Source organism: uncultured Bradyrhizobium sp., assembly GCF_936943645.1.
In the GTDB taxonomy this organism is placed as follows: Bacteria; Pseudomonadota; Alphaproteobacteria; order Rhizobiales; family Xanthobacteraceae; genus Bradyrhizobium.
Map to the genome: position 1 here is coordinate 56,746 of NZ_CAKZJO010000087.1, position 57,671 is coordinate 114,416.

The window sequence follows — 57,671 nt, forward strand, 5'->3', positions numbered from 1 at the left end:
GCGGGCGCTGATCGGCAATCCCCGCATCCTGATCCTCGACGAGGCGACCAGCGCGCTCGACGCCGAGAGCGAGGAGATCATCCAGCACAATCTCGCCGGCATCGCCCGCGGCCGCACCGTCATCATCATCGCGCATCGTCTCTCCGCCGTGCGCCAGTGCGACCGCATCGTCACGGTCGAGGCCGGCGAGATCACCGAGACCGGGGATCACCAGACGCTGCTGCGCTCGGGCGGCCGCTATGCCCAGCTCTACACCAAGCAGATGGGGCGCTCGACGTGACGGCCTGGGTCGCCGAGCGCTTCCCGACCCTCGCCAGGCACTGGGCCGTGCTGCGGGCGAGCTGGGGCATGCAGAACGAGGCCGACCGCAACCGGCGGCCGCGCTCCGATCACGAGTTCCTGCCGGCCGCGCTCGAGATCATGGAGAAGCCGCCGAGCCCTGGCCTGCGCATGCTGCTGCTGATGACCTGCGGATTCTTCACCGCCGCGCTGGTCTGGTCCGTCATCGGCACGGTCGACGTCGTCGCGGTGGCGAGCGGCAAGATCATTCCGTCGAGCAAGGTCAAGACCATCCAGCCGATGGAGATCGGCTCGGTGCGCGCCATTCATGTCGCCAACGGCCAGCATGTCGAGGAGGGGCAGCTTCTGGTCGAGCTCGACCCGACGCTGGCGACCGCCGACGAGGCGCAGGCGCGCCAGAACCTGCAGGCCTCGCGGCTGATCCAGGCCCGCAATGCGGCGCTGCTCGCCTATCTCGACGGCCGTCCGACCGGCTTCGTCGCGCCGGACGACACGCCGGCAGCGATGGTCGTGGTGGAGGAGCAATATGTCCGCGCCAGCATCGCCGAATACGAGGCGCAGGTGGCAAGCCTGCAGCAGCAGATCGCGCAACGCGCGGCCGAGCTGACCTCCGCCGAGGTCGAGATCAACAAGCTGCGTCTGACGCTCCCGCTCGTCGATCAGTCGCTCGAGGCGCGCCGGCAACTCACCGAGCAGGGCAATTTTGCGCGGCTGCGGCTGCTCGAATACGAGCAGCAGCGCATCGAGCACGTCCAGAACGTCGATGTGCAGCTCGCCAACGCGGCGCGGGCGCGCGCCGCGATGACCGCGCTGGAAGCCGAGATCCGCAAGCTGCGCGAGACCTTCGGCAAGACCGCCGTGACCGAGATGGTCCAGGCCCGCGACAAGGCGCAGCTCGCCGCCGAAGATCTGCGCAAGACCACGCGGCGGCGCGAGTTTCTGCAGTTGCGCGCGCCGGTGGCCGGAACGGTGCAGCAGCTCGTGGTCGCGACGATCGGCGGCGTGGTGCAGCCGGCCCAGCCGCTGATGACCGTGGTCCCTGATGGCGCCGAGATCGAGGTCGAAGCCCAGGTCCTCAACAAGGACATCGGCTTCGTGCGCGAGGGCCAGCCGGTCCGCGTCAAGCTGGAGGCATTTCCCTTCACCGACTACGGGCTGGTGCCGGGCATCGTCGAGAGCATCAGCCGCGATGCGATCGACATGTCGCAATCGAACGGCCAGCCGCAGCGCGACGACAAGGGACGGCCGGTCCAGCCCGGCCTCGTCTACGCCGCGCGCATCCGCCTGCTGCAGACCAGCATCCGAATCCGCGACCGCCAGCAGGCGCTCGGCCCCGGCCTCTCCGTGCAGGCCGAGATCAAGACCGGGGAACGGCGGATCATTCAATATCTGCTGTCGCCGATCACGCAGTCGCTCGATGAGGCGGGGCGGGAGCGGTGACCAGGCACGAAGCCTGCTCGGTGGTTGACATCATAGGCTCGTAGCCGACGCGCCCGGTGTGCGCTGAGCATGGCAGCCAAGTCTCCGCCGCCGAATACAACTGGGCGAACGGCTCGACCGGCTCGTCAGGCGCGCTGTCGAGCCTTCCTGTATGACGACATGGTGACGTCGTGGCTTGCTTTGCGGACCATTGCTCGCTTGCTACGCGCCTTGCGCAAATTTGCGCAGAACGGCTTGTGCGGATCTCCTGAACTTTGCCGAGTTCCATTTTCGGAAGCCGAGCGATCGTTGCCGATCGCAACGGATAGACACATCGCGAAACATTTTTTGGGGCGTATTGCGATTTCGTCTTGAAGTTGTATGCGGGTTAACGTTCTATGAATGCCGAAGGAGGGCAGTGGGGCTGCTTCCGATTATCTGCAACAGAACTATACATCCGCTTTCTCGTGTCGGCCGTCGATACAACCGCAGCGGGTAACACGCAGATGACCGGTCTTTTCGCGTCGGCAGACAGGCGGCCCTGACCGGGCTGCAGGCTGCCACGGCAGGCTCATTCCCTCATGATCGCAATACGCCCATTGGGCGGATCGAAACTAGGGAGCGAGAGCCATGGCAAAGAGCGCGAACGAGACGGCGGCCGCCGGCAAGCCGGCATTGAACGGGATCAAGGGCGGGGCCGCGGCCGGGCCGACGGAAGCGAAAGAGCGCGCGCTCGATCCGCAAGTGCTGGCGCAAATTGCCGCGTTCAAGATGCGGATCCAGGCCGGCGTCGGCGAGGTCGTCCTCGCCATGCTCAACCTGCCGCGCTACCGCAACCAGACCCTGGCCGACGTCATGCACCTCGTCGTCGAGCCGATGACGCGCGACCGCATCGCCATCGCCAAGGCCGGCGGCGAGGGCAAGGTCGAGGAGACCGCCGGCATCGCGATCTGGGCCAGCGTTTCCGACGAGGTCGACGCCAAGATCCGCGAGCAGATTCAGGCCCGCGTATTCCCGGTTCGGCTGAAGGCCGAAGACTGGGCCAGCGGCGAGACCACTTGGCTGCTCGACGTCATCGCCCCCTCGCAGAAGGTCGCCACCGCCGTGCTCGCGAATTTCAAGCAGGTGGTGAAGGACAAGCCCATCCGCATCCATCCGATCGTGAGTCAGCTGGTCGATCCGGAGGTGCTGGAGAAGATGAAGGTCAAGCCGGTCAGCGAAGCGCAGCCAAAGGAAGAGCGCAACTGAATCCCGAGGATTGGGCGAGGTTGCAGCGACGTCTGCGAACCAACGCACATCGAAGCGATCGGCAATCCGGACGGGAATCGCAGAGTGATGGGACGACGAGGAGTTTTGGGGCTTCTTGCCAGCGTCGCGGCGGCGCCGCTCTCGGGCTGCCTGAAGCCCCATGAGACGCTGCGCTATCGGTTGACGCTCGAGGTCAGGACACCCCAAGGCATGAAGACGGGCTCGTCGGTGCTCCAGAACGACGCTTGGGGGCCGTCAGTCATTCCGCTTCCAGGGGACATTGGCGGGTCCGGATATATCGGTGAGGCGCCTATGGTCGATCTGGGCGATGGCCGATTACTTTTTGCCTTGCTCTGCGGTCCGGATTGGCAGCGGGACATTTTCGGAATTGTTTCGGCAGTCCTTTCTTACCCCGAGCTGAAGCTGGGCGGCCCTGACGACGGCCTCATGCAACGGATGAAGAGGGCTAACGAGACCAAACCGTCCGCCAAGCTGGGACGTGGGCAGTATCCGATACTGGTCACCTTCACGGATATAAACGAGCCGAAGTCAGTCATCGAGGTCGCTTCCAACGATCTCGCAGCAAGTTTCGGCGCAGGTTACGAGCTCGCAGAAATAACGTTTCAAGTCGTCGATCAGCAAACGCCGCTGACAACGGGGATCAGGCAGCGCCTGAAGTGGCTTGGACCACATCCGGAGACGCGACTCGATCAGCAAGTCAAGACCCTTAACGACCGGTCGCTGGCCCGGACGTTGTTCAACGGCTGCTTTGTTTCAGGAAGCGCAAAATGACCCTTCCGATAACCAAACAGGATCTGTTCCTCGCAATCCTGGCGATGGATAGTTATCACCGCGGGTACGGCGAACAAGTCATTGCCGTCGGTCGCTCGGCAACCGAACTCGGCAACGCGACGATTAACACGATCGCTATTCCGGACGGGTCGATCGCCGCGGGATTCTATGCGAGTTCGTACGACGTTTCGCGAGTTTCGGCGATAACGGATCCGAACAAGACGGTCATTGCCTATCGCGGGACCGACTATGATGGGACGCAGGGCTACAACATCTTTCGTGACGTCTGGAATGGCTGGGCGGTCGGTGCCGGCCTGACAGGCGGGTTTGGCCTCGGCAGCCAGGCCGGCATGACAATTGCGTACTACGAGTCTGTCGTTCGCGCACTCGATGACAATCCCAACCGCACCATCTTCGACGTCGATGGAGCGAAGCCGATCGTCACTGGTCACTCCCTGGGAGGCGGGTTGGCGGGCTTTGCGGCCTATCTGTCAGGCTCGACTGGGGTCGGATTTGACCACATGCCGTTTGGCGTTGCCGCAATCGCAACGCTCGCCTACCAGGTTCTCAACGCCGTCCAGATATGGAACAACGATCCTGCGCACGCCGATGACCAGATATTGGCGACCGATGTCTTTACCTTAGACCTTCTCGACAAGCTCAAGATTCACCAACCGAGTTTCGACGTCTTCAAAGGCATTTCCACCGCGTACGAAATCAACGCGGGATTGCGCAACGGCATCATTGCCGGCGCCGTCGGCATCGGGCTTGGTGTTCTGGCCAACTTTCTGCTGGGAGGCCTACTTGGTCCATTGCCGGGCGCATTGCTGGCGGCACTCGGCGGCGTGATTGCCGGCGGGCAAGTGGCTGCCGAGGCGAACATCGATCAAACGGTGATGGACACCTACGGATGGACCAACCCCTTTCCGGACCAGCGGCATAGCCAGGCGCTCCTGACGATCCTGACATTTGCCGACTTGTCGAAGCAGACCAACTCATTCTACGCGAATTGGCAGAACGACCGGATCGCGAACACCGGCTTGTGGGCGCTATTTGATGGTGATCTTGCCAAGGCTGCGGGCGCCGACACCTCGGCCATCTCCGGACTGGCGCACGATCAGCAAAAATGGACGACGATTCTCCAGACGGCGATCGCCTATTCCGCTCTGGATGAAGGCACGGATGCCTCCAAGCCGTTTGGCGATACCGGCGTCAGCGCCTTGATCGATGACTGGTCGCAACTCGGATATGTGACGGTCAACCTAACCAACCACAATGCATTCTTTGACACGCCGATTCTGTTCACCAGCCTCTTAGAGGCGGTCTTCCCCAAGGACGTCACCTCGTTGATGACGCGAATGGTGGCGCAATATGCCGGTGCGCTTGCCATCAATGACGTCGAGGATTCCGAGGCCAAGCAAGTTCTCGGAAGCGACGGAGCGAAGGGCGGCATTATCGCCCTGTCCGACGACAACACGGCCCTGGCACTTGACCTTTCGAGCATCCTTTGGGGCAATGTCCTCAAGGCGGGTCGCGACACCGAGGGGCCCGATAGACTGGCCCCCGTCGACGAGGACAAGTTCCGCGCGGCATTCTTCGGGCAGTCCGCCGAGACGAACCCGTCGGTGATATCCCGGCTTATCACCGGGATTACCGGGTTTGCGGCCTCCAAGGTCGACGAGGAGGCGCTCAAGAAGCTTGCCGCCTTCTGGGAAGCATCGTCCGGATCGATCTTCGATCGTTATCACCTTGTCACGTCTGCAGCCGACGACGAAATCACGCTCAGCGAACGTACGTACAAGGACAAGATCCCCGAGACCAAGGGCGATCAGGTTCATGTCGATGTCTACATCGGCACGCAGGGCGATGACGAGGTGCACGGCACCTCCGGCAACGACCTGCTGATCCTCGGTGCCGGCAACGACGTGGTCTATTCCCGCGGCGGTCGGGACATGGTGCTTGGCGGCACTGGCAACGACGAATTCGTCGACGAGATCGGCGAGCAGCACAGCCCGCAGGACGATGGTAGCGACATCTATGTCGGCGATACCCTCGAGAAATCGATGGTGCAGGGCTTCCTGGACTATCTGCGCGGCCTCGTCGGAGCCGGTGACGTCGACAAGGTTCGCTACAGCGTCCAGGATCCCGTCACACATCAGCTCGCCGCTAAGGGCCTCCAGATCGTCTCCGGCGAGCTGGTCACCTACGGAACGAGCAAAGGCATCAAGCTGACTGTGCGCGACCTCAATACCGGTCGGGTCAGCAGCGATATCATGATCGATATCGACATCGTGGAATTGAGCGAGCGAGCCGACTTCGTCTCAATCAGCGATGACCTCAGCAAGCTGCCGGTGATTGTCGACCTCAGCGCTCCCAAGAGCGGGGTCCTGGGCGAGCAGGATTTCGACACCGTCTCGTTCGAGGCGCGGGCCAACGGCGTCATCACGATCAACGGTTCCGTCGCGGACAATTCCGGCGGCGCCGGCGGCATCGTCGATCTGACGAATTCGGTCGCCCTGAAGCTTCTGCGAGCGTTCTTCAAGCCGGAGGCCGAGCTGCATTTCCGCGGCGCGGAGAACGTCATCCTCACCAGCAAGGACGACGTCTATTTCGGCGGCAATCTGTCCAATCTCCTCGGCGTGCAGCAGGGCTTCTTCGGCACCGCCAATCACGACGGATTCGGCAAGATTTCCGGCGGCGACGGCAAGGACCTCATGGTCTACTACGGCGCCGGACACAAGGATGCCGGCGAGCTCATCGATCCCTCCAAGCCCGACGGACCGAGAGCGGCCGAGGAGCTGTCGCTCACGGTCGATGGCGGAGCAGGCAACGACGACATCCTGCTCGTCGGCGGCGACCGCGGCATCGCCGCCGGTGGCCTCGGCAAGGACTGGATCTACAACACCTCGAACGGCGGCATCATCTGGGGCGACGCTGTCGGCGGCTATTATGAAAAGCCGGTTTTCGACGAGGATGGCAATCCGGTGCTCAATCCGGACGGCAGCCAGAAGACCACGCCGACCCAGGTCGAAGACACGGCGGAGAATGCGGATAATTTCTGGTATTCAGCCAATACCGTCATCAAGGATGCGCAACACCACGACGTCCTCAAATTCTATGGGTTGACGCTCACGGGCGGCGACGCCGAAGGCGGCATCGCGGGTCTTGCCGCGTTCGGCGGACTTCTCGGCGCCACCATCGGCATGGCCAATTTCTACAATTCCCTGGACGAGAACGGCAAATACGATCCGGCGCGCTCGGTCTATTTCGACGATCTGTTCCCCTGGATGACCTACGTGTTCCGGCCCAACGCCAATGGCGGGCTGGATATGTATGTGACCAACCAGTTCGACCAGCTGTTCACGGCGGTGTTCGGCGGCACCTCGAGCGATGCCTACAAGGCGCAGCAGGCGCTGGACGCGCAGGGCATCCTGAAGGGCTGGATGAAGGTCGAGAATTTCGACCTGGTCGGCAGCTTCATCGGGCAGCACCAGGCCGAACTTGCCGGCGAAGGCGACCTCGGCATGGTGTTCAAGGCGGTCAATCCGCTGGCCGACCTCATGGAGCAGGTTCAGCCGCTGGTCGGCGTGATCGGCATGGCGCTGGCCGCGCAGTATGGCGGCATGGCGCTGGTCGACCAGGCCTTGACGCTGTCCGCGGCTGCGGCGCGGTTCGCGGAAGGCATGCGATGGTCCAACGACGCCGATCCGCTGGTGATCGACCTGGACGGCGATGGCATCGAGACGACCGAGCTTGCCACCGGGCAAGTCTATTTCGACATCGACAACGACCTGTTCGCCGAGCGCACCGGCTGGCTGAAGGGCGACGACGGCTTCCTGGTTCGCGACGTCAACGGCAATGGCGGGATCGACGACATCTCGGAGATGTTCGGAGGCGTCGGGCGGTCCGGCTTCGCCCAGCTTTCGCAGCTCGACTCCAATGGCGATGGCAAGATCACGGCCGCGGACGTGCTGTGGTCCGAGCTGAAGGTCTGGCAGGATTATGACCGCGACGGCATCACCGATACGGGCGAGCTGAAGACGCTCGATCAGCTCGGCATCATCAGCATCGATCTCGGCGCCACCGCGATCGATATCACCACGCCCAACGGCGCGCGGCTCACCGGCGTCGGCGACGTCACCTTCCAGACCGGCCCCGTCAGGCACATGTTCGACGCCATTCTGGCTTCGAACGACACCGACACCAGATATGCCGGCGAGGCCGGCCGGGCGGCCTGGCAGTCGAGCTCGACGCTCGACGTCAAGGGCTTTGGTCGGGTGACCAACCTCGCGGTGGCCGCCGCCAACGACATCGCGTTCGGCGAGCTCGTGACCTCCACGGCCGCGGCAATGGCGACGCCGAAGCTGCGTACGCTGGTGGCGCAGGTGGGCGAGGTGCTCGGCGCCTGGGGCGAGGCGCTCGAGCAGACGCGCGAGCTGACGCCCGTGCTGATCGGCACGGATGCCGCCGGCAAGACCGTGCTGCTCGACCGCGGCGTTTATGTCGAGGACGCCCAGGGCGGCTACTGGACGCTCGCCTCCGGCGCGCTGGTGCTCGACGCGCAGGGCCAGCCGATCGCGCGCGCCACCATGCAGGACGTGCTGGCGCAGGCGGCTGCCTCCGGCGCGAGCTGGCGCCTGGAGCAGACCTGGTCGCCGTCGGAACGCGACGCCGCGCTGACGGATCGCGACGCCGCGCCCTACCTGATGAGCGTCGTCAACGGGCGCGCCGTCATCTTGGATTACGGCATCAAGCAGGCCGACGGCAGCTGGAAGCTCGCCTCCGATGCCGCCACCAGCTACGCCAGCAAGGACGCCATCCTCGCGCTCGCCCATCCCACCGGCACGGAGTGGCGGACCGAGCAGCTTGGCTTCAACCCCTATGCCAATCTTCCCGTCGACAAGATCGGCGTGCGCTTCACCGACGGCATCGCCGTCGACTACACCGTTGAGGTCACCGACCAGGACGGCACCTTCTACGTCTGGGCGCGCAATCTCGACCGGGCGCTGCAGCTGGAATGGAAAACCGGCGATTCCCGCGAATTCAACCTGCGCAACTACGCGATCGACTTCGCGACGCTCGACGAGGTGAACTCGACCGACAATTCCACCTACCGCGTCGAGATGCTGACGCCGGCGCAGTTCCACTTCGCGACCTCGCTCGGCGGCATCGATTTCCACCCCGAAATGCTGACGGCGCAGCTCGACAACGCGACCGGGCACATCGCCTATGCGGTCGGCCCCGGCGGCAGCGCCAATTTGTCGACCGATCCGGCGCATTACGTCTCCGGCATCGCGACCATGATCGACATGCTGCAGCCGGTCATGACCGAGTACATCGCGACCTCGCGCCGCTATGCGGTGCGCATTGCGATGCAGGGCGGCCTGAAGGATTTCTTCCAGGGGGTCGCGTACGACGCCGCCTCCGACGGCTACAAGCCGACAACCAACCGCGAGCTCGCCCCGATGTTCGAGGCGATCTTCGCCGGCGCGCCGGCGAGCAACACGGACGATGCCGTGTTCGACTATCTCGCGCAGTGGAACGGCATCCTGGCGCAGGTCTATCCGGATTATCACCCCTCCGGCGAAGGCAATCTCGGCGGCTCCACGCTCGCGGTCAATCAGGCCTTCATCATGCAGATGATGCTGCCGGCCTTCGAGACCGTCGGCGTCGATCTCGATATCCGCGGCGTCGCGCATGCGCTCGGGATCAGCGACGAGCGCATCATCACCCACACGGCCGGCGACGTCATCGTCAACGGCACCGATGCGACCGACTATTTCTACATGACCGCGGGCAACCAGACCCTGCGCGGCGGCAAAGGCGCCGACTACTATTTCGTCGGACGCAACTCCGGCGACGACGTCATCGACGACAAGGATTTTGGCGACAGCGACGAGCTGCGTCTCACCGACGTGCTGTCGACCGACGTCAAGGCGATCCGCGACGGCGAAGATCTGATTCTCGAGATCCGCGGCCGCACCAACACCATCCGCCTGACCGACCAGTTCCTCGGCGAGAACAACGAGCTTTTGAGCAACGGCAAGCGGGCCGATTCCGGCGTCAGCGCCATCGTGTTCGCCGACGGCGTCGCCTGGGACCGCTTCCGCATGTCGATGGAGGTGCTCGACCGGGAGCGCGCCGCGGGCCAGTTCAACGATAGCCTGATGGGCTCGGGCTCGGCCGACATCCTCTGGGGCGGCAAGGGCAACGACTATATGAGCGGCGGCGCCGGCGGAGACATCTACGTCTTCCAGGCCGGCGACGGGCAGGACGTCATCGACGACCTCGGCAATTTCTCGTTCGGGCCGGTGAAGGCGGGCATCGACGTGCTCAGCCTCAAGGGCGGCATCAAGCTCGAGAATCTGAAGCTGATCCGCGACGGCGAAAGCCCCGATCTGCAGATCGTCTTCCTCGACGACAACGGCAATCCGACCGGTGACACGCTCGTCATCAAGGGCCAATTCGCCGGTATCAAGACCGGCCTCGGGCTGTTCTCCGACGTGCTCGGCTCAAGCGACGGGCTCGACTATGTCGCGCCGAACCTGATCGAGCGCTTCGTGTTCGACGACGGCTCCAGCCTCGACTTCACTGCGATCGTGCAGATGGTGCTGGAGAACGCCAAGACCGCGAACGACGACGCGATCTACGGCATGATCAATGCCAACACGCTCGACGGCGGCGCCGGCAACGACTTCCTGTCCGGCAAGGAGGGCGACGACACCTACATCTTCGGCCGCGGCTACGGCCGCGATGTCGTGCTCGACAACTCCATTCCCGGCCTGTTCGATCCGCCGCAGCACGACAAGCTGCAGTTCATCGACGAGATCCGCTGGACCGACCTCGACTTCCTGCGCGACGGCGCAACCGATACGCTGCGCATGCGCATCAAGGGCACCACCGACGAAATCGTGCTGCAGGATTTCCTCGCCACCGTTCCGATCCTCGGCTTCATCAACGTCATCGAGGACATCCAATTCGGCGACGGCACGGTCTGGACCGGATTCAAGCTGGCCCAGCACTATATCGACATCGCCAAGACCGCCGGCAACGACACGATCTACGGCTATGACGAGCTGTCCGATTCGATCGACGGCGGCGCCGGCGACGACCGGTTGGTCGGCTTCGGCGGCAACGACGTCTATTACGTCGCGGCCGGGGAGGGTAACGACACCATCCTCGACAGCTCGGGCAACGATCAGCTCGTGCTCTCCGGCATCGCCTCGACCGACGTCGATTTCTCCCGCACCGCGCTCGACCTCATCATCACCGTCCGCGCCACCGGCCAGCGCTTCGTGCTAGAGAACCAGTATGTGCGCGACGACGGCCAGACCAATGCGGTCGAGAGCCTGGTCTTCACCGACCGCACGGTGTCGTTCCTCGACGTCAATCCCGAGGATATCGATCTCGTCGGCACCAACGGCGACGAGACCATCACCGGCTCGAATTTCGCCGAAACGCTCGACGGCCGCGGCGGCAACGACACGCTGGTCGGCGGCGACGGCGGCGACACCTACAAGTTCGACGCCGGCTACGGTCAGGACGTCATCATCGATCGCCGCGTGCGCGCGAGCTGGTCGGACCGGCGCGGCGTGCACGTGCCGGTGGACGACGTCGTCGAGTTCGGCGGCGGCATCACCCGCGACAACGTCGTCTTCACCAAGGACGGCAACGACCTCCTGATCTCGATCACCGGCCGAACCGACACGCTGCGCATCCGCAACCAGTTCCGCGACGCCGAGGACGGCGTCGAGCTGTTCCGCTTCTTCGACGGTTCGACCATCAAGATCTCGGACGTCGAGCAGTTGCTCCAGATCGCCGGAGGCAACCGCGGCGACAACATCATCACGGGCCTGCTCGAACAGGAGAACGTGCTCGACGGGCGGCAGGGCGACGACACGCTCTACGGCGGCAACCGTGCCGACACCTATGCGTTCTCGGCCGGTTACGGCTTCGACCGCATCATCGAGCGGCCTGATACGGCGGGCATCGTCGATCGCGTGGTGTTCGGCGCCTCGGTGCGATCCGAGGACATCGTCGTCAGCCGCAACGGCAACGATCTCGTCATCGACCTGGGCAGCGGCCTCGACGTGCTGACCATCGTCGACGGCCTCTCTACCAGCCGTGTCGAGCAGTTCGAGTTCGCCGACGGGCGGATTCTGTCCATTGAAGCCATCATCGACCGCATGCTGACCGGCACCGCCGGCGACGACCATCTGATCGGCTTCGACAACCGCAACGACGTGCTGTCGGGCGCGGCGGGCCAGGACGCGCTCGAAGGCGGCTTCGGAAACGACACCTACAAGTTCGGCATCGGCGACGGCAGTGACAGCGTCTACGACGCCGGCGGTATCGACAAGGTCGTGTTCGGGGAAGGCATTACCTCCGACCTCGTCCATTTCAGCAACATCGACGGCGATCTGTTGATCTCGATCGGCAACGGCACCGACCGGCTCGCCATTTTGTCCGGCTATAACGCAAGGCCGGTCGAGAGCTTCGTCTTTGCCGACGGCACGACGCTGTCGATCGAGGACGTGCGCGGCCTCATCCGCGACGGGTTGTCGAACGCCAGCCAGGACCTCGTCGATCTCCGCGAGCTGCCGGCTGCCAGCACACTGCATCCCGGCGCCGGCCACGACCGCCTCATCCTTGCCCAGGATTCCCGCGTCATCATCGGCGCCTCGGAAGGCATCGACAGCGTCGAGATGCCATCAGGCGTGACCAGCGCGACCGTCGTGCTCGAGGCCTACGCCTCAACCGATGCCATGGTCAGGCTCGTCGCGACCGATTCGACCGACCTCATCGTGTCCTTCTCGTCGGGAAGCCAGCTGATCGTCCGGGGCGCGCTCGGTAATGGCAGCCTGCCGAACATCGAATTCGCCAACGGCGTGACCTGGAGCGGGGCTGCGCTGGTGCAAGCGGCGATCGCCGGGCAGTCGAGCGCGGGGAACGACATCATCGTCGGCAGCGGCCGCGCGGACGTCATCGCCGGCGGCGCGGGCGACGACCTGCTGAGCGGCGGGGCCGGCGACGACACCTACAATTTCACGCGCGGCGACGGCCGCGACGTCATCGACGACGCCTCCGGCAACGACACGCTCGCCATCACCGGCTATCGGCCCGACGAGCTGCGCGTCTCGCAGATCGACCCGGCGCGTAACGAGCTCGTGCTGTCCTTTGCCGATTCGACCGACCAGATCGTGCTGCGCTACGTCTGGGGCTGGAACGGCGTCGACGCGGTCCGCTTCAGCGACGGCACATCGTTCACGCTCGACCAGCTCCGCGACATGGCGGCCGATGTCGGCACCTGGCAGGACGACCGCATCGTCGGCTCCGCGCGCGGTGAGACGTTCAGCGGTGGCGCGGGCGATGACGTCATCATCGGCGGCGGCGGTGACGACGTCTACCGGTTCGGACGGGGCGACGGGCAGGATCGCATCGAGAGCAACGGTTCGGCCGACGGCAAGGGAACGCTCGTCTTCGGCGCCGGCATTGCCTTGGAGGATATCGTCGCGACGCGGGATGCCGACGGCAACATCGTGCTGTCGATCAACGGGACCGACGACCGCGTCACGCTGGTCGATCCCGCCAGCGACGTCGATCCCGTCATCGCGAAGGTGCTCTTCGCCGATGGCCGCAGCCTCAGCTACCGAACCCTTGCCGCCGCGATCGCATCGACCGACGGCGACGACCATATCATCGTTCCCTCCGATCTCGCCAATCCCGACATCGGCACGGCGATCTCCGGCGGTCTCGGCAACGACCATATCGAAGGCGGACGAGGTGCCGACGTCGTCACCGGCGGCAAGGGCGACGATCTGCTGGAAGGCGGCAGCGGCGCCGACCTCTATTATTTCGGGCGCGGCGACGGGCAGGACACGATTGCCGATGTCGAGATCACCGATGCGTCCAAGGTCGACAAGGTCCATTTCGCGGCCGGCATCCTGCCGAGCGATATCCGCTTCCTCTCGGTCGGGCCGAACGACCTCGTGATCGGCCTCGTCGGCAGCGACGACCGGTTGACGCTCAAGGACATGTTCCGCGCCGGCAACAGCGCGACCGATTACGGGATCGAGCAGTTCGAGTTTGCCGACGGCACGGTGTGGCAGCTCGCCGACATCATCTCGCACGCGGCGGCGTCGACCGGCGCGGGCGCCGATTCCATCGATTTCGGTCCGCAGCTCGACGTCGCGGTCACCCTCGACGGCGGCGCGGGCGACGACGTGCTCGCCGGCGGCGTCGGCGACACCACTTATGTCTTCGGCCGCGGCTATGGCCGCGACACCATCCGCGAGGCCGCCAACGCAGCAACCTCCAGCGACACGCTGCGCCTGAACAGCGGGATCGTGCCGAGCGATGTCGTCGTCGTCAGGGACGGCAACGATATCGTGCTGCGCTTTGTCGGCAGTGACGACCGGTTGACGATCGTCGGCCAGGCCAATGCGACCTCGCCGCCCATCGATGTCGTGCGGTTCAACGACGGCACGCAATGGAGCGCGGCGACGCTGCTGTCGCGCGCGCTCACGCCCGATGCGGCCGAGCACGTGCTGCATCCCAGCAATTCGTCGTCCGATCCGTTCGCCGACGCGGTCTTCGCAGGCGCAGGGTCGGGCCCCGGCGGCGGAGGATCGCAGGGATCCTCGACCATCGGCCTTGCCCGTTACGACGCCGTCTCGCGGCCGGTCACCGGCCTTGCCGTAGTCGGTTCGGCGACGGACCTCGGCAGCGGCACTTATCAATTGACGCCGGAGGCCGGCAGCAGGGTCGGCGCCGTCTGGGGCAGCATCGACCTCGCGCAGAACGTGGTCTGGACCACGAAGATGTTCTTCGGCGCCAACGAGGGCGGTGCCGACGGCCTCTCCTTCGCCGTTCAGAACAAGAGCGCAGCCGAACTGACAGGGTCGGGCGGCGGCGGAATGGGCACGCTGGTTTCCGGCTCGTTCGGCATCATCTTCGACACCTGGGGGCAGGCGACCGATTTCAGCCAGTTCGTGGTCAACGGCCAGGCCGGCGACGACAATTTCGATCCCCGGCACGACTTCAGCCAGCTCGAGGATGCGGCCTGGCACGATGTCGTCATCAGCTGGGATGCGGCGAGCAAGACCTTCAGCTACAGCGTCGATGGCACGCTGATCGGACGCAAGACGTATGATGTCGTCGGCAGCCTGTTCGGGGGCGATTCCGACGTCTGGTACGGCTTCGGTGCGGCGACAGGCGGTGCCACCAACGATCAGCGGGTCCAGATCCTCTCGGTCACCACGCTGCAAGGGGCCGGCGTCGACCCGTCGACGGTCGGGACCATCGAGCAGATCGGCTCGGGCCTGTTCGCGCGCGAACTCGCCGGTGCAGCCGCGCAGAACAGATACGATGTGTTCGTGCCGCTGTCGCGTTGGGGCGATCGTGTCGACGTCGTCACCAACTTTAGGAGCGGTGATGCCGGCGACAGTCTCAATATCGCCATTGCGGAGGGATTGTCCGGAACGCTGCTGGCGCGCGCCGCCGGCTCCGACACGCTGATTTATTTCGCGGAGCAGGGCACGCAGAGCTTTGCTGACGCGAGGCTGCTGTTGCAACTGGACAATGTCTCGCCGACGAGCCTCACCAGCGTCAACTTCGCCGGTGCCGCGTTCACCGTGGTTGCCAACCAGACGTTGACCGCCACCGGTGCGCCCCCCGTTCAAGGCGGTTGGGGCGACGACACGATCAACGGCGACAATTCGGCCAACACGCTGTCCGGCGGGGCCGGCAACGACACGATCGCGGATGCCCGTGACGGCAACGACACCCTGACCGGCGGGACCGGCAACGACTGGCTGCGCGGCGGCGGCGGCAATGACACCTATGTGTTCAACCGCGGGGATGGCCAGGACACCATCAGCGATTGGAATTACGGGACCGACACCATCCAGTTCGGCGCCGGCATCACGGCCGCGGACGTCGTTGTCACGCAAGGCAACAGCGGACAGGATCTCATCGTCACCATCGTGGGGACGGACGACAGGATCACGATCGAGCGCGGGCTCAGCGCCGACTACAATCGAATCGAACAACTGCGGTTCAGTGACGGCAGCACGCTCAGCTACACGCAGATGGTCGATCGGTCGCTGACGCCGACGACCGGCAACGACACGTTTGCCGGAGACCAGTTCGCCAACACGATCTCGGGCGGGGTCGGCAACGACACGATCTCGGATGCCCGTGAAGGCGACGACACCCTGATCGGCGGTACCGGCAACGATTGGCTGCGCGGCGGCAGCGGCAACGACACCTACGTCTTCAACCGGGGCGACGGTCAGGACACCATCAGCGACTGGAATTACGGCAATGACACCATTCAGCTCGGCGCCGGCATCACGGCTGCCGATCTGGTTGTAACGCAAGGCAATAGCGGCCAGGACCTCGTCATCGCCATCGCGGGAACCGAAGACAAGATCACGATCCAGCGCGGTATCGACACCGATTGGAGCCGGATCGAGCTGCTGCGCTTCAGCGACGGCGCCACGCTCAGCTATGCGCAGCTGCTCGACCGCTCGCTGACACCGACCAGCGGCGACGACATTTTTGCCGGGGACCAGTTCGCCAATACGATCTCGGGGGGTGCCGGCAACGACACGATCCTCGACGGCCGCGACGGCGACGACATCCTGATCGGCGGCACCGGTAACGACTGGATGCGGGGCGGCAACGGCAACGACACCTATGTGTTCAACCGCGGCGACGGCCAGGACGTCATCAGCGACTGGAGCTACGGCAACGACACGATTCTGTTCGGGGCAGGGATCTCCGCAGCTGACCTCTCGTTGACGCGCGCCAGCAATGGTCAGGATCTGATCATCGCCATCGTGGGTACCGAGGACAGGATCACCGTCCAGCGAGATATCGATACCGACTGGAGCCGGATCGAACTCTTGCGCTTCGCCGACGGCAGCACGCTCAACTACACCGACATGCTCGCTCTGGCTGATGCCAACGATCGCAGCGGATTGACCCAGATCGGGGCGGTGCTCGGCAACGGCATCGTCGGGACCGACGCCGCCGAATTCCTCAATGCGTCAGCCTATGCGACCGGCGCCATATTGGATGGTCGTGGCGGCTATGATCAGCTGACGGGCAGCGCCTATAGCGACGTGCTGACCGGCGGCGCCGGCAACGACGTGCTGACGGGTGGTGCTGGCGCGGACACCTACCGGTTCTCGGCGGGCTTCGGCCAGGACACGATCGACGAATCGACCTCGAACGGCAGCAACAACGTCATCGTGTTCGATTCCTCGCTCTCGATCGATGATTTCGTGCTGGAAGCCTATGTCTCGACCGACGGCAACGGCAACTCCGATTTCGGTCAGGCCCGGCTGCGCTTCAACGGCAGCGACGACCGGATCACGATCGCCGATCTCGATACGATCCAGCAGATCCGTTTCGCCGACGGCACCGTGCTCGACAGGCAGCAGATGCTGGCCCGCGCGGTCAGCCTCTCCAGCAACGACCGCTCCTTCTCCCCGTCGGACATGCCGATTCCGAATCCCCTGATCGGATCGGCAAAGGACGACTTGATCGAAGGCCGTGGCACCGACGACAACCTGCTCGGCGGCGACGGCAACGATCGCATCTACGGTGGCGACGGCGCCGACATCCTGACCGGCGGCGTCGGCAACGACCTCCTGTCCGGTGACGCGGGTGCCGACGTCTATCGGTTCTCGGCCGGCTTCGGCCACGACAGGATCTCCACGGGCGACATCGGGCTCGACTGGATCGAATTCGATTCCAGTCTTACACCAGCCGACATCGAGGTGCTGCGCCCCTATGATGTGTACGAGGGCGGTGGCCTTACCGACGACCTGCTCGTGCACGTCAAAGGTACCGGAGACATCATCGAAGTTCGCTACACGCTGGCGCCGGATCCTTACCAGAGCATTGCCGGCATCCGCTTCGCAGACGGAACGACGTGGACGCTGGACGACATCGTCAACGCCGCGGTGGGGACGCCGGGCATCAACGTACAGGGCGCGATCTCGGACGACACGCTGGTCGGCACGACTTACACCGATTCCCTCAATGGAGGCGGCGGCAACGATACGCTGATCGGGGGGGCGGGCGACGACGATCTTTGGGCCGCGGAAGGCGACGACATCCTCGATGGCGGCGCAGGCCGAGATTCCCTGATCGGTGATGCCGGCTCGGACACTTACCGCTTCTCCAGCGGTTTCGGCAACGATTACGTCAGTGATTTCCGCGAGGCAGGCTCGACCAACGCGATCGTTTTCGATCAGACCATCTCGGTCTCCGACATTGCGGTCTATTTCTCGCAGACCGGCGACCTGATCCTGAGATCGGTCAATTCGGACGATTCCATTACGATCGGCAGCGCCTATGCCGATGAAACCACCGGTGTCGATGAAGTCCGTTTCGACGACGGGACGATCTGGAACCGCGATCAACTCGTTGCCGCCGCCGTGGCGCTGCCGGGCAGCGTGGTCCTGGGCGACGCGACCGATCAGACGCTGAACGGTACCGCTTTCGACGACGGCATCTTTGGCGATGCTGGGAACGAAACCATCATCGGCGGCGCCGGCAACGATATTCTCCAGGGTGGTGACGGCAACGACATCCTGATCGGCGGAGCGGGCCACGACGAGCTGGACGGCGGCTACGGCAACGACATCTATCGCTTCTCGGCCGGATTCGGCTCGGACACGGTTTACGTCACGCCGTACTATGCAGACGACACCGACGTCATCGAGTTCGACGCGACGATTGCCGCGGCGAATGTCCATCTCACTTTCGAAGGAGACGGTTACCCGCCGAGCATGTTGCTGACGATCGACGGCAGCACCGACCGGATCATGCTGAACGGTCTCCATGCGACCTCCGAGATCCATTTCGCGGACGGCACGATCTGGGCATATGACGACATGGCCGCGCTCGCCGCGCCGTGGCTGGGCGTCAATCTGCAGGGCGACCAGGGCACCGACGTTCTCGGAACCAGCGGCTGGGACAAGCTCGAGGCCAATTACGGCGTTGCGTCCACGCTCAAGGGCTTTGCCGGCGACGACGTCCTCAACGGATCCACCGGCGACGACATCCTCGAAGGCGGTGCCGGCGATGACGAGATGCAGGGCAACCAGGGATCCGACACCTACCGCTTCGCGGCGGGCTTCGGCCAGGATCAGATCTACGAATGGGGATCCGACGTCAACCACATCGTCTTCGATTCCTCGATCTCCTCCAGCAATATCATCATCGAGCACGAGGCCGGCTATAACGGCGACATCACCTATGCCGACGTGATCCTGCGCGTTGCGGGGACCGAAAACCGTATCATTTGGGGCGGCGGCTTCGGCTCCGCCGACTTCGACATCGCGTTCGCCGACGGCACGGTCTGGAATGCCAACGACATCAGGGCGCGCTGGAACCTGATTGAGCATCCCTATCAAGGCGGCATTCCGATGGTCGGAGGCGCCACCAACGACACCATGTACGGCTCGGTCGACGCCGACGTCATGGAAGGCGGCGGCGGCAACGACAGCCTCAACAGCTACGGCGGTAGCGATATCCTGGTCGGAGGGACCGGGTCCGATCAGCTGTTTGGCGGTATCGGCAGCGATACCTACCGCTTCTCTGCCGGTTTCGGCGAGGACTGGATCTACGATTCCGTCAACGGCGCGGACGTCAACGTCATCGAGTTCGACGCGACGATCGACCCGGCGCAGATCAACGTCCTCACGGACGCCTCCAATCTCTCGGGCAATTACTATCTGTCGATTGCCGGCAGCGAGGATCGCGTCTGGGTCTCGCGTAACGCCCACGATGCCGTGATCTCTCAGGTCCGTTTTGCCAACGGCACGGTGTGGACCGCCGCCGACATCGAGGCGCGCCTGACCTATTCGAACCGGTCCACGATCACGAGCTCGGCCTCCGGCGCACAGATGGTCGGTACCGCCGGCAGCGACAACCTGACCGGCACGGCCGGCGCGGACGACATCAACGGCGGCGGATCGGTCCAATGGCACCCGGTCGGCGCCAATCTGCTCGTCAACGGCAGCTTCGAGCAACTCGCCGCGGATGCCAGCCCGCAAAGCTGGGGTTATTCGGCAACGACGTTGCCAGGCTGGACCCGGATCAACAGCACGCAGCCGGGGACGACGCTGGGCATCGAGCAGATGACGTCCGGCTTCAACGGCGTCGCCGCAACCAACGGCACTTACTGGCTTGATCTCGACGGGACGGGCTCCGGCGGCACCAACGTTCAGATCGCGCAGGACGTCACCGGTCTCACCGAGGGCGAGACGCTCCTGGTGCAGTTCGACCACGCCAACCGCACCTGGGACTGGAACGGCTCGTTCGACGTGCTGTGGAACGGCACGGTGGTCGCGAGCTTCAACAATACCGGCACGGCGATGGTGCGCTCGAGCGTGCTGGTCACGGCAGCCGCAGGCACCAACCAGCTCAGCTTCCGCGGCACCGGCAACCAGGACGGCGTCGGCGCCTCCCTCGACAATGTGAGCCTCACGCGGACGCAGGCGGTCGCGAGCTCTGCGATCGGCAACGACGTGCTGTCCGGCCTCGACGGCGACGATCTCATCCGCGGCGGTGCCGGCGACGATGTGATCTCCGGAGGCAACGGCAACGACACGCTCAACGGCAATGGCGGCAACGACACCATCAACGGCGATGCCGGCAACGACATCCTGATCGGCGGCAAGGGTAACGACAATCTGGTCGACGGCCAGGGCAACGACGTCTACCGCTTCGCGGCCGGCGATGGTCAGGACACCATCACCGACGCGAACGGAACCGACCGGATCGAGTTCGGCGCGGGCATCAGCCCGGCCGACGTCAATGTCGCGCTGGTCGGCAACTCCTCGACGCTCGTCGTCACGTTCCGCAACAGCGACGACCGCATCACTATCAACAACGGCTCGGCCAACGACGGCAGGGCCATCGAGACATTCACCTTTGCCGACGGCACCGTGTGGACCTTCACCGACATCGTCGCGCGCTGGAAGACGCCGACTGCGGGTGCCGACATCATTCTCGGCACCACGAACGGCGAGATCCTTGCGGGCGGGGCGGGCAACGACAGCCTGATCGCCTTCGGCGCGGCCACGCTGCTCGGCGAAGGCGGCGATGACACCCTGACCGGCGCGAATGGGGCCGATATCCTGGTCGGCGGCACCGGCAACGACACGCTGAACGGTGGACAAGGCGACGACGTCTACCGCTGGGGCCGCGGCGACGGCAGCGACACGCTCACCGACACCGGCGGCACCGACCGCGTCGAGATCGGCGCCGGCGTCGCGCCCGGCGACATCAAGGTCACCTCGCCGGACGGGCGCAGCTTCGTCCTGCGAATTCGCGACACCGGCGAAGAGCTCAAGCTCACCGATGTGATCGCGAATACGAGCAACGTGATCGAGAGCATTGCCTTTGCGGACGGCACCGTCTGGACGATGAACGATCTGAGGGATCAGTCGTATATCGGAGAGGACGCCGCCGACGCCATGACCGGCACCAGCGACGCGAACCGCCTCGACGGGCGCGGCGGCAACGACAATCTCTCCGGCCTCGGCGGCAACGATTTGCTGCTCGGGGGCGCCGGCGACGACACGCTCAATGGCGGGACGGGAGACGATCATCTGGTCGGCGGCCTCGGCAACGATGCGCTGTCGGGCGGCGCCGGTGCCGATACCTATGTGTTCGCGGCCGGTGACGGCAACGACACGATCACCGACGGCGGCGACGCCACGAACGACACGTTGCGGATCGAAGGCTATGGCCTGTCGCAGATCCGCTTCGGCGCGGTCGGCCAGGACCTGGTCATCCGCTTCGCCGGAAGCGCCGATCGCATCATCGTCCGCAACGGCCTCGGCAGCGGTGTCAGCGATCTCGTCGATGCCTTCGAGATTGCGGCCGACGGCGTCACGCTATCGTTGGCTGACGTGCGTGCCCGTCTGGTCGAGGATGTCTCTGTCACCGGTGAGTTCCTGGCCGGGAGTGCCGCCGATGACGTGCTCACCGGCGGAACCGGTGACGACTATCTGAACGGCGGCGAGGGGGCCGACATCCTGTCGGGCGGTGCCGGCAACGATCAGTTCGGCGATATCTCAGCCGATGGTTCCGTCGACACGCTGACCGGTGGCGCCGGTCGCGACACCTATTACTACCTGCCGGTCCGGCAGGGCGCGGCGCCCATCGTCGCCGACGTCATCACCGACTTCCAGGCGGGCGCCGGCGGCGACGTCATTCGTCTGATGACCAGCAATCCCAACCCGTTCGAAGGCGGCAGCATATTCCTGGCGCAATCGGGCAGCGATGCGGTCGTCATGATGCGGGCCAATTCGGGACCCGACCAGGAACTGGTGCGCCTGCTCGGCGTCGACGCCACGACGCTGACCTCAGCCAATTTCGACGGCGTTCCGATCGCGATCGACAATTCGATCAGCATCAATGACGACGATACCGGCCATGCCCTCAACGGCAGCGCGCTCGACGACCGCATTTTCGGCAATGGCGGCAACGACGTCATCAGCGGCTTCGGCGGCAATGACCGGCTGGCCGGCGGTGGCGACAATGATGTGATCGACGGCGGCCTCGGCAACGACCTGATTGCGGGCCAGGAAGGCAACGACCAGATCATCGGCGGTGGCGGCAGCGACATCATGTCCGGCGGCTCCGGCGATGACGTCATCACCGGCTATGGCGACGGCAGCTTTGCGACCGACACCGACGTGTTCGAGGGCGGCCAGGGCGACGATCAGTTGTTCGGCGGCACCGGCACGGACGTCTACCGCTTCGCGCGCGGCGACGGCCGCGACACCATCTCCGATCTCGGCGGTAGCGATCGCCTGGAATTCGCCGCGGGAATCGCGGCCGCGGACGTCAGCGTCGTGCAGATCGGCCGCGACGTCGAGCTGCACGTCAACAACGAGGGTGGCCGGATTCGCGTGACCGGCGCGCTCGACGGCGCCAGCGCCATCGAGACGATCGCCTTTGCCGACGGCACCAATTGGACCTGGAACGACGTGCTGACGCGATCCCTGCAGGGGTCGAGCGCCGACGACGTGCTCGCGGTTCCCGCGAGCTTCCAGGGCAACTCCGTCACGCTCGACGGCAAGGCGGGGAATGACACCCTGCAAGGCAGCGCGGGCGCCGATACGCTGATCGGCGGCACCGGCAACGACGTGCTGCAGGGAGCGGGCGGCGACGACACCTATGTGTTCGCCCGCGGCGACGGTCAGGACGTCATTCTCGATAGCTCGGGCACCAACACGCTGAGCTTCGCGGCCGGGATCCTGGCAAGCGATATCCGCGTCGTACGAGGGCCTATCAATCTGGTGCTCGAAATCATCGGCACCGGCGACCGCGTCGATCTCGGCTCTGCGGCGACGCCGGACATGGGCGTCTCGCGCGTCACCTTCGCCGACGGCACGGTTTGGACCGCATCGACCCTGATCGCACTCGCCCGCGCTGCGACCGATGGCGACGATGTCATTCGCGGCGACGATCTCGACAACACGCTGGCCGGCGGCGCCGGCGACGACCTGCTGATCGGCAATGGCGGGGCTGATGATCTCGACGGCGGCACCGGGAACGATCGCCTCGAAGGCGGCGCCGGTGACGACACCTATCGTTTCGCGGCCCATGGCGGCCACGACCGCATAGCCGACACGGCCGGCAACGACACATTGCTGCTGGCGGCGGATATCGTCCCCGACGACGTCACGGTGTCGCAGAGCGAGGACGGGGCTGATTTCACGCTGATCGTCAAGTCGACCGGCGCACGCATCACCATCGAAGGCGCGCTCGGCGCAGGCGGCATCGAAACGATCCGCTTTGCCGACGGCACGGTGTGGGGCACCTCCGATCTGATCGTGCGTGCGCCGAGCTTTGCCGACGACGTCTTGACCGGCGATGCCGGCAACAACGTCATGGTCGGCGGTCTCGGTAACGACCATCTGTCCGGCGGTGCCGGCAACGACACCTACCGCTTCGCCCGCGGCGATGGGAGCGACGTCATCAACGACAAGGCCTCGTCCGCGGCCGATCGCCTCGAGATCAGCGGCTACACCGCAGCGGAGGTCAGCTTCCACCGCATCGCCGCCGACAGCGACGATGTCGCGATCCGCTTTGCCGGGACGACCGACCAGATCGTCATCGTCGATGCGCTCGCCGCCAATTCCGCCGGGGTCGAGACCATCGCGCTCGCGGACGGCACGCAGTACACCGTCGCCGACATGAAGCTCGCGATCCTCGCCAGCCTCACCACCGACGGCAACGACATCATCATCGGCACCGACGGCGCCGATACGCTGATGGGCGGCAAGGGCAACGACCTCGTCGACGGCGGCTATGGCAACGACACCTATCTCTATCGCCGCGGCGACGGCGACGACCGCATCAACGCGGTCGGCAAGGGCACCGACGTCCTGAGCCTCGCCGACTACAACGTCGCCGACGTCGTCTCCGCCGTGCGCGCCGGTCCCGATAGCAACGATCTCGTGCTCTCCTTCGCAGGAGCGGGCGATCGCGTGGTGCTGACCGACGCCCTCAGTCCGTCCAACAATCCGTCGTTCGGCCTGTCGGTGCGGTTCGCCGACGGCACGGTCTGGAATCGCGACGCGATGCGCGCCCGCGCGCTGTCGGATATCGACGGCAGCGGCAATGACAACGTCTACGGCTTCGACGGCAACGACACCTTCGCCGCGCGGGCCGGCAACGATTTGCTCTCGGGCGCTGCCGGCGACGATCTCTATCTGTTCGGGCGTGGGGCCGGCAACGACACGGTCGTCGATTCCGGAACGAACGGCACCGACCGGATCGAGATTGCGGATTTCACCTCGTCCGAAGCCCATGTCGAGCAGCTCTATCGCGGCTCGGACGCCGTCGTCATCCGCTTCACCGGCAACAGCGCCGACAGCCTGACCGTGTTCGATGCGCTCTCGACCGATGCCAAGGGCATCGAGAGCTACGTCTTCGCCGACGGCGTGGTCTGGACCAAGGAGACCTTGCGCGAGCTGCTGGGCAACCGTGCCCCGACCGCTCTGGGCGACGGCTTCTTCTCGGTCACGACAGGCGTCGAGCTCGTCATCAAGGCGACCGACCTGCTCCGCAACGATTTCGACGCGGACGGCGATGCACTGACGATCATCGGCGTCGACGCTGGCACCTCCGGCGTTGCCACGATTGATGCCCAGGGCAACATCCACTACACCGCGACCAACGGCTATTACGGCTCCGCCTCGATCAGCTACACGATTTCCGACGGCCACAACGGCTTTGCCACGGCTTCGGTCGATCTCAAGGTACGCCCGGTCGCAACCGCCTATCCGGATACGGGCTTCACCGTCGCCGAGGATGGCTCGCTGGTGATCCGCGTCGAGCGGCTCCTGGCCAACGACCTCGACGGCGACCGCATGATCGTCGGCCAGGTCTATCAGGCCGTCAACGGGACGGTCGCGCTGGCGAGCGATGGCAACATCACCTTCACGCCCAACGCCGATTTCAACGGCACCGCCGAGTTCAGCTATGTCGCGAACACGCCCGAAGGCGGCCGGGCCGAGGCCAGGGTGACGATCCAGGTCACCGCGGTGAACGATGCGCCGGTGGCGCATGACGAAACGGTCAATGCGACGCCCGAAAGCACTGCCTTCACGCTCGATCCGAGCGCGCTGACCGCCAACGACAGCGACATCGATCACGACGGGCTCTCGGTGCAGTCGGTGATCTCCAACGCTGATGTCACTGTGACGATCGGCGACGATGGTCTGATCCACGTGACCCCGCGCGCCTATTTCTGGGGCAACGCCCACTTCGACTATGTCGTCGCGGATCCCAGCGGTGCGACCTCGACGGGCCGGGTCAACTTCACCGTCACCCCCGTCAACGATCCGCCGGAGCTGCACGACGACCGGTTCGAGACCACCGACAACGGGGATCCGATCCGGGAGGACAACCCGATCGTGATCGGCGCCGACCGGCTGCTTGCCAACGACATCGAGCACGACGGCGAGACCATGACGCTCACCGCCGTCCGCAACAGCCATGGCGGCAACGCCGTGCTGCTCGAGAACAACACCGTCCTGTTCACGCCGACGCCCAATTTCAACGGCGATGCCTGGTTCGAATACCAGGTCGACGACGGTCACGGCGGGATCGCCTGGGCTCGCGCGACGCTGGCCTATCAGCCGGTCAACGACCTGCCCGACGCCGGTAACGACAGCTATACCGACCAGAGCCTGCCGATCCTGCGCGGCACGGAAGACCATTCGATCGAGATCCCGATCATCGAGTTGCTCAAGAACGACAGCGATATCGAAGGTTTCGCGGTGCAGTTCGAGAGCGCCGGCAACGCGGTGCATGGCGACATCGAGGTCACCGACCACGGCACGATTATCTTCACGCCGGATGCGGATTTCTGGGGCGAGGCATCGTTCAGCTATCTCGTCCGCGACAACGAAGGCGCGGTCGACGGCGCTACCGTCACGATGTGGTTCGAGAATGTCGGTGACGCGCCGCCGGTCGCGCAGCGCGACGTCATTTATGTCAACGAGGATATCCCGACCGTCATTCCGATTTCGGCACTGCTCGCCAACGACACGGACGTGGACCGCGATCCGCTCCGCTTCCTGGGCTGGCGGCTGTCGACGACGCTGGATGCGCTGGTGTTCGGTGGCGATGCCGGCCAGAAGCTGAACGGCACCATCGAGTTCGACGCCGACGGCAATCTGGTGTTCACGCCGAACCGGGACGCGAGCCAGAGCTCCGGCTTCGTCTACGGGGTAACCGACGACGCCGACGGCTCGGCGGAAGGCTATGTCGACATCATCATCGTCCCGACCAATGACGATCCGACCGTCGGCCAGGACGAGGGCTTCGTCACGCCGCTCGACGCACCGCTGGTGCTGCGCGTCACCGATCTCCTGAAGAACGACTACGACATCGAGCAGGCCGATCACGACGGCGACGGTGTGATCGACGACGATCTCGACAACCCGAACCGCGCCCGCCCGACCTTCGTCGGTGTCGACGGCGTCTACGACGCGGATGCGCTCGCGCTCGGCCAGCGCGTGCCGCGCGGCACCGCGGAGGTGGTCGACTGGAATGGCGAGAAGTTCATCGTCGTGCACTTCGCGGCCGGCTTCACCGGCCAGGTCGCGGTCGAGTACCGCATCGCCGACACCGATGGCGCGACCGATACCGGCTTTGCGATGGCGTCGGTGGCCGACAGCTATAACGGCCTGCTGCGCGGGACGGCGAAGGCCGACTACCTCGTCGGCACCGAGGGCGCGGACCTGATCCAGGCGCTCGGCGGCAACGACTTCGTGTTGGGCGGCGGCGGCAACGACCGGATCGAGGCCGGCAGCGGCGACGATCAGATCGATGCAGGGGCCGGCGACGACTGGATCGACGCCGGCGACGGCGCCGACCGCATCACGGGCGGCGACGGCTACGACACCGTCAGCTTCGAGAACTCCGACTTCCTGGTGCGCGCCGACCTCGAGTCGCGCGTCGGCCAGGGCGGCTATGCCCAAGGCGACGTCTATATCGGCGTCGAGGCGCTGATCGGCTCGCAATATGCCGATCAGCTCGGCGGCGATGCCGGCGACAACCGCCTCGAAGGCCGCGATGGCAACGATATCCTGGAGGGACGCGGCGGCAACGACACGCTGCTCGGCGGTGCGGGCGACGACATCCTGACCGGTGGGGCAGGGGCCGATATGCTCGACGGTGGCCTCGGCAACAACACGGCCGACTACAGTTTCGGCGCGACCGGCGTGTCGATCTCGCTGGCGTCAGGCACTGCCCATGGCGGCGATGCCGAGGGCGACGTCCTCACCAACATCCAGAACCTCACCGGCACCGATGCCGACGATACGCTGGAAGGCGATTTGCTCGCCAACATCCTGTCGGGCGGTCGCGGCGACGACATTCTGATCGGCAATGCCGGCGACGACACTCTGATCGGCGGCCGCGGTGCGGACCAGCTGATCGGCGGCGACGGTATCGACACGGCCGACTACACGCTGTCGACGGAAGGGGTCATCGTCGACATGGCCAACGGCGCGGCCGGCGGCGGCGATGCGCTCGGCGATACTTTCTCCGGGATCGAGATCGTCCAGGGCTCGTATCAGGACGACACCATCCGTGGTGACGGCGGCGACAACCGCATCCGCGGCGGCCGCGGTGCCGACATCATCGACGGACGCGGCGGCTTCGATATCGCCGATTACAGCCGCGCCGACGAAGGGGTCACCGTCAATCTGGCGACCGGACTCGGTACTGCAGGCGAAGCGGCCGGCGACCAGCTCACCTCGATCGAGATGCTGGTCGGCTCGCTCTGGAACGACCAGTTCACCGGCAGCGCAGGCGACGACTGGTTCCAGGGGCTGCGCGGCGACGATGCCATCGCCGGCGGGGCCGGCTCGGATACCTATGTGTTCGGCTTCGACGACGGCCAGGACGTCATCACCGAGCAGGGTACCGAGACCGACACCGACCGCCTGGTGCTGTCGTCTGCGATCGCGCCGAAGGACGTCTCCGTCATCCGCGAGGGCAACGACCTCCTGCTCGAATTCGAGCGGCAGGACGGCTTCCTGATCGACACCGTGCGCGTGACCGACCACTTCCTCGGCGCCCAGAGCGGCATCGAGGAGATCGTGTTCTCCAACGGCACGGTCTGGGATCGCGACCGCATCGATCAGCTGCAGCAGCTCGGCCGCTTCAATGCCGCCGACGACATCGTGCATCTCGGTGTCGAGGACGAGCCGGTGGTGATCGATCCGGCGACCCTGTTCGCCAACGATGCCGACAGCGCGGTCGACCTGACGCTTGCCAGCGTCGGCAATGCCGTGAACGGCACCGTGCGCGTGCGCGAGGACGGCAAGATCGAATTCCTGGGCGCGCCAAACTACAACGGCGATGCCTTCTTCAACTACACCGTCCGCGACCAATTCGGCCGCGAGTCCACGGCCCGGGTCGAGGTCGATCTCGCGCCGGTCAACGACGCACCGACGGCGGTGGATGATCCGCTGGTCTACGCCGTCGAGGACCAGATCCTGCGGATCCGCATCGACACGCTGCTCGCCAACGATTTCGACGTCGATGGCGACGCCGATCTGGAAGGCTTGCACATCGTCTCGATCGCGCCGCTGACGAACTCGTCCGGGCAGGCGATCGACAGCTACAAGGATAACGACTACCGGTACGAAGCCACCAATGTCACTGCGCGGCTGGATGGCGACTACATCGAGTTCAAGCTGCGTCCGGACTATTTCGGCGCGGCTGGGTTCGTCTACACGCTGGCCGACGCCAGCGGCGCGACCTCGACCGCCAGGGTCGAAATCTCGATCTCGCCCGTCAACGACGCGCCGCGCGACCGTGACACCTATCGCTGGATCCGTCTCGGCCAGGATACCGCCGTCACCGTCGCCGACCTGATGGCCAACACCTACGATATCGAGGGCGACGGCTTCACCTTCGTCGGCCTGCATGGCGGCCTCGACGACAACCCCGCCAACAATGGCAGCCTGGTGTTCGACCAGGCGACCGGCACCATCACCTTCACGCCGGCCTCGCTCGGGCAGGCGAGCATCGAATATGACGTGATCGACGCGCGCGGCGCGGCGGCGACCTTGACCTACGACTTCAAGGTCAAGCCGCTCAACGACGCGCCGAAGGCCTATAACGACTACGGCTACCGGACGCTCGAGGACCAGATCCTCGTGATCGACCCCGCGACGATCCTCGCCAACGACACCGACGAGAACGGCGACACGCTGGTGCTCGACAGCATCGCCCGGTTCGCCGATGGCGGCAAGGTCCGCCTGCGCGATGACGGCATGATCGAGTTCCGGCCGGCGCCGGACTACAACGGCGCCGCCGGCTTCCAGTACACGATCAGCGACGGCCATGGCGGCACCGCGACCGCCTATGTCGCGATCACGGTACTGCCGCGCAACGAAGCGCCGATCCTGCGCAACGACTATGTCAGCGGCCTGGAGGACGGTCCGCTGTTCGTGATCCCCGGCGAAGCGTTCGGCAACGACATCGACGCGGACGGCGACGTGCTGTTCTTCAAGCGCTCGACAGTGCTCGGCGTGGTCGACCACCGTTATCTGTCGGCCGGTTACGCGGTCAGCGCGGCCCTGGCCGACGGCTCGGCCCTGCCGTCCTGGCTGCAGTTCGATCCCGCCACCATGCGATTTACGGGATCGCCGCCGGCCGGAATGGACCCGCTCTCAGTCGACGTCTGGGTGAGCGATCCCTCCAATGGGCGGATCTTCAATACGCGGTTCGAGCTGACGGCGGGCGATATCTCGGGCGGTTTCGATGCCGGGACCGATGTTCTCAAGGGCTACGAAATCCGTTCCGCCTTCGCGGTCGACTACGAATTCAGTGCGTCCGATCTCGATGCGGACACGACCGTCACGGCCAAGCTCGCCGATGGCTCCGTGCTGCCGTCCTGGCTCAGCTTCAACGCCCAGACGCTGCAGTTCACGGGAACGCCGCCCGAGGGGACGACGGACCCGATCAGCATCCAGCTCACCTTCTCGCATCCGGCCGAAGGCGGTGGCAATCCCAGGACCTTCACCGATAACATGACGCTGGATCCGGCCATGCTGCCGGCCGGCGTTACCTATAACAGCCAGATCGCGCTGCTCGACACCAGGAGCGGGACGGTTTCGGCCTCGATCATCGGCGGCCGTCCGTTGCCGGATTGGCTGTCCTTCGACGCAGCGACGCGCACGGTCGGCCTGAGCGGCTTCGCGCCGGATGCGGATGCGCAGCTGGCGCGCCTGCAGGTCGTGTTTACGCCGGCACCGCGCGTGCTTCCCGACGGAACCTATGCCTCGAGCAATCGCGGTTTCACGCTGGAATTCTTGGTCGATCCGCACGGCGATCTCGCAAGCCAGATGACCGCGATCAACCACGCGCTGGAAGGCGAGTCCTATTTCGCGGACCAGGGCGTGTTCGCGCTCGACCTGAAGGGCGCCGGTGCCATCACCGCGACCCGCGAGAGCGGCGCGCCGCTGCCGGACTGGCTGAGTTTCGACCCGGCCACCTTCACCTTCTCCGGCATGCCGCCGGCCAACTGGGTCGGCGCCGTGCCGGTCCGCCTGGATATCGCCGCGGGCAACGGCCATCCCGCGATGTCGATCATCACCGAAGCCGTGGTCGACGACACCTTCAAAATTGCGCCGTTCCCGGCCTCGACGGTCGTCTCGCCCGGGCAGATCAACGTCAACGTTCCCACCGACTTCAACGGCACGGTGGTGCTGAGCTATGACGCCACCGACGAGAAGGGCGGCGTCTCCGGCACTCCGGCGCTGATCTTCTACGACGTCAAGCCGACGCGCGAGCGGCCGGACACCGCGGTCGACAATCTGACGGGGCGCGAGGGACAAACCACGCGCTTTGCGGTGACCGACCTGCTGCAAAACGACTTCGACCGCGACCGCGATGCCTTGCGGATCCTGTCGCTGGGGCAACCGGCCAACGGTTCGCTCGTCATCGAGCTCGCCCATGCCAATATCGCGCCGCCCGCCGGCCTCGGCCAGCTCGAGGGTGCGGTCTGGAGTGCGATGCTCGCCGACGGCTCGGCGCTGCCGACCTGGCTCACGATCGACAGCGCGACCGGCGCGCTCTCGGGCGATGTGCCGCTGGCATTCGCTGCGAATCTCGACATCCGCTTCACGCGGACGCTCGGCGGCGACAGCCAGAGTGCGACCTTGAGCCAGCACTTCGACGGCAATTCCGGGGCTTTCGTCGTCTACACGCCGGCGGATGCCTTCTCCGGCGATGACGGCTTCAGCTATGTCGTGACCGATGACCACGAAGGTCCTTCGACCGGCTCGGCCATCGTCCATGTTGCCGCCGTCAACGATCCGCCGACCACGGTCGAGGACATTGTCGCGGCGGTCGAGGACACGCCGCTGCTGATCGACCCGGCGACGCTGCTCGCCAACGACTACGACGTCGACAACAACCCGATCCGCTTCGTCGACGTTGCGAACGCCACGCACGGCACCGTCAGCTTCGACGGCACCCATATCGTGTTCACGCCCGACCACAATTTCGAGGGCGTCGCGACGTTCGAGTACATCGTGACCGACGACACCAATGGCTCGAGCACGGGCAAGGTCAAGGTCAACGTCGCCTCGACCAATCACGCGCCGATCGCCGCGACCGACGTGTTCGAGACCGTCGAGGACACGCCGTTCGAGTTCGCCACTGCCGATCTGCTCGGCAACGACAGCGATGCCGACGGCGACACCATCACGTTCCAGTCGCTGTCGCGCAGCGCCGGCAACGGCCGCATCGTCGAGCTGCCCGACGGACGCTGGCAGTTCGTGCCGAACGAGAACATCAGCGGCGCGGTCAATTTCAGCTACACGATCTCCGACGGACGCAAGACCTCGACCGGAACCGTGACGTTCAACGTCGATGCCGTGAACGATGCGCCGATTGCCAATCCGGACGGAGCCGGGACGGCCAACGACCCGCTGGGTGTGTTCAGGACGACCCAGGACCAGGCCATCACGATCGACTTCGCCGCGCTGATCGCCAACGACCGCGACGTCGAAGGCGACAGCTTCGAGATCGTCGAGGTGTTCGACGGTGACCAGGGAACGGTGGTGCGCGTCGGCTCGACCGCTGTCTTCACGCCGAATGCCGGTTATATCGGCGATGCCGGCTTCCACTACCGCGTCACCGACAGCCATGGCGCGTCCAGCGTCGGCTTCGTCACGCTGCTCGTCGCACCCAACGTGCCGCTGCCGATCCCGGTGTCGGATGCCGGCTTCGAGGTGCTCGAAGACGGCTTCATCGACATCGACCCCGCCGCGCTGATGGCGAACGACGTCACGCCCGAGGGATCGACCCTGACCTTCGTCGGGCTCGAAGGCGCCGAACTGCTCGCGAACGGCAAGTATCGCGTGACGCCCGCCGCCAACTTCAACGGCGAGCTGGTGCTGCATTATTCGGTCAAGAACGAGCAGGATTTCGCGGTCTCGACCACGGTCACGATCAACGTGCTGCCGGTCGCCGACGCTCCTGTCGCGCGTCCCGACACGCTCGAGATGCGTGAGGATTCCCCGCTGACGCTGTTTGCGAGCCAGCTGCTGGCCAACGACAGCGATGCCGACCAGCAGGCGTTCGTGCTCACACGGATCGTCGCGACCTCTGGTGTGACGGTCACCGATCTCGGCTTCGGCCAGCTCCAGATCACGCCGAATGCCGACTTCAATGGACCGGCGTGGTTCGACTATGAGATCGAGGATTCGACCGGCCTGACCGCAACGACGCGGGTCAACGTCAACGTCGCGGCGGTCGACGACGCGCCCGTGATCTCCGCGGTTCCCGTGCTCAAGGGCATCGAGGATCAGCGCTTCAGCGTGACCCTGCCGGCCGGCTTCGTCAGCGACGTCGACGGCGACGCGCTCCTGGTCGAAATCCGGGGCAAGGACGGCACGGCGCTGCCGGCCTGGCTGCAATACGATCCGCAGACGCGGCTGCTGAGCGGCGATCCGCCCGCCAATTTCAACGGCACGATCCAGCTCGAGATCGCAGCGACCGACGGGACCGCTCAGACCGTGCGCGAGCTGCTGGTGTCGATCGCCCCGGTCAACGATGCGCCGGTTCTGGCCCATCCGTTGGACGACCAGGCCGGCCGCGAGGGCGAGGCGCTCGATATCGCGCTCGACAAATCGGCCTTCGCCGATGTCGATGGTGACACGCTGACGTTCGCCGCGCGCTTGAGCGACGGCAACCCGCTGCCGGCATGGCTGAGTTTCGACGGCTCGCACTTCACCGGCACACCACCGCAGAACGCGGCCGGAGACTTCGACATCGAGGTCACCGCGAACGACGGAACGCTGACCGTCAGTGACGTGTTCCGGCTGAGCGTCGTTTCGGTCAACCAGGCCCCCGTGCTGTCGGTGCCGCTGGCCGATGTGTCCTCGTCCGAAGATGCGCCGCTCACGATCGCGATTCCCGCCGGCAGCTTCACCGACCCCAACGGCGACCCGCTGACCTATTCGGCGACGCTCGCCGACGGCAGCGCGCTGCCGTCCTGGCTTGCCTTCGACGGCACGAACTTCACCGGCACGCCGCCGGCGGACTTCAACGGCAGCTTCGATATCCTGGTCACGGCCAGCGACGGCGCGCGCGTTGCAAGCGACGTCTTCCGAGTGACCATCACGCCGGTGAACGATGCGCCGGTGGTGGCGCAGGCGCTGGCGGACGTGTCGTCGCCGGAGGATGCTCCGGTGTCGATCACGATCCCGGCCGGCAGCTTTACAGATGTTGACGGCGATACGCTGACCTACGCCGCGACGCTCACCGACGGCAGCGCGCTGCCGACCTGGCTCAGCTTCGACGGCACGACATTCACGGGCACCCCGCCGTCGAACTATAACGGCGCGATCGACATCAAGGTCACGGCGAGCGACGGCTCGCTTACCGCGAGCGAAATGTTCCGCCTGACCATCACGCCGGTGAACGATGCGCCGGTGCTGGCGCAGCCGCTGGCCGATATCGTCTCGCCGAAGAACGTCCGCGTCACCATCCCGGTGCCGACCGGCAGCTTCACCGATCTCGACGGCGACACGCTGACCCTGACGGCAACGCTGTCCGACGGCAGCGCACTGCCGTCGTGGCTCGCCTTCGACGGCGCTACCTTCACCGGCACGCCCCCGACCAATTACACCGGTGCGATCGACATCAAGGTCACGGCGAGCGACGGGGGGCTCACCGCGAGCGACGTGTTCCGCCTGACGATTCCGTCGGTGAACAACGCGCCCGTGGTCTCGATCCCGCTGCCTGACGTCTCCTCGCCGGAAGACACCGCTGTCTCGGTCGCGATCCCCGCCGGCAGCTTCACCGACGTCAACGGCAACCGGCTGACCTATACGGCGGTGCTCTCCAGCGGAGCCGCGCTGCCGACCTGGCTCGCCTTCGACGGCGTCACCTTCACGGGCACGCCGCCGGCCAATTTCAACGGCACGGTCAGCATCAAGGTCACCGCCAGCGACGGTGCGCTGTCGGCCAGCGACATCTTCGTGCTGACGATCACGCCGGTGAACGACGCGCCGGTGCTGTCGGTGCCGCTGTCCGACGTCAGCTCGGCGGAAGATGCCGCGGTGTCGTACACGATCCCGACCGGCCGCTTCACCGACGTCGACGGCAACGTGTTGACCTATTCGGCGACCTTGGCCGACGGCAGCCCGCTGCCGTCCTGGCTGACGCTGACCGGCGCCAAGTTCGCCGGCACGCCGCCGCTGAACTTCAACGGGTCCATCGACATCCGGGTCACCGCGAGCGACGGTACGCTCTCGGCGAGCGACGTCTTCACCCTGACGATCACACCGAAGAACGATGCACCGGTGCTGTCCGTGGCGCTGCCCGACGTGACATCGCCGGAAGATACGCCGCTATCGATCGCGCTTCCCGCCGGCAGCTTCACCGATGTCGACGGCGATACGCTGACCTACACCGCGACGCTCTCGACCGGCGCTGCGCTGCCGACCTGGCTCTCCTTCGACGGTACCAATTTCACGGGAACGCCGCCGGCGAACTACAACGGCACGCTCAACATCAAGGTCACGGCGCGCGACGGTGCTCTGGCGGTCAGCGACACCTTCGCACTGACCATCACGCCGGTGAACGACGCGCCGGTGGTCGCAGTGCCGCTGTCCGACGTCAATTCGGCGGAAGATGCCGCGATCTCCTACACGATCCCGGCCGGCCGCTTCACCGATGTCGACGGCAACACGTTGACCTATTCGGCGACGCTGGCGGATGGCAGTGCGCTGCCCTCCTGGCTGACGCTGACCGGCACCAAGTTCACCGGCACGCCGCCGCTCAACTTCAACGGCGCCATCGACATCAGGGTCACCGCGAGCGACGGTACGCTTTCGGCCAGCGACGTCTTCACCCTCAACATCACACCGAAGAACGACGCGCCGGTGCTGGCAATGGCGCTGCCTGACGTGACCTCGCCGGAAGATACGCCGCTGTCGATCGCGATCCCGGCCGGCAGCTTCACCGATGTCGACGGCGATACGCTGACCTACACGGCAACGCTCTCCACGGGCGCGGCGCTGCCGACCTGGCTGAGCTTCGACGGCACCACCTTCACCGGCACGCCGCCGGCGAATTACAACGGCACGGTCAGCATCAAGGTCACCGCCCGCGACGGCGCACTGTCGGCGAGCGACATCTTCACGCTGACCATCACGCCGGTGAACGACGCGCCCGTGGTTTCGGTCCCGCTGTCCGACGTCAACTCGGCCGAGGACGCTGCGGTCTCGTTCACGATCCCGACCGGCCGATTCACCGATCCGGACGGCAATGCGCTCACCTACACCGCCACGCTGGCGGATGGCAGCCCGCTGCCGTCCTGGCTGACGCTGACGGGCACGAGGTTCGCCGGCACCCCGCCGCTGAATTTCAACGGGGCGATCGACATCAAGGTCACGGCCAGCGACGGCACGCTCACGGCCAGCGACGTCTTCACCCTGACGATCACGCCCGTCAACGACAAGCCGGTCGCGGCCAATGACGGTCCGTTCTCGGTCACCCATGGCGACACGCTCGCCATCGCGCGCGCAAGCCTGCTCGCCAACGACACCGATATCGACGGCGACAATCTGACCATCGTCTCCGTCGGCACGCCACCGAAGGGGACCGTCGTGATCGACGGGCAAGGCGTCAGCTATACGCCCGATTTCGGTTACGAGGGGACCGACAGCTTCACCTATACGATCAGCGATGGCGTCGCGACGGCGACCGCCACCGTCAGCCTCACCGTCTCCAACGCCTTCGAAGGCTGGGTGGTCGGGACCGCCAGCTCCGAGACGCTGACCGGCGACGCGGTCGCTGCGAACAGCATCTATGGCGCCGGTGGAAACGACGTCATCACCGGCGGCGCTGCCGCGGACCGTCTGGCCGGCGGGATCGGCAACGACACGCTCAACGGCAATGACGGCGATGACCAGTTCTGGGGCATGGCCGGCAACGACACGATCAATGGCGGCAACGGCACCGATACCGCCTATTACAACGGTGTGATGTCGACCTATTCGATCGTCACCTCGGCGGGGTCGGTTCAGGTCACCGACAATTCCACGGCGAATGGCAGCGACGGCGTCGACACGCTCACCAGCATCGAAAGGCTCGTCTTCCGCAACGGCGAGATGGTCACGCTGGCAGCGCCGATCATCCTCGATCTCGACGGGCGAGGCGTGGAGACCACGACGGCCAGCCAATCCTCGGCGAAGTTCGACATCGATGGTAATGGCACCGCCGACGACACCAGCTGGATCGGAACCACGGAAGCCTTCCTGTTCCTGGATCGCGATCGCAACGGCACCGTGAGCGGCATCTCGGAGCTGAGCTTCGCCGACGACGTGGCAGGCGCCCGCTCCGACCTCGAGGGACTGCGTGCCTTCGACAGCAACCGCGACGGAATGCTGTCCGCCGACGACATTCGGTTCTCCGACTTCAATTTGTGGCAGGACCGCAATGGTAACGGCACGGCCGAGGACGGCGAGATCGTGTCGCTGGCCGCGGCAGGCGTGCGCTCGATCGATCTGGCGGCATCGGCAACGGATGGGTCCTGGGCGTTCGGCAGTACCGTGGTCGTCAATCGCGGCAGCTACACCCGGGCCGACGGAAGTACGATGGACTATGCCGATGCCGTGCTGACGCAGGCGGCGCCGCAACCGCTCGCCGCCGCCGACGCGAACGCCGCAAGCTCGGCCCAGACGCTGGCCTCGGCGCTCGAGATCCTGTCCGCGAACCCTGCGCCTTCGATCGGCGAGCAGTTCTGGCACGCGATGAATGCGATGACGGGGTCGGACATGCCGGACGCAGCGGCGGACGCCGCCAATCCGTCGCACCCTGGCGGCGACGCTGACAGTTGGGTCGGGCACGTCGCGAATGGAGTGGGGACAGATCAGGCGCCGGCGCTGCTCGCACTGATGCGGCAGGAGATGTCGGCGTTCGGCACCAATGCGGGCGCCGCCGACCTTGCCTGGCGCAAGGACGCGGCCACGCATCCGATGGACTATTTCGCCTGACGCCGCGGGCTGCCGCGCTGCATGGCGATCTCTGAAGAAAGGGGGCAGGGCCGTGGCTTTGCCCCCGTTTCGCTCGCGCGAATGTGAGCTGGCCGCGGTTGAGCTGAATCAAGCAGATGCCGCCTGTTCCTCATTACCATTCGGCTTGGCGCTGATGGTGATGGGAGAAGCCAAGTTGGAGTCCGATCAAGGTTCACGCAAGCCGGGCCTGGCGATGGCTGCCATCTTCGCGGGTGGCTTGCTGCTCGTCATGCTGCAGTTCGGCCTCGCCACCTACAGTTCGACCGAAACCATTCCCTACAGCCAGTTCGAGCAGCTGCTCGCCCAGGACAAGATCACCGAGGTCTCCGTCGGCACGGATACGATTCAGGGGAAATTGAAAGAGCCGCTTCCGGGCGGCAAATCCGCCTTCATCACCGCGCGGGTCGATATGGCCCTGGCCGACAAGCTCGCCGCGAAGGGCGTGAGCGTGACCGGCGTCCCCGGCGGCGGCGCGTTGCAGACATTGCTGTCCTGGATATTCCCGGTTCTGGCTTTTTTTCTGATCTGGTTCTGGCTCGGCCGCGGCATCGGAGGAAGTCAGGGCCTGGGCGGGCTGATGTCGATCGGCAAATCCCGCGCCAAGGTTTACGTCGAGAAGGACATCAAGGTCACCTTCGCCGACGTCGCCGGCGTGGACGAGGCGAAGTTCGAGCTGCAGGAAGTGGTCTCGTTCCTCAGGGATCCCAAGAGCTATGGCCGCCTGGGTGCGCACGTTCCCAAGGGGATTCTGCTGGTCGGGCCGCCGGGGACGGGAAAGACCCTGCTGGCCCGTGCCGTGGCGGGAGAGGCTGGCGTTCCCTTTTTCTCGATCTCGGGTTCGGAATTCGTGGAGATGTTCGTCGGCGTCGGCGCCGCGCGGGTTCGGGACCTGTTCGAGCAGGCCCGCAAGGCGGCGCCCTGCATCATCTTCGTCGACGAGCTCGATGCGCTCGGGCGCAGCCGCGGGCCGCAATCGTTCGGCGGCTATGACGAGAAGGAGCAGACGCTCAATCAGCTCCTGTCCGAGCTCGACGGGTTCGATCCCAGCGCCGGCGTCATCCTGCTGGCGGCGACCAATCGCCCGGAAGTGCTGGACCCCGCGCTGCTGCGCGCGGGCCGCTTCGACCGACAGGTGCTGGTTGACCGGCCGGACAAGACCGGGCGCGTTGCAATCCTGAAGGTGCACGCCCCCAAGATCCGGATGCGCAAGGACGTCGACCTCGACAAGGTGGCGGGTCTCACGACCGGCTTTACCGGGGCCGACCTTGCGAACCTCATCAACGAAGCCGCGATCGCTGCAACCAGGCGAAGCGGCGAGGAGGTCACCTTCGACGATTTCGTCAGCGCGATCGAGCGGATTGTCGCCGGCATCGAGAAGAAGAGCAGGGTGCTCGGCAAGGACGAACGGCGCCGGGTCGCCTATCACGAGATGGGCCATGCCCTCGTCGCCGCCAGCCTGCCGGGCGTCGATCCCGTGCAGAAAGTGTCGATCGTTCCACGCGGGATCGGTGCGCTTGGTTACACCATCCAGCGCCCGACCGAGGACCGGTTCCTGCTGACGGTCGAGGAGCTGAAGAACCGCATCGCGGTGCTGATGGGCGGACGCGCGTCGGAGCATCTGATCTTCGACGGGGCGATCTCGACCGGCGCGGCCGACGATCTGCAACGTGCGACCGAGATCGCCATCGAAATGGTGACCAGATACGGCATGGACGAGACGGTCGGGCAGCGCACCTATGCCGCCAAGCCGCAGGCGTTTCTGGTGGCGGCGCAGGACAAGATCGTCGCGGCGGCCGAGGCAACCGGCCGCGAGATCGATCTTGCGGTGCGCAACCTGATCGAGGAGGGCGACCGCCGCGCCCGCGAGATCCTGCAGCGAAGGCGTGCAGACCTCGACGTCGGCGTTGACCTCTTGATCGCGAACGAAACGGTCACGGCCGAGCAGTTCGCGCCACTGATCGGCAAGCGCGGCGGTGGAAGCGAGCCGGTCGCCGCGTGACGGCGCTGGGCGCGTTCAACCTGATCTCCGTCGTCAGATGACATGCGATAGCGTGAAGCCGCCGTCATGATACCGCAGGATTGCGCGGCCCTGCCGGAAACTTGCCGGATTCTCCCGCGTTTGATCCGGGTCAAGAGTTCCAGTCGCCTGCCTCTTTAAGATGCAGATCCCTCCACGTCGCCGCGGATCATCCCCCGCTTCGGCCGCTCAGTTTCCGGGATGATGATTTCAACCGAGCCGCGCAAGACCGCGGGAATGAGCCCATGCGCACATACTACTTTGATTTCAAGGACGGCGTGCCCGTCCGGGACAGATCCGGCCTTGACCTCGTGAGCGACGGCGCCGCCATCGCGCACAGCAAGGACCTGGCCGACCGGCTGCGCCGGGAGAAGCCGAAAGGCCATCCGGACCTCCGCATCGTCGTGCTCGACGAAAGCGGCCGGGAAGTCCATCGCGAGCCGATCTATCCGGACGCGACCTGAGCACCGCGGGCGTGCTCCCATGAACTCGGCTCCGGTCCCAGACATCACGGATCCGAGATCGCCAGCCGCTTCGCAATGGTCGCCGAGACCAGATAGGCCGCGGCAATGGCGATGATCGTCGCAACCAGTTGCGCAGGCAGCGCGGTGAAGCCGAATGCGCCTCGCCACGGGCCAAGCGCAAGCGCGACGCCGGCGAGCAGGGCGCCGAAGGACGTGGCGATCAGGATGTTGGGAGGCCGGTTCGCCAGCCACGGCAATTTGCGAGACCTGATCACGAAGATCACCAGGATCTGGGTCGCGATCGATTCCACGAACCAGCCGGTTTGAAACAGGGCCGCATCCGCGTCGAACAGCTTGAGGAGAACGGCGAAGGTGATGGCGTCGAACAGGGATGAGACTATTCCCATGACGATGGTGAAGCGAAGGATGCTCGCCATGTCCCAGACTTCGGGCCGCGCGATGTCTTCACGATCGACGTCGTCGAAGGGGATGCCGATCTCGGAGAGATCATAGATCAGATTGTTCAGCAAAATCTGCAGCGGCAGCAATGGCAGGAATGGAAGAACGATCGAGGCGAGCGCCATCGACAGCATGTTGCCGAAATTCGAGCTGGTTCCCATCCGGACGTATTTCAGGATGTTGGCAAAGGTCCTGCGGCCCTCGCGCACGCCGGCCGCGAGCACGGACAGGTCAGGTGCCAGCAGGATCATGTCGGCGGCCGCGCGGGCGACTTCGGTCGCGCCGGTGACGGAGATGCCGACATGCGCGGCATGAAGCGCGGGCGCATCGTTGACGCCGTCGCCCATGAAGCCGACCACGTGATTGCGGTGGCGGAGCGCGGCAATGATCCGCCGCTTCTGGTCGGGATCGATCCGCGCGAACAGGTCGATGTGATCGACCCGGGCGATGAGCGCGGCATCGGTCAGCTCGGAGATCTCGGCACCGGTCATGATCCGGTCTGCCTTCAGGCCGACGGAGCGCGCGACATGTGCAACCACGGCGTCATGGTCGCCCGAAATGATCTTGATGGTCACGCCGAGCGAGCCGAGTGCGTGAATGGCCGTGGCCGCGTCCCGCTTCGGCGGATCGGCGAACACGCAAAAGCCGATGAGGGTCAGGTTGGCTTCGTCGCCGACGGCAATGGTCTGCTGCCCGGCCGGAATGGACCTGATGGCGACGGCCAGGAGCCGGAAGCCGTCGCGGGCATAGCGCGCCTGGATGTCCGCCATCTTCTGCTGCCAGGCGGCGTCGAGCGGATGAGCCAGGCCATCGATTTCAACGGCGACGCAGCGCGACAGGATGGATTCGGGGGCGCCCTTGGCGATCAGCATGTGCTCGCCGTCGCGGACCGCCAGAACCGACAGGCATCGCCGTTCGAAGTCGAACGGCACTTCCGCAAGCCGAACCCAGCCGTCCGTACCCTCATGGCTCGCCGACAGGATCGCGTCGTCGAGCGGACTTCGGACGCCGGCCTGGAACGTGCTGTTCAGGCGCGCCAGGCTCAGGACGCGCTCGCTGGATTGCCCCTGCGGCTCGATATGCGCCGCCAGCGTGATCTTCGCTTCGGTGAGCGTGCCGGTCTTGTCGACGCAGAGCGTGTCCATCGCACCGAGATCGTGTATCGCGGACAACCGCTTGACGATGACCTTTCGCTTCGCCATGCGCAGGGCGCCGCGGGCGAGCGTCACCGTCATCACCATCGGCAGCAGCTCGGGCGTCAGGCCGACGGCGAGCGCAATCGCAAACAGGAAGGATTCCATCGCGTTGCGCTGCGCGACGAGATGCGCCATCAGCACGAACAGCGTGAGAAACAGCGTCAGCCGAAGGATCAGCAATCCCAGCTTCCGGACACCTTGTTCGAGAGCCGTGGGCGGGGCGTTGGCCGCCATCGCCGAGGCGATCGCGCCAAAGCGCGTCCGGCCTCCGGTCGTCACCACCAGCATCCTGCCGCTTCCGCCGACCGTGCTGGTTCCCGCGAACAGGGCGTTGGTGGCGTCCGCCGGCAAGGCCGCTGAGCAGGGGCGGTCGCTCTTGAAGGCCGGAAACGGCTCGCCCGTCATCAAGGCTTCATTGATCTGCAACTCCTGCGCATCGAGCACGATGCCATCGGCGGGTATGAGATCGCCGATGCGCAGTTTCACGACGTCGCCCGGGACGAGAGACGTCACCGAGATCGTCATGTCCTTGCCGTCCCTGACGACGTCAGCCTGGATGGCGACCGATTCCCGCAACGCTTCGGCGGTGAGCTCGGCGCGATGCTCCTGGACGATATCGAGTGTGATGGACAGCGACAGCACGGTTGCGATGATGGCGAAGCTGCCGATGTCGCCGCTCAGCCCGGACAGAAGCGCCGCCGCCAGCAGCATTGCGATCAGCGGATTCCACAGGCGCTGGCCGAGCTTGCGCCAGGCCGATCGCTTTTGCGAGGCGTCGGCGCGGTTCGCTCCGAGGATCGCCAGCCGCCTGACGGCTTCGCCCTGCGACAGGCCGTCCGGGCCGGAGCCGAGCGCGCGATAGAGATCATCCTTCGGCATTTGCCAGAACGCCGCGGCCAAAGCCTTGGCCGGGATAGATTGTTCGATCATGCGAGGGCTCGACGGTCGCTGACACTGGGCGAGGCCAAGCTTAAGCGACTGCCGGCTCCCTGACTTGACGCAACTCAATTCGGTCTCACCCGGTGTGCTCAGGTCGTGTCGGGCGGGTGCGATGCCAAGTATTCGTTAAGCGCAAGCCGCATCACTTCTTCCGGCCGCCTCCGGACGGCGAAAAGACCTGATTGGCGGGCGGCTGCCCGCCGGCCGGAATGCCGATGACAATGAAGCTGCGGTCCATCGAGCTGTGACACGCGTTGCAGCCGTCTGTCAGTCCGCGCATCGATGCGGCGAACTTGCGATCGTCTCCCGCCGCAATCGCGTCGGCGACCGAGAGCAGCGGCTCCTTCATCGTCGTCACGTTGCTGATCGGAATGGACGGGTAGAAAATCGCCGCCTGCGCCAGGCTGTTGGTCAATTGCCGCAGCTCGTACGCGGCGAGATCCCAGTTCTTCGCCTTGCCTGCATACCAAAGCTTGAGGTGCTGAATTTGCGCCATGCTCATGACCTCGACGAGACGGGGCGCATCCTGCTTTGCGTTTGGAGACGGTGGAGGGCTGGACTGGGCCATCGCGGAGGTTAACGCGCCCGCCGAGATCGCCAACACGGCACACCAATTCTTCAGCGTCATCTGACCATTCCCTGCTGATTTAACGTCCTGGATATCAGCCCCGCGGGTCGCTCTCTTGCGCTGCATCAATCCGTTCTCGGCCCGTCATCGCCGCCGATCCCATTGTCGTGAAAGGCGCCGGAGTTTGCGCCTCGACAAAGTGGTCGTGACTTCAGCCACTTACCGTTGTCGAGTGCCGACATGGGGCGTCGTGCGCGGACGATGGGAAACAAGCCGTGATCGGAACCAGCCTCTGCAAATGGGCCATCAGCTACTTCGCGGTCGCGATCGCGTGGCTGCTGCTCGCGGAGATGTTGATCGTCGCCGGTTTCGGTTTTCCGAACCACGACATCGATGGTCCGGACACGCTCGTCGTCGTTCACATCGTGACCATCGGCTGGTTGAGCACGGTCCTGTGTGGCGCGTTGTTCCAGTTCGTGCCGGTGCTGGTCGCAAAGCCGCTCTATGCGGAACGCTGGACGCTGCCGGCACTTGCGCTGCTGACGCTTGGCCTGACTGTTCTGCTCGCAGGCTTTCTCACACTGGGCGGCCACCTCAACGGACCGCGCTGGCTGCTTCCCGTCGGCGCCGGCCTGCTGATCGCCGGTTTCGCTCTGGTCGTTGCCAATCTCGGCATGACGCTCTGGTCGGCGCGTCCCTTGTCGGGGCCGGCCCGGTTCGTCGCAGCCGGACTTGCCTGCATCTGTGTCACGGCGAGCTTCGGCGGCCTGTTCTCGCTGGTGCTGTCCGGAACTGCAATCGGTGCGCAATGGCCGGACTTGCTGGTCTCGGGCGTTCCGATCCATGCGCTCGCGGGGCTCGGCGGATGGCTGACATTCACGGCCATGGGCGTCAGCTATCGCCTGCTCGCGATGTTCATGCTCGCGCCCGATAGCGATGCGCGGCTCGGCCGGCTGGCCTGGCTTGCCGGCGTCATTGCGCTGGCCGTTGGACTCGTCGGTGGCGTGCTCGCACTGTGGCGCATGACGGGACTCGATCTGACGTTTCTGCTGGCGGCGGCCGCGGCGCTGCTGTCGCTGGCCGCCTACGGCCGTGACGTGCTCGGACTCTACAAGGCGCGCAAGCGCCGTGCGCTCGAGCTCAACACGCGCATGAGCCTCGTTGCACTGGCGAACCTCGTTGCCGCCGCAATCCTCTGTGCTGCCTTCGTTGCGGCCGGCGCTTTCCTGCCCCATGTCGGAGCACTCGCCTTTCTCGTCGCGTTCGGCTGGCTCAGCGGCCTCGTGCTCGCCAATCTCTACAAGATCGTGCCGTTCCTGACCTGGCTCGAGACCTATGGACCGGTGATGGGCAGAGTGCCGACGCCGCGCGTGCAGGATCTCGTTGCCGAGCGCCGCGCGTTGAAATGGTTCGTGCTGTTCTTTGCCGGAAGCTGGATGGCGACGCTGATGCTTCTGATCGACGCGTCGATCGGCTTTCGCCTCGCCGTCGCGGTGGTGACGCTTGCGACGCTCGGCCTGAGCGAGGAATTCATCAGGGCCCGGCGGCTTGCGGATGTGGCGGAGCCGCTGCGCTTGCCGACGGGAGCTGCCATGCCCCATCTCCTGGTCACGCGGAACTGAAAGGGAGACTGCAATGACCGCATTCGTCGACGTCGATGTCCGGCCGATCCTGCGTGCGGGCGGCGAGCCGTTCTCGATCATCATGGCCGCGCTCGCGCAGCTGGCGCCGGGGGAGGGGCTGCGGCTCTACGCGCCCTTCAAGCCGGTTCCTCTGTTCGACGTCATGGCAAGCAAGGGCTTTGCACATCGCGAAGCCGAGCTGGAAGGCGGCGAATGGGAGATCCGCTTCATGCCGGACGATAGCCCGCGCGATGCGGCCGAGCCGGCCCCTGCTGCGCCGGGCGATGGCGATTGGCCGGAGCCTGCTGTTCATCTCGACAATCGCGACCTCGATCCGCCGGAGCCGATGGTTCGGATTCTGGCGGCGCTGGAGCAGCTCGCGCCGGGCCAGACGCTTCACGCCTTGCTCAGCCGGGAGCCGGTCTTCCTGTTTCGGGAGCTGACCAGGCGCGGCCATCAATGGCGCGGCGGCTTCACACCGCAGAAGGACTCCTATCAGTTGACGGTGAGGGTGCATTCATGACGATCAATGATGAGGATCTCGTCGCCCGGATCAGGCAGGCGCTGAAGGTCGTGATCGACCCGGAGCTCGGCCACAACATCGTCGATCTCGGCTTCGTCTATGATGTGTCGATCGATGACGGTGCCGCGCACATCACCATGACGGCGACCACACGCGGCTGTCCGGCCGCGTCCTTTCTCAAGGAGGGGGTCGCCAATAGCGCGTCCCTCGTCCCGGGCGTGGATACGGTCGATGTCATCATGACGTTCGAGCCGCCCTGGCAGCCTTCGATGATCGCGCCGGGTGTCAAGTCGTCGCTCGGTTTTGCCGAGGTGAACTGAGCCGGCGGTGGCCGAAGCTGCGCCGCCGGCTACGCCTCTTTGGCGCCCGGGCCGGACCAGATCCCCGCGGATGCGCGAAGCTCCGGCAGGTCGAGCAGGTTGATCGCGCGGGCGGCGATCTGGTCGATCACCTCGTCCAGCGACTGAGGCCTGAGATAGAAGGCCGGCATCGGCGGCGCGATGATCGCGCCGATCTCGGTGGCTTGGACCATGCTGCGCAAATGGCCGAGATGCAGCGGGCTCTCGCGGACCAGCAGCACCAGCCGGCGCCGTTCCTTGAGCTGCACGTCGGCCGCGCGGGTCAGGAGGTTGTCGAGCTGTCCCCAGGCGATGGCCGAGAGCGTGCGGATCGAGCAGGGCGCCACGATCATGCCTGCGACAGGGAATGAACCGCTGGCGATCGCCGCGCCGATGTCCTGACAGGAATGGTCGCGAAAGGCGAGCGCGCGCAGCCGCGCCAGCGCATCGCGTCCCACTTCCTCGCTCAGCGTACGCTCCGCTGCGGGCGAGACCACGAGGTGCACCGCGTAGTGCGGATTATCGGCCAGCAGCTCGACGATGCGCACGCCGATCGCGGCGCCCGAGGCGCCGCTGATGCCGACGATGATGCCTCGCCGTCCGCTCATGTCAGGACCGGCGCGCGCGCGGGCATGCCGGACAGGCCGAGATTCGTCCACATCGCGTCAACGCGCGCGACCACGGCGGGGTCCATCGCCAGCGGAACGCCCCATTCCCGATCCGTCTCCGGCGGTATCTTGGTGGTGGCGTCGATGCCGAGCTTGCCGCCGAGCCCTGATTTCGGTGAGGCGAAGTCGAGATAGTCGATCGGCGTGTCGGTGAGCGTCACGAGGTCGCGCGAGGCATCGCTGCGCGTCGAGACGGCCCACATCACGGCCTGCCAGTCGCGGATGTCGATGTCGTCGTCGACCACGATCAGGAGCTTGGTGTAGCTGAACTGCGGCAGCATCGACCACAGGCCGAGCATCAGCCGCCGCGCCTGTCCGGGATAGCGCTTCTTGATCGATGCGACCGCGATCCGGTAGGAGCACGCTTCCGGCGGCAGCCAGCAATCGGTCACTTCAGGGAATTGCTGACGGATCAGCGGCACGAACAGGTGGTTGAGCGCCTCGCCGATCCGCGACGGCTCGTCCGGCGGACGGCCCGTGAAGGTCGAGAGGTACACAGGCTGGCGCCGGCTGGTGATGGCCGTCACGCGCATCACCGGGAATTCCTCGACGGAATTGTAGTACCCGGTGTGATCGCCGTAGGGCCCTTCGGGCGCGGTTTCGGTTGCGGAGACGAAACCCTCGATGACGATCTCGGCCTCGGCGGGAATCGCGAGCGGGACGGTGAGGCAGGGCGCAAGATCAGGCCGCTCGCCACGCAGGATGCCGGCAAAGCGCAGCTCCGACATGGTCTCGGGCAGCGGCAGCACCGCGGCCAGGATGGTGGCGGGATCGGCGCCGATGACGACCGCGACCGGCATGTTGCGCCCGATCGCCTTCCATTGTTGGTGATGCCGCGCGCCGCCGCGATGCGCGAGCCAGCGGATGATGGCGCGGTCGCGGCCGAGCACCTGCATGCGGTAGACGCCGACATTCTCCTCCTGATCGGCGGTCGCGGAGTCCGGCGGCACGGTGATCACGAGCGGCCAGGTGATCAGCGGCGCCGGTTCGCCCGGCCAGCAGATCTGGACCGGTAATCTCGCAAGATCGATGTCGGGCCCCATCGTGACGCAGTCCTGCACCGGCGCGGCCGCGCGCGTGCGCGGGCGGGTCGCCAGCGCGGCGCGGGCGAGCGGGAGCTTGTCGAAGACGTCCCTGATGCCATTCGGCGGTCGCGGCGCACGGAGTTCGGCCATCAGCTCGCCGAGCTGTTCGAGACGTTCGGGCACGATCCCCATGCCCCACGCGATCCGCTCGACCGTTCCGAACAGATTGGTGAGGAGCGGCATCTCCGAGGGACGGCCGTCGGCCCTGACCGGCTGCTCGAACAATAATGCCGGTCCGTGTGCTCCGAGCACGCGCCGGTGGATCTCCGTGATCTCGTGGACGACGGAGACCTTTTCGCGAATGCGTCGCAACTGTCCCCGGCTTTCGATGAAGCGCAGGAAATCCGACAGGTCGCGAAAGCGCGGCACATCACGTTGCAATTGAGCAGGCTCCCAAAAAATCACAGCTAGCCGGGCTGTTTTTGGTCTTCATTGTTCCGGCTCAAATACAGCGGCGTGCAATCCGTCCAGATGTGGGGGCATGATTGATCCGTCCGCCGCATCGCCCGGCCATTTGCCGACGATTCCGCCGCTCGTCGCATTTGCAATGCGCCCTTTGCCTCTGCTGCCGTTGCAGCTCGTTCTCGGCGGCGTGCTGCAGCGGATCCACCGGCGCAATCCTGCACTATTCGACCGGCTCGGCCCTCACGCGCGTGCGTGCTTCGGCATCAAACCGATCGATCTGCCGTTTGCCTTCGTGGTCGAGGCGAAGCCGCCGCGCCTGTCCGTCGTGCGTGATCTGCCGCCGGGACTTGATGCGCGGATCTCGGCTTCATTCGCCAATCTCCTGGCTCTGCTCGAAGGCAAGGTCGACGGCGATGCCCTGATGTTTTCGCGCGAGCTGGTCATCGAGGGCGACGTCGAGGCGGTGCTGGCGCTGCGCAACGCGATCGACGACGCCCAGCTCGATCTCGCCGCTGAAGCGTCCTCGCTGTTCGGCCCGTTGGGCGCGCCGGCGCGGCGCGTCTTCGAAGCCGCCCGCCGCCAATTGATCGGCCCACCGGGACAAGGCGAGCAATCGAGATGATGGAACTGATCTGTCCTGCCGGGACGCCGGCGGCGCTCAGAAGCGCGATCGATGCTGGCGCCGACGCCATCTATTGCGGCTTCAACGACGAGACCAACGCGCGCAATTTTCCGGGGCTGAATTTCAGCCGTGACGAGATGCGCAAGAGCATCGCGCTGGCGCATGGCCGCGGGGCGAGGGTCCTGGTGGCCATCAACACCTTCCCGCGCGCTTCCGCCGTCGACATCTGGCATCGCGCGGTGGACGATGCCGTCAGTGCCGGCGCCGATGCGCTGATCCTCGCCGACATCGGCTTGATGGACTACACGGCACGGCGCCATCCTAACCAGCGTCTGCATGTCTCGGTTCAGTCCGCGGCCGCAAATCCCGATGCCATCGCCTTCTATGCCGAGACCTTCGGCGCAAAGCGCGTCGTGCTGCCGCGCGTCCTCAGCGTCCCCGAGATCGCCGAGATCACCCGGGAGTCCGCCTGCGAGACCGAAGTTTTCGTATTCGGCGGCCTCTGCGTGATGGCCGAGGGGCGCTGCTCGCTGTCCTCCTATGCGACCGGAAAGTCGCCGAACATGCAGGGCGTCTGCTCGCCGCCGAGCCATGTCACCTATGAACAGACGGCGGACGGGACGAAGTCCAGCCTCGGTGGCTTCGTCATCAACCGGTTCGGGTTGAGCGAGCCTGCGGGCTATCCGACACTGTGCAAGGGCCGCTTCTCGACCGCGCAGGGCGCCGGCTACATCTTCGAGGATCCCGTCAGCCTGGACGCCACCACGCTGCTCAAGGGCATGCGCGATGCCGGCGTCACCGCGCTCAAGATCGAGGGCCGCCAGCGCGGCCGCGCCTATGTCGAGAGCGTGGTGCGGCATTTCCGTCGCGCGCTCGCGGCGCTCGAGAGCGGGAGCGAGGCCGACATCGCGAGCCTGAAGCCGTTCACCGAGGGACAGGCCTCCACGCTCGGCGCCTATCGCAAGACCTGGCGCTAATCCTTTCGAATTTGTGAGATCCAGCGATGCAACTCAGCCTCGGTCCTGTTCTCTACAATTGGGCGCCGGAACGCTGGCGCGATTTCTATCTCCGGATCGCCGATGAAGCGCCGGTCGACGTCGTCTCCGTCGGCGAGATCGTTTGCTCCAAACGCTCGCCGTTCTTCGCCGACCACATTCCTGCCGTGGTCGAACGTCTTGAGAGCGCGGGCAAGCAGGTGCTGCTGAGCTCGCTGATCCTGGTCTCGCTGCGGCGCGAGCGCCGCCAGACCGAAGAACTCGCTTCGGTCGAAGGCGCCATGGTCGAGGTGAATGATCTGACCTGCCTCCGGGCGCTCGCAGGCCGGCCGCACGCCATCGGTCCCTTCGTCAACATCTACAACGAAGCGAGCGCAGCCTTCCACGCCGCGCACGGGGCGAAGCGCATCTGCCTGCCGCCGGAATTGCCGCTGGCTTCGGTGGCGACGATCGCGAAGGCCATTCCCGATGTCACGACCGAGGTGTTCGCGTTCGGCAGGGTGCCGCTGGCCATCTCCGCCCGCTGCTATCATGCGCGCCTGCACAAGCTCGCCAAGGACAATTGCCGCTTCGTCTGCGAGAAGGACCCGGATGGGCTGCTTCTGAACACGCTCGAGCAGCAGGACTTCCTGACCATCAACGGCGTGCAGACCCTGTCGCACACCTGCGCCAATCTGCTGGGGGAGGCCGCCATCCTGCGCGAGAGCAAGGTCGGCTCGCTGCGCCTGTCGCCGCAGGATTGCGACATGGTCGAGATCGCGAAGATCTTTCGCGACGTGCTGGACGGTCGCGACGACGTCGACGGCGGCAACCGCCGCCTTGCTACGGCCTATCCCGGCGTCCCGTTCTCGAATGGATTCTTGTGGGCCGAGCCGGGTCACCTCTACCATCGCGCTCGGTCAGGCGACATGCAAGGCGTGGCGCCGCAGATCGGCGGCGTGTGATCCGATAGTCCATGGCGGCCCGTGAGCCGGGCCGCCATGTCCTTGAGCTCGACCGGGACCGCTGGTCTCGATCAGGCCGCGTTCGATGCCTTGGCGTTGACGCCCTTGCGAAGCGCCACCGTGTTCAGCTTGGTGTTGGCGGCCTTCTCCTCGTTCAAATTGGTCGTGAGGAAGCGTACGATATCGTCGTGGCCGAGCTCTTCGGCCCATGCGATCAGCGTGCCGTAGCGGGCCATCTCGTAGTGCTCCACGGCCTGCGCATTGGCCACGATCGCGGCGTCGAGCACGGCCTTGTCCTCGATCTCGCCGGCGGTCGCGTTGGCTTCCTTGATGAGGCCGTCGATGGCAGGGCATTGCGTGCCGCTAGGCTCCTTGCCGAGCTTGGCGAACACCTTGCCGAGCCGCTCGACCTGCTTGTTGGTCTCCTCCAGATGCGCTTTCAGGCCGGCGACGAGGTCTTTGTTGGTCGCCTTCTCGATCATGTCCGGCAGCGCCTTCAGGATCTGCTGCTCCGCATAGTAGATGTCCTGCAGCCCGTGCAGCAGCAGGTCTTCCATCGTCTTGATGTCCTTGGTGAAGAATCCCATAAAAGACGCCTCCTTTTCACAATGATGGCACTGGAACGCTCCACGCTGGCAGCTGTTCCATTCCGTGTGCAGACCAGGAGAGCCGAATGAGCGATGGAGTTGATCATCTTGCGGGCCTGCTCGGACGCGCCGCGATGGACGTGTGGGGCGATATGCCTCGCGACATCCAGGAGGCGCTGTTCGAAGCGGCCATGAAGGGGCGCGCGACCGAACGTGAGGAGCTTGCGCGGTTGTTGCACGAGCGGCATCCGCGCACGCTTCATCCAGCCCGGCCGGTATGAGGCGGAAAAGCAGGAACGAACTTGCGAGCTCATGATTGGTAAGTTGGATGACGCGTCGCCGAACGACCCGCATGAAGTTCGGCAGACGCCTTGGCTCAACCGCTGACCACATCTGAGAGCAGATCGCTGTGACGGGACTGAACATCGGAAAATGGTACGACCCGATCTCGGAGCGGTGGATCGCTCCTCGCGAGATCAGCGCCGTCGCCGGCTACGGTCAGCCCAGTGCCGAGAAGGTACCGGACGGATACGAGCGAGGCGAGGCCCAGCGCATCTGGCAGCTGTTGGTGGATTGCTGCGCCGGCGAGTGATGCGGCCACCGGTCGCGAGTTGTACGGCACGGAATAGTTCTGCCGGCCCATGCCGTCAGTGACTTCAACGAAGCTGCAAAGCCTTTCGTTCCCCGCGATACGGCTGCCCGCCGGGCTCCGCGCGGAGCAGACCAGCGATTCCGTCAAGGCTGATCTCGACGACGTCCGGGCCGGATCGGTATAGTACCACCCCGATTGCAGGCCGCCGGAACAAGGATCAGACATGGACGATACGATTGGCTTCCCCGACCCCGGTCTGGACCTCTCTGATGGCTTCAAGCCGCACACCTCGCATTGGGGCGTGTTTTCGGCGCGTCAGGGCGCAGCGGGGCTCGAGGTCCGGGCCTATGCGGGCGATCCCGATCCCAACGGCATCATCGATAATTTCCCCGGCGCGCTCCGCCACCAGGCCCGCATCGCCCAGCCGGCGATTCGCCGCGGCTGGCTCGAACGCGGACCCGGCCCCGATGATCGCCGCGGTCGCGACGAGTTCGTCCCGGTGAGCTGGGAGAAGGCCCTCGACCTGCTCGGCGACGAGCTCGGCCGCATTCGCGACACGCGCGGTCCCGGGGCCGTGTTCGGCGGCTCCTATGGCTGGTCGAGCGCAGGCCGCTTCCATCATGCCCAGAGCCAGGTGCATCGCTTCCTCAACATCGCGCTGGGCGGCTATGTGCGCTCGGTGAACAGCTACTCGTCCGGCGCGTCGTCGGTGCTGCTGCCGCAGATCCTGGCGGGCTATGAGGACATCACCAAGCGCAACGTCACCTGGGAGCAGATCGCGGAAACCACCGAGTTCGTGCTGGCCTTCGGCGGCATGGCGCTGAAGAACTCCATGGTGGCCGGCGGCTCGATCAGCAAGCACGTCGAGCGCGGCGCGATGGAAGCGGCGCGCCGGCGCGGCTGCGAGTTCGTCCTGGTCAGCCCGCTCCGCGACGATCTGCCGGTGGAAGCCGGCGCCGAATGGATGAGCTGCGTGCCCGGCACCGACACCGCGTTGATGCTCGGCATCGTCCACACGCTGGTCAGCGAAGGTCTGCACGACCAGGCCTTCCTCGATCGCTACACCGAAGGCTGGCCCGTCTTCCTGCGCTATCTCATGGGCGAGAGCGACGGCCAACCCAAGCATGCCGAATGGGCTGCCGCGATCTCGGGCGTCGACGCGAACACCGTCCGCAAGCTGGCACGCCGCGCGGCCGGCAAGCGCACGCTGATCACCGTCTCGCATTCGCTGCAGCGCGCCGAGCATGGCGAGCAGCCGGTGTGGATGGGCATGGTGCTGGCAGCAGCGCTCGGCCAGATCGGCCTTGCCGGCGGCGGCTACGCCTATTCGCTGGGGGCGATCGGTTATTACGGCCGCCGCGTCAACGACGTGCCCGGGCCGACGCTGGGGCAGGGCCGCAACGGCGTTGCCGATTTCATTCCGGTGGCGCGCATCGCCGACATGCTGCTCAATCCCGGCACCACCTATCGCTACAATGGCGAGACGCGCACCTATCCGGACATCCGCCTCGTCTACTGGGCCGGCGGCAATCCGTTCCACCATCACCAGGACATCAACCGCCTGCGCAAGGCGTTTGCGAAAGCAGACACCTTCGTCGTGCACGAGCTCGCCTGGACTGCGACGGCCCGTCACGCCGACATCGTGCTGCCCGCCACCATGACGCTGGAGCGCGAGGACATCGGCTATTCCACCAACGATCCCCTGATGGTTGCGATGCACCGCATCGCGGAGCCGTTTGGCCTCGCGCGCGACGATTACGACATCTTCGCCGATCTCGCCGAACGTCTGGGCGCGCGCGAGCCCTTCACCGAAGGGCGCACGTCGCGGCAATGGCTGGAGCATCTGTACGAGCCGACCCGCGCCTCGCTTGCCAAGCGCGGTCTGGAGGCTCCGAGCTTCGAGGAATTCTGGCAGCGTGGCAGCCTGGTCGTGCCGCAGCAGCCAGACGATGGCGGGAGGCTGCGCCGCTTCCGCGACGATCCCGTCAACCATGCTTTGCCGACGCCGAGCGGCCGTATCGAGGTTTATTCAGCGAAGATCGCGGCCCATGGCGATGCGGATTGCCCGGGCCATCCGGTCTGGCTGGAGAAGTCCGACATGCCCAAACCCGGCGCGCCGTGCTTCCTCGTCGCCAACCAGCCGGTGACGCGCCTGCATAGCCAGCTCGATTTCGGCGGGCATTCGCTCGGCGCGAAACATCGCGGCCGTGAGGTCGCGCGCATGAATCCGGTTGACGCGGATGCGCGCGGCATCAAGGACGGCGACATCATCCGCCTGTTCAACGCGCGCGGCGCCTGCCTTGCCGCGGTCCACGTCACCGACGGCATCGCGGCCGGCGTCGTGCAGCTTCCGACCGGGGCCTGGTACGATCCGATGGATCCCGAAGATGAAGCGCCGCTCTGCGTGCACGGCAATCCCAACGTGCTCACCCGCGACCTCGGCACTTCATCGTTGGCGCAGGGCTGCACGGGTCAGCTGACGACGGTGGAGGTCGAGAAGTTCACCGGCAATCTGCCGCCGATCCGCGCGTTCGATCCGGCGTAGGCGCGCTGTTATTACGCCTCGTGCCCCGGACGCAGCGCAGCGCCGCTTCAGCGGTGCGCTGCAGAGCCGGGGCCCATCGCTCCGCACGGAATGCTGTCGCCTTCTGGGTCCCGGCTCTGCGCCGCAACGCTCGCGCGCTGCGGCTTGTCCGGGGACACCATGTGAGCTGGATAGGACGCAGCGTAACGCATAGCCCACCTCGAAAAATGGGGCCGTCCTGTGGGGGATCAGGGCGGCCCCGAGAAGCTCGCAGGCCCGGGAGGAGAGGGCGCGAGCCGGCCGATACTCAAGCGGCTGCGCTGGCCATCCAATCCCGCTCCGGGGAAGGACGACGCGGTGAGGGGACTTCGACCGTGGGCCGATTAGCCTTGCTGGCAAGGCGCCAGCGCGCCGGAGACTCGCCGCTGATGCGCTTGAAGACGGTCGAAAAATGCGCCTGGGTGCTGAAGCCGACCGCCAGCGCGATCTCAGCCAATGGCCGCTCGGTGGTTGCGAGCAGCGTCTTGGCATGCCCGGTCCGGTGACGCAGCAGATATTCGCGGGGCCGGAAGCCGGTCGCGGCGCGGAACTGGGCTGCAAAATGCATCCTGGACAGGCCGGCGACACTCGCGAGCTCGGCCAGGCTGATGCAGCGGTCGAAATGATTCGCGATGTATTGCTCGACCCGCCGCAGCCGCCATTTCGGCAAGGCATTGACCCTGACACGCGGCAGCTCCATTCCCGCGGGTTGGCTGTCCCGGGCGATCACCGGTGTGGGGCGAAGAACCTCGTGATTCCGCGCGCCGGCCGGAAGCTCGATCCAGGCATGCGCCGGGTGCAAGTTGCTCGACATCGTTCGTCCTCTCCAGGTTTTGCGGCTGTTTGCGACGATCGGCAAACGCGCAGACCCAATGCTTTCCATGCTCGGAGGATAGGCGTGAGCTGGCCAGGACGCTCGTTAGTGGTGATTAGGATCTGTTAGATTTTGTGCGCGCGAGGCTCGTGCGACAGCCCGCCGCAGGCTCCGATTGTGTCCAATCTGCCAGATATTTGCGCGGATTTGAGGGGTTTGAGGGGAACGCGGATCTCGCATGGGCGGTCAGCGCCGGTGTGAGATCCGTGCGGCGCCCTCACTGGACCTCGCATCGATGCCTTGTATATTCCCCCCGCGTTTCGATGAAGCATTTGTCAAGTTGAGCAAGTTGAGCGAGATGTGACCGAGCTCTCGGCAGGAGATGGCGCCCGCAGCGGTGACGCCGGAACGATCCTCGATCTCGACACCGTCTCGTTCGGGCCCTTTTCGCTGCGCTCCCGGCTGCTGGAGAAGGACGGCGTGGCGGTCAAGCTCGGCAGCCGCGCGATGGATATCTTGCGCCTGCTCGTCAGCCGTGCCGGCGAGGTGGTGCCGAAGAGCGAGATTCTCGGCTACGCATGGTCCGGGCTCTCCGTCGAGGAGATCAACCTGCGGGTCAATGTCGCGGAGTTGCGCAAGGCACTCGGCGATGGCAAGGACGGGACCCGCTACATTACCAACATCCCGGGCCGGGGCTATTGCTTCGTCGCCCCCGTGCGGCATGGCAGGCGTGCGGAAGCGCCCGCGCTGATGTCGCAGGCGCCTCACAAAGCTGAGCCGCCGGCTCTGCCGCATCGGTTGGACCGGATGATCGGGCGGGACGAGGTGGTGGCCGAGCTGAGGCCGCGCCTGCTCCGCGATCGCTTCGTCACGCTGCGCGGGCCGGGCGGCATCGGCAAGACCACCATCGCGACCGCCCTTGCGCATGAGATGTGCGACACGTTCGACGGCAATGTGCATTTCCTCGAATTCGGACCCCTGAAGGACGCCGCACTGGTGTCGAGCACGGTTGCGGCCGCGCTGGGTCTCGTCGTGCACCACAACGATCCCTCGGGCAGCATCCTCAATTTCCTGCGCGGACGGCGGCTGCTTCTCGTGCTCGACAGCTGCGAGCACGTCATCGACGAGGTCGCGCGCCTTGCAGAAGACATCTACCGTGAGGCACCCGGCGTCGCCATCCTCGCAACCAGCCGCGAGTCCTTGCTGGTGGAGGGCGAGAAGATCTTCGATCTGGTTCCGCTGCCCGGTCCGCCGCAGGATGCCCGCCTCAGCGCCGGCGAAGTGCTGAATTATCCAGCGGTGCGTCTGTTCGTGGACCGCGCGGTCGCGGCGGGTCATCGGGACGACATCACCGAGGAGGATGCGGAAGTCCTGGCCCGGATCTGCGGCAAGCTCGACGGCATCGCGCTCGCGATCGAGCTCGCGGCCGCGCGCGTCGGCCTTTACGGGCTGCGCGAGATGGCGGCGCTGCTCGACAGCCATCCGCAGCTCGAATGGCGCGGACGAAGGACGGCGCCCCTGCGGCAGCAGACGCTCGGTGCCACGCTCGACTGGAGCTTCGGTCTGATCGGCGAGAGCGAGCGCATCGTGTTTCAGCGGCTCGGCGTCTTCGCAGGTCACTTCACGTTGAAGGGGGCGATTGCGGTGGTGGCGGCGGAGGAGATGCCGGACGATCGCGTCGCCCATGCGCTGGAGCAGCTCGTGGCCAAGTCGCTGGTGTCCGCGCAGCCGGACGGCGCATCGCGGCGCTATCGCCTGCTCGATGTGACGCGGGCCTACGCCATGCAGAAGCTGGCCGACGGCGGCCAGGTGGATGCGACCGCGTGGCGCCATGCCCTGTACGTTCAGCGCACGCTCGAAGCCGGCATGGGGGAGATCGGCGGCAGCGGCCAGGCGTCGCGCGCGCAGGAACGCGCGGGCCTGCTCGCCGATGCGCGTGCCGCGCTGGAATGGAGCTTCGTCAACGATGTGGGCGCCGATTTGCGCGTGCCGCTCGCCGGCAGCTGCGCAAGGCTATTCGTCGAGCTCAATCTGCTGAACGAGGCGCGCAGCTGGTCCGATCGCGCCCTTGCAGCTCTCGACGGCGCCGGCCGGGGCGGAAGGTGGGAGCTCGAGCTCCAGTCGACGCTCGGTCACGCCTTCATGTTCACCGAGCGCAACAGCGCGCAGGCCGAAGCGGCGCTCGGGCGCGGGCTGGAGATTGCCGAAGCTCTGGGCGACAACGCCAGCACCTTCCGCCTGCTGTCTCGCCTGAACATGTTCTACCGCCGGACCGGCGGCTACCGGCATCTGGTGCCAACGGCGCTTCACGCCGAGCGGATCGCCCGCCTGATCGGCGACACCGCAGGGATCGCCGGCAGCAAGGCACTCCTCGGCGTGTCCTGTCATCTCACCGGGGACCAGGCCGCGGCGCA

The 57,671-nt window shown here is 65.7% G+C and carries 22 protein-coding genes and 1 pseudogene (2 of these 23 only partly in view); 17 read left to right on the forward strand and 6 right to left on the reverse strand.

The annotated features are described in order from the left end of the window. From Q0743_RS26305 to Q0743_RS26335, 7 genes are all read left to right on the forward strand, one after another. On the forward strand, positions 1-280 hold the end of the coding sequence (locus tag Q0743_RS26305; protein WP_298244390.1) for a type I secretion system permease/ATPase. The gene continues 1,910 nt to the left of window position 1, outside the view; the window shows 280 of its 2,190 coding nt (coding positions 1,911-2,190); its start codon lies off the left edge, out of view; its stop codon occupies positions 278-280. Continuing rightward, on the forward strand, positions 277-1,740 hold the full coding sequence (locus Q0743_RS26310) for an HlyD family type I secretion periplasmic adaptor subunit (protein ID WP_298244391.1): 1,464 nt from the start codon (positions 277-279) through the stop codon (positions 1,738-1,740). Before Q0743_RS26305 ends, Q0743_RS26310 begins: the two co-directional genes overlap by 4 nt. A 609-nt stretch (positions 1,741-2,349) precedes the next feature. Further along, a complete protein-coding gene (locus tag Q0743_RS26315; protein ID WP_298244392.1) occupies positions 2,350-2,967 on the forward strand; it encodes a toxin-activating lysine-acyltransferase in 618 nt (205 codons plus the stop codon). A gap of 84 nt (positions 2,968-3,051) precedes the next feature. After that, positions 3,052-3,759: a hypothetical protein gene (locus Q0743_RS26320; RefSeq protein ID WP_298244393.1), complete on the forward strand. Its 708-nt coding sequence runs from the start codon at positions 3,052-3,054 to the stop codon at positions 3,757-3,759. Further along, complete coding sequence (locus tag Q0743_RS26325; protein ID WP_298244394.1) at positions 3,756-37,835, forward strand: tandem-95 repeat protein; 34,080 nt, start codon at positions 3,756-3,758, stop codon at positions 37,833-37,835. The genes Q0743_RS26320 and Q0743_RS26325 overlap by 4 nt, the downstream gene beginning before the upstream one ends. A gap of 175 nt (positions 37,836-38,010) precedes the next feature. After that, complete coding sequence (gene ftsH / locus Q0743_RS26330; RefSeq protein WP_298244395.1) at positions 38,011-39,855, forward strand: ATP-dependent zinc metalloprotease FtsH; 1,845 nt, start codon at positions 38,011-38,013, stop codon at positions 39,853-39,855. Positions 39,856-40,118: 263 nt separating this feature from the next. After that, complete coding sequence (locus Q0743_RS26335; RefSeq protein ID WP_298244396.1) at positions 40,119-40,337, forward strand: hypothetical protein; 219 nt, start codon at positions 40,119-40,121, stop codon at positions 40,335-40,337. 44 nt (positions 40,338-40,381) lie between these two features. On the opposite strand, the gene mgtA is transcribed toward Q0743_RS26335, so the two are convergent. Beyond that, positions 40,382-42,922: a magnesium-translocating P-type ATPase gene (gene mgtA / locus Q0743_RS26340; protein ID WP_298244397.1), complete on the reverse strand. Its 2,541-nt coding sequence runs from the start codon at positions 42,920-42,922 to the stop codon at positions 40,382-40,384. Positions 42,923-43,073: 151 nt separating this feature from the next. Beyond that, complete coding sequence (locus tag Q0743_RS26345; protein ID WP_298244398.1) at positions 43,074-43,559, reverse strand: hypothetical protein; 486 nt, start codon at positions 43,557-43,559, stop codon at positions 43,074-43,076. 215 nt (positions 43,560-43,774) lie between these two features. On the opposite strand from Q0743_RS26345, the gene Q0743_RS26350 reads away from it, so the two are divergent. The 3 genes from Q0743_RS26350 to Q0743_RS26360 are packed head-to-tail and all read left to right on the forward strand — an operon-like array spanning position 43,775 to position 45,964. Continuing rightward, positions 43,775-45,121, forward strand: a complete 1,347-nt coding sequence (locus Q0743_RS26350) for a hypothetical protein (RefSeq protein WP_298244399.1) — start codon at positions 43,775-43,777, stop codon at positions 45,119-45,121. 13 nt (positions 45,122-45,134) lie between these two features. Beyond that, the gene (locus tag Q0743_RS26355; RefSeq protein WP_298244400.1) at positions 45,135-45,644 is read left to right on the forward strand and encodes a DUF2249 domain-containing protein; all 510 of its coding nucleotides are present in this window, start codon (positions 45,135-45,137) and stop codon (positions 45,642-45,644) included. After that, a complete protein-coding gene (locus tag Q0743_RS26360; protein WP_298244401.1) occupies positions 45,641-45,964 on the forward strand; it encodes a metal-sulfur cluster assembly factor in 324 nt (107 codons plus the stop codon). Before Q0743_RS26355 ends, Q0743_RS26360 begins: the two co-directional genes overlap by 4 nt. A gap of 29 nt (positions 45,965-45,993) precedes the next feature. On the opposite strand, the gene Q0743_RS26365 is transcribed toward Q0743_RS26360, so the two are convergent. After that, positions 45,994-46,590, reverse strand: a complete 597-nt coding sequence (locus Q0743_RS26365; RefSeq protein ID WP_298244402.1) for a UbiX family flavin prenyltransferase — start codon at positions 46,588-46,590, stop codon at positions 45,994-45,996. Next, positions 46,587-48,116 carry a UbiD family decarboxylase gene (locus tag Q0743_RS26370; protein ID WP_298244403.1) on the reverse strand — a complete coding sequence of 510 codons (1,530 nt, stop codon included), beginning with the start codon at positions 48,114-48,116 and terminating at the stop codon, positions 46,587-46,589. Before Q0743_RS26370 ends, Q0743_RS26365 begins: the two co-directional genes overlap by 4 nt. Positions 48,117-48,282: 166 nt before the next feature. Here Q0743_RS26370 and Q0743_RS26375 point away from each other — a divergent pair, with 166 nt between their 5' ends. The 3 genes from Q0743_RS26375 to Q0743_RS26385 are packed head-to-tail and all read left to right on the forward strand — an operon-like array spanning position 48,283 to position 50,701. Continuing rightward, positions 48,283-48,762: an SCP2 sterol-binding domain-containing protein gene (locus Q0743_RS26375; protein ID WP_298244404.1), complete on the forward strand. Its 480-nt coding sequence runs from the start codon at positions 48,283-48,285 to the stop codon at positions 48,760-48,762. Further along, a complete protein-coding gene (locus tag Q0743_RS26380; protein ID WP_298244423.1) occupies positions 48,762-49,739 on the forward strand; it encodes a peptidase U32 family protein in 978 nt (325 codons plus the stop codon). The genes Q0743_RS26375 and Q0743_RS26380 overlap by 1 nt, the downstream gene beginning before the upstream one ends. Positions 49,740-49,765: 26 nt before the next feature. After that, the gene (locus tag Q0743_RS26385) at positions 49,766-50,701 is read left to right on the forward strand and encodes a U32 family peptidase (RefSeq protein ID WP_298244405.1); all 936 of its coding nucleotides are present in this window, start codon (positions 49,766-49,768) and stop codon (positions 50,699-50,701) included. 71 nt (positions 50,702-50,772) lie between these two features. On the opposite strand, the gene Q0743_RS26390 is transcribed toward Q0743_RS26385, so the two are convergent. After that, entirely contained in the window at positions 50,773-51,288 is a 516-nt protein-coding gene (locus tag Q0743_RS26390) for a ferritin-like domain-containing protein (protein WP_298244406.1), read from the reverse strand. 86 nt (positions 51,289-51,374) lie between these two features. Between Q0743_RS26390 and Q0743_RS26395 the strand changes: the two genes are divergently transcribed. The 3 genes from Q0743_RS26395 to Q0743_RS26405 all read left to right on the forward strand — a co-directional run bounded on the left by Q0743_RS26395 (position 51,375) and on the right by Q0743_RS26405 (position 54,425). Next, a complete protein-coding gene (locus tag Q0743_RS26395) occupies positions 51,375-51,569 on the forward strand; it encodes a hypothetical protein (RefSeq protein ID WP_298244407.1) in 195 nt (64 codons plus the stop codon). A gap of 128 nt (positions 51,570-51,697) precedes the next feature. Further along, the gene (locus Q0743_RS26400; protein WP_298244408.1) at positions 51,698-51,880 is read left to right on the forward strand and encodes a hypothetical protein; all 183 of its coding nucleotides are present in this window, start codon (positions 51,698-51,700) and stop codon (positions 51,878-51,880) included. A 223-nt stretch (positions 51,881-52,103) separates the two neighbouring features. Beyond that, a complete protein-coding gene (locus Q0743_RS26405) occupies positions 52,104-54,425 on the forward strand; it encodes a molybdopterin guanine dinucleotide-containing S/N-oxide reductase (protein ID WP_298244409.1) in 2,322 nt (773 codons plus the stop codon). Between the two features lie 286 nt (positions 54,426-54,711). On the opposite strand, the pseudogene Q0743_RS26410 reads toward Q0743_RS26405, so the two are convergent. Further along, positions 54,712-55,140, reverse strand: a pseudogene (locus tag Q0743_RS26410) (helix-turn-helix domain-containing protein); the annotation flags it as partial. Between the two features lie 477 nt (positions 55,141-55,617). On the opposite strand from Q0743_RS26410, the gene Q0743_RS26415 reads away from it, so the two are divergent. Continuing rightward, on the forward strand, positions 55,618-57,671 hold the 5' portion of the coding sequence (locus Q0743_RS26415) for a winged helix-turn-helix domain-containing protein (RefSeq protein ID WP_298244410.1). The gene runs 823 nt beyond the window's last position; the window shows 2,054 of its 2,877 coding nt (coding positions 1-2,054); the start codon lies at positions 55,618-55,620; its stop codon lies beyond the right edge, outside the window.

Coding starts and splice junctions, on each gene's coding strand:
- Q0743_RS26315 (WP_298244392.1), top strand. CDS start 2,350: ATGGCAAAGAGCGCGAACGAGACGGCGGCCGCCGGCAAGCCGGCATTG.
- Q0743_RS26325 (WP_298244394.1), top strand. CDS start 3,756: ATGACCCTTCCGATAACCAAACAGGATCTGTTCCTCGCAATCCTGGCG.
- Q0743_RS26335 (WP_298244396.1), top strand. CDS start 40,119: ATGCGCACATACTACTTTGATTTCAAGGACGGCGTGCCCGTCCGGGAC.
- mgtA (WP_298244397.1), bottom strand. CDS start 42,922: ATGATCGAACAATCTATCCCGGCCAAGGCTTTGGCCGCGGCGTTCTGG.
- Q0743_RS26345 (WP_298244398.1), bottom strand. CDS start 43,559: ATGACGCTGAAGAATTGGTGTGCCGTGTTGGCGATCTCGGCGGGCGCG.
- Q0743_RS26355 (WP_298244400.1), top strand. CDS start 45,135: ATGACCGCATTCGTCGACGTCGATGTCCGGCCGATCCTGCGTGCGGGC.
- Q0743_RS26360 (WP_298244401.1), top strand. CDS start 45,641: ATGACGATCAATGATGAGGATCTCGTCGCCCGGATCAGGCAGGCGCTG.
- Q0743_RS26365 (WP_298244402.1), bottom strand. CDS start 46,590: ATGAGCGGACGGCGAGGCATCATCGTCGGCATCAGCGGCGCCTCGGGC.
- Q0743_RS26375 (WP_298244404.1), top strand. CDS start 48,283: ATGCGCCCTTTGCCTCTGCTGCCGTTGCAGCTCGTTCTCGGCGGCGTG.
- Q0743_RS26380 (WP_298244423.1), top strand. CDS start 48,762: ATGGAACTGATCTGTCCTGCCGGGACGCCGGCGGCGCTCAGAAGCGCG.
- Q0743_RS26385 (WP_298244405.1), top strand. CDS start 49,766: ATGCAACTCAGCCTCGGTCCTGTTCTCTACAATTGGGCGCCGGAACGC.
- Q0743_RS26390 (WP_298244406.1), bottom strand. CDS start 51,288: ATGGGATTCTTCACCAAGGACATCAAGACGATGGAAGACCTGCTGCTG.
- Q0743_RS26395 (WP_298244407.1), top strand. CDS start 51,375: ATGAGCGATGGAGTTGATCATCTTGCGGGCCTGCTCGGACGCGCCGCG.
- Q0743_RS26405 (WP_298244409.1), top strand. CDS start 52,104: ATGGACGATACGATTGGCTTCCCCGACCCCGGTCTGGACCTCTCTGAT.